Consider the following 57,671-nt stretch of genomic DNA (forward strand, 5'->3'; position numbering starts at 1 on the left):
ATTCTTTTAATTTGCCGGCGTGGCGGAATTGGCAGACGCGCTGGACTCAAAATCCAGTGTCCGTTGAGGACGTGCCGGTTCGACCCCGGCCGCCGGTATTACGAAACACCTTGAAATTAAATTTCAAGGTGTTTTATTTTATTTAAATACTATTTTATAAACCCATAGATCAGTATAGGAACAGTAAAGTTTATTAGGTTTGAAAAATTTTTTTGTATAGAAAAAAGAACCTGTATTAAAAAATAATAATATTTTCTACTAAAATATATTGAAATAAAATTTCATAATTGTATAATTAATTATGAACATTCTTTGCTTCATCATGCAGTGAATGGTTTCTATTTTATTGAAAAGGAGTGGTTTTAGTGGAAAAGCTGATGAAATGGGTTGAGGAAAAACTTGTCCCACCAATGGCAAAAATTGGTACACAGCGACATTTGTTGGCAATTCGTAATGGGGTTGTTTCAACACTGTCATTGATTTTGATTGGTACATTTTTTATGGTTTTCATCAATTTACCGTTTCCTGGGTGGAATGAATTTATTGCCCCTTATTCGGCAACAATCGTTTTACCTTTCAGGATTACGATGGGATTAATGGCTATTTACGCAACTTTTGTTATGGGTTCGGATCTAGCTAAATCATATGGGTTGGATAGTGTGACGGGTGGTATATTATCACTAGGGACGTTCTTTATGTTACAAGTTCCTGTGAACGTTTTAACACCTGAAGAGGCACCTCTTGGCTGGGTCTTACCGATGAGTTCTTTAGGAGCATCTGGGATGTTTGCCGGGATCCTATCCATGATTTTTGCAGTGGAAGTGTATCGTTTCTTTAAAAAGCGTAATATTACTATCAAAATGCCAGAACAAGTACCACCTGCTGTGGCCCGTAGTTTTGAGGCATTGATTCCTGGTGCAGTGATTTTAACAACGACTTGGTTGATTCGAAGCGTCGCGGGTTTCGATGTAAACGCTGCCTTATTATCGTTATTCGAGCCCTTAACCAATATTTTAGGGAATAATCTGCTTGGTGTTTTATTACCGATGTTTTTGATCCATTTGTTGTGGTCATTTGGGATCCATGGCATGAGTATCGTAGGAGCTGTTGTTCGTCCAATGTGGCTGATTATGTTGGATGAGAATGCGAAGGCGTTAGCAGATGGTACAGCTGCTACCAAATTGCCTTATATCGCTCCTGAACAGTTTTATCAATGGACAGTTACGATTGGCGGTGCAGGAGCCACGATTGTGGTATCAGTTTTGTTTTTATTCTTTTGTAAATCAAAATTCTTAAAAGAAGTTGGTCGTTTTTCCATTATTCCTGGTATCTTCAATATCAATGAGCCGATGATTTTTGGAGCTCCTATGATGTTGAATCCTTACATGTTCATTCCATTCAACTTAGTTCCTTTAGTTTTGACTATTGTCAGCTATTTTGCAGTCAAATTAGAAATGGTCAATGGATTTACTGTGTTGCCAACATGGACATTACCAGCACCAATCGGCGGCTATCTTTCAGCAGGAAATGACTGGCGTGTGGTTGTTTTGATTGTGATCAATACACTGATAGCATTTATCATCTATTATCCATTTGTAAAAGCTTATGATAAAAAGATGTTGTCAGATGAACAAAATAATAATGGAGATAACGAAATACAAACTGCTTAGGTCTGATTTCAGAGGTGGAAAACAATGTATTGGCTGATTTTATTTTTTGTTTTTATCTTTTTATTAACGATAAGCCAACTTATGTTGAATATGCTGGCTATGCATCAGGTTCACATCAATCGTTGGGTTTGGGCACTGGCATCATTTTTGATTGTGATTCTTCCAAAGATCATTTTACCGCAGATAAATGTTTTATTATCATGGGGTACATATATACTTTGTGGAATTTTTGCTATCAATTTTATGATCGAGCAGCATAGGTGGTTTGTCACATCGAAGCTTTGATCGAAGCTTTAAATGTTCCAAAAGCAGGCTTGTAAATGCAAGCTTGCTTTTTTACCGTTGTACCAAGAACAATAGTCCACATACTAACTGAGTCGTTTCTTTTCTTTCCGTTCTGCCATTGATGTTTTTTTATATAAAGATTATGATTGCTTTAACCGATTTGGCAGAAAGAAGGAGATAAAAATGAGCGATTTATCAACAATGGATTTAGAATTAGTGGATGCTGCAACCGAAGTCATTAAATCAAATATTGATTTGGTGTCTTTCAATCATACAGTAGGAGCTGCAGTACGTTGCACAAACGGTAATGTGTATACTGGTGTGAATGTTTATTCGAATCATGGGGCATGTGCAGAAATCATTGCGTTAGGGACAGCAATCAGTCGTGGTGAACGTGATTTTGAGTGTATCGTAGCTGTGGGTGGAGATCATTCTGACATGATCTATTCTCCATGTGGGAATTGCCGACAGTTTATATTGGAGTATGCACCTGCTTGTGAAATCATTGTCTCAACAGAAGAGGGGGCTAAAAAAATCAAAATTACGGATCTCATTCCATATGCTTACCACAGATCAGAATGATTTTTATACAAACAGATTCTCTTTTTATTTTCAATCAACAGAAGGATTAATGATGTTGGATGAATGATTATTGGTGTACAAGGAGATGCAGTGTCATGGGGAAGCTAGTCATATTAAGAGGAAATTCAGCAAGTGGGAAAACAACGACAGCTAAAGCTATTCAAAATCATTTTCCTATGGGGAAGGTGATGCGAATCTCTCAAGATGAAGTGAGAAGAGAAATGTTGAATGTCAAAGATAAAGTAGGAAATCCTACACCAGATTTGATCCGTCAGTTGGCAGAATTTGGAAAAGACAGATTTGATTTAGTCCTTGTCGAGGGGATCATGAGTGCAAAAATCTACAAAGCGATGCTTATGGACCTGTATGAGAGCTTTCAAGGAAATGTATTTGCTTATTATTACGATCTTTCTTTTGAAGAAACGCTGAGACGTCACAGCCAGAGAAAGATGTCAAAAGAATTTGGTGCAGAACAAATGGCGGATTGGTGGTTGGAGCATGATATACTTGGATTGCCTAATGAGAAGATACTGACTGCCGAATTAAGTCAACAAGAAATGATAGAGAAAATACTTCAGGAGATTGATCTGCAGGTAGACAGTTGATTTTTTATCAAGAAATAATTGGTGGTAAAAATTAAAATTTTTATTCTGTTCTAAACAATTATGGTTGTTTAGAACTTTTTTTTGTGTATGATATAAAGGAGAAATAATTTTTTAAAGGGAAGGAAATTGTTTTGATAAAAGTAGATGGAGCATTACTGAAAGAATACCGAAAGAAAAAGGGGTTAACACAAGTACAATTAGCAGAAGGTATTTGCGAACAGGCAACTGTCAGCAATATCGAAAACAAGAATATGTCACCAGGTATCAACATCCTAAGTGCGCTTTGCAAAAAGTTGAATGTCGAGATCTCCGATATATTAGTGGAAACAGAAGAAGACAAGATCAGAAAAAAATTAAGTGAGATTCAATCGTTGAATGCTGTATCGAAGTACAAAGAATCTTATGAAATTTTACAAACGATTGATCAGAAAAAAGTAAGCAATTCTGATCTTTTAAACCAAATCTTGTTTTATCAAGGACTGCTTGATCATCTTTATGCAAAAAAAGAAGATGCAGCATTGTTTTATTTCAATCAAGTGTTGGAACAAACGACCGAAACAGATATCCATCACTTACAAGCAGCTGCAAATGTGGCAATGATCTACTTGGCAAAAGGAGAACTAGACTTTGCAAAAGTGTATGTGGAACGTACGCTTAAAATCTTGAATGATACTGATTTTGATAATCTGATGGTCTGTATCGTATATTATAATATCGCCACCTATTACAGCAAAATCGAGAACTATGAAAAAGCAATCCAGTTGTGCGAGAAGGGGATTGGATACAATAAGAAACATAAATCAACCCATGCATTGGAATACTTGCTTTATGAAATTGCTTTTTGCCATAAGCAACTAGGAGAAGACGATTATTTAGAAAGATATATGGATGCCAAAAAAGTAGCATGTTTCAACGGGAATGATCACGCGGTGAAAGTGATCGAAAACGACCTTAAATAAAGAGATCTTGACAGAAGTGTTCAACTTTAAGAACATCGTATATTCGAAAAAAGGAGATGTGACAAAAATTTTTGTCACATCTCCTTTATTATGGTTTAATTTCGATTTCAGCAGTTGCTTCAAAACTTTTCAACATACGATCTAGTCCATCTACTAATTTCGATTTCGGACAGCCGATATTCAATCGTAAAAATTGATGACCATTTCCGCCGTAAATCGATCCATCCATAATCGCCACTTTGCCTATAGAAATCAGCTTCTCTCTTAAAAGAGGGATATCTGATACAGCTTTGGATATATCCAGCCACATCAAATAGGTTGCTTCAAGATCGACGACTTTTACATCTGGCAGTTTTTCCTGGATAAATGCTTTTACATACCGCTGATTGCTTTCAAGATAATGATTCAGTTCATCTACCCAATGACTGCAATACCGATAGGCACTCATTGTCGCTAACATACCGAAAATATTGGTAGAAGATAACCCATCCGCATTTTTTAACTTCCTTTGAAAATGCTCACGTAACCCAAGATTCGGTATCAACGTATAGGCAAATGTCAATCCAGGGAAGTTAAATGTTTTTGTACCGCTGGTGACAATCGCCACTTGTTCATAATTGAAGCGTGTGATAGGTATATGCGTTTGTCCTCGTCCTAAAATGTCCATGTGTATCTCATCAGATAATAAAAATATAGAATACTGACGGCACAATGCCACGATTTTTTCTAATTCCCATTGTTTCCATACTCTACCGGTTGGATTGTGGGGAGAGCAGAGAAGTAGTACTTTGTTTTCTGGCCTGGCTAATTTCTCTTCTAAATCCGTAAAATCGATCCGGTACTGATTTTCTTCATAGATTAAAGGATTATCGACTAGAAGTCGGTCATTGTCTTGGATGACTTTAAAAAAAGCATCATAAGCTGGCGTTTGTAAAACCACTCCTTCCCCTTTTTTAGTAAGCATTTGAATAAGGGTAGATACTGCATAGATAACTGTTGGAGTGTACATGATCCATTCTTCTTCCAGTAGTGTGTCAAAACGGGATTGATACCACTGTTTAATTGCTTCTTTTAATTCATGATGATTCCAGCGGGTATAGCCAAATACTGGGTGGTTCATTCTTTCTTTCAAAGTATCAAGTACTTCTTCGGGGACCATAAAATCTGTATCAGAAATCGTAAAAGGGAGTAAATCAGCTTCGCCAAATCGGTCTTCAACGTAGTCCCACTGTGTACAGTACGTTCCTTTTCTATTTATAGCGGTATCAAATGCCACAAATTTCACCTTCTATCTTTTTATCCTAAAATCGTATCAAGCTGATTGCGAACAGTTGTGACTTTCGTTCCGATAATCACTTGGACGTTTTGATGATCGAGATGGACCACACCTAATGCTCCTAGTTGTTTTAACTTTTCATCATCTACGATATCTGCATCTGCTAAAACTAAACGTAAACGTGTAATACAATTATCTAAAGATTGGATGTTTTCTTGACCACCAAGTGCTGCTAAAATTCCTTTTGCATCGTATCCGCCTGTTTTATGAAAGTTCACTTCTTGATCGGTATATTCTGTTTCATCCACTGTCTTGTCACGCCCAGGTGTTTTTAAATCCAATTTTATGATTACTGTTTTGAAGACAATATAGTAAATACCGAACCACAAAGCACCGATTATTAATACCCACCACCATTTTGTGTCATTACCTTGGAGTAGACCAAAAATCACAAAATCTAAGATTCCACCATCTGTATTCCCGATTACGACACCTAATAATGCCATGACCATAAAACCTAGACCAGTCATGACGACATGGAAGAGCCATAATAGCGGACTAATGAATAAAAATAAAAATTCGATTGGTTCTGTGATTCCGGTCACAGCTGTCGCAATCACACCTGAAATCAACAATCCTTTGATTTTATGTCGATTTTGTGGTGCAGCGGTACGATACATAGCTAATGCTGCTGCAGGCAGTCCAAAAATAAATGTAGGCATTTTTCCCTGTGATAAAAAGGCAGTTGCACTTGGCGAAATAGGCAAATTGTTTTGCAATTCTGCATAAAAGATATTCAGTGCACCAAATACTTCTTTCCCATCAATGATCGCCGAACCACCAGCTTCAGTAAAGCGTATCATCGAAACTAGAATATGGTGAAGCCCGAATGGAAGAAGCAGTCGTTCCCCTGAACCGAATAAGAAGGGACCAAATATTCCTGAACGTTGGATTAGCTGGCCGATAGCCATAATGACCATAGCGAATAAAGGCCAAATCAAGGGGATGATCAAACCAACAAACCCTAAAACTAGAGAAGTGATAATCGGTACAAAACGAGCCCCTGAGAAGAAGGCGAAACTATCTGGTAACTGAACAGTATAAAACCTGTTATGCAACTTATAAACGATGATTCCAGCAATGATCCCTCCAAGAACACCCATTTCGATCGTCTGGATACCAAAAACCATTCCTTGTCCAGCTTCTCGCAAGTGGTCGGCATCAACTAAACGATTTGTCAGGACTAAGTAAAAGTTGATGGCTAAATTCATGACAGTGTAACCGACGAATCCAGAGAAAGCGGCCACACCTTTTTCCTTACGAACTAATCCTAATGGAATGGCCATGGCAAACATGACTGGCAAGTAGGTAAAGGCAAAACCGCCAATAGCAGACATGAATTGGAACACTGCTTTAACTGCTGGATATCCTAAAAACGGTAAAGTCTGAATCATTGATTCACTGGAAAATGAACTACCTAACCCTAAAAGAATACCCATGAAAGCCAACAAAGCAACCGGCAACATAAAAGTCTTTCCCAACCCTTGAAAGAACTCCCAAAAGGTTGATTTCTTTTTCTTTGTATTCATTTTTCTTCCTCCATCTCTTAGTAGTTTTAAGATTTTTAAAAAATGATTGCGTTTTCATTGATAGGTTTATTATAGCTAACTAAAGGAAATAAAAAAGAGGAGACAGATATTCTGTATCCTCATACATGATTGAGTAAGATGTTTCACTAGAAATAGCAACAAATTATAGCTAATTGTTTTTCATTTGGTCTGCATACATCAAGAGTACTGTATCAAATAAACAAATCACAGAAATTCTTGAACTTAAATCGACACTGTGGTGATAGCGAGTCGTTCCCTTTGCATATAAGGAAATCGTCGATAATTTTTCCAAGTTACTTCCCTTGGTTGAAATAATGCTGATGATAGGGACTTGTTGTCTTTGAGCAATCTGGGCATAGGAGAGGATACCTTTTGTTTCTCCTGTGAAACTGACGAAAATGGCTAAGTCTTCCTGTTTCAAATTACTTACAGCTGCTTCTTGTTCATCCCAATCTGAACGAGCAAATGCTTTTTTTCCTAAAAAAGTCAGTTTTCGAGCAAAATCTGTACAAATAGGGAAGCTTCCTCCTAATCCAAAAACTTCGATAGTATTCGATTGATAGATCAATGTCATCATTTGTTTGGCCTTTTCTTCGCTCATTTGATGGAACGTCTCTGTGACATTTGAAGTGATTTGGTTCGTGATTGTTTGAAAGCTTCGGCTATTTCCTTCCTGTTCCTCTACATGGATGGATTGATCGATGGCGTATTTCAACTCTTTAAAACCTTGATAGCCTAAATGTTTAGCCGTTCGGGAGATAGTAGCAGTTGAGACAAATAAATCATCAGATACTTCATAAATCGTTTTTGTTCCAATATCGGACAAATGGAGGAATATATAATCCAATATTTCATTTTCGATTTTACTTAACGAGGAACGCTTCTTTTCTAGTAAAGCAATCAAACTATTGCTTAACATGGACGGTACTCCTTTCACTATCTAACAACAATAGTATTCGTAAACAAATATCTCTGTTGAGTTTAGATAATAATCTAACTTATTATATAGCGCTTTCATAAAAATGTATATATAATAAAAGTTAGTTAAAATACTGGGATGATCTAAAGACAAAAGAGAGGAAGATAACCAATGAATCTTAACAAGCCCAAGATTGCTGAACAAAGTCCAAAGAAAATCTTTCTTTTCGATATGACATTCAGTTTGATTTCTTCTGATGGACTTTTGCAAACGCAACGTTTAGAAAGAAAATTGACACATTTCTTTCAAAAAGAGCAAAAAAATGTGTCAGTCAAAGTATATGATTCTAGCCAAATAGACAAAGAAGCAAAGAGAGCAGACATCTTATTGCTCACTCCTTTACTTGGATATGCAAAAGATAAAATAGAAAGTCAGTTCCCTGAAATACCTGTTTTCGTAATATCTAAGGAAGAATACGGAACTTTGGATGTGGAGAAAATAGTTAGTAAAATGGATGATTAAATCAAATTTTGATTGTTCATCCATTTTATCGTTTTAAGAAGTCTCTGCTATGTTCAAATGGTAATTTTGAATGTAGTAGAGTTTTTTACGCAAACCAACATAATTCTTAAAATGAATCTACTTGGATGATTTTTGTCCCCATATTCTTGATTTTGTCTAATACTTTTTCAGAGCAAAATTTATCAGTGATCAAATAATCAAAGACTGAAATATCAGCAATCTTGAATTTTGATGTCAGTCCGATTTTTCGATGATCAGCAACTAGAATCTTACATTTGATTGTCTGGTTGATCATCATTTCGTTGATTGTTGATTCATTCAATATTTTCGTTGTGACCCCATGTGCGACATCGACTCCGCTGCAACCAATGATACAAATGTCAGCATTGATTGAAGAAATCGTATTTAATGCGATATCGCCCACCAGTGCTTCTTTTGGAAAGCGCATCTCTCCGCCAGTTAAAATATAACTGCAATTATCTTTGTGAGGAGAATAGTTGATTTTTACGTTGTTTGTAACGACTGTCAAATGGTTAGATTGAAGAAAATCCAGTGTTTTCAATGCAGTCGAGCTAGAATTAATAAACAATGTATCATAATCGCTAATGTATTTACTAGCTTCTCTGGCAATCGCTTGTTTAATCCTTTCAGGACCAGATTGATCAAAATCAGTCTGGTTTTTGTAATTATAAGAACAATAACCGTAATTGCGGATGATCTCGTTTTTTTCTTCTAATAAATTTAAATCTCTGCGTATCGTACTAATAGATACATCCAGAGATTCAGCTAATTGAAAAGTTGACAATTGTTCGGTTTGCTGAAGTAGTTCCAAAATATCTTTTTGCCGTTTTTCAATATTGACAAGTGAGTTTTTCATGACTGTTGCCTCCTGAAGGACATCTTGATCCATGGATTTATTTGATTAGTTGTTCATTTAAATATTCATATCTGTCTTTATTATACTGAAACAATCATTAATATTTAAAAGAAAATCATATAAAAGACAAACAGTCATATAAAAGGGTTTTCACGCATGCGGTTACGCATTAAGATTTACTTGTAAGTCGTAAGAATGATATGGGGGGAACAAGTAAATGAGCAAAACGGTAAATGAAGTGACAAAAGAAAAGTGGATATTAGAAACATTTCCAGAATGGGGTACGTATTTGAACGAGGAAATCGAATCAGAGGTAGTGGAACCTGGAACTTTTGCTATGTGGTGGCTAGGCTGTACGGGAATTTGGCTGAAAAGTCATGAAGGAACGAATATCTTATGTGATTTATGGTGTGGAACGGGAAAACGCAGTCATGGAAATGGCATGATGAAAAAAGGGCATCAGATGATGCGTATGAGCGGTGTTCAAAATATGCAGCCTAACTTACGGACTCAGCCTTTCGTAATCGATCCTTTTGAAATAAAAAATGTAGACGCTTTAATCGTCACACACATCCATTCCGATCATCTAGATATTCACACAGCTGCAGCCGTGCATCAAAATTGTCCTGAAGCAATATTCATTGGACCAAAAGAAGTGGTTCACACGTGGCAAAAATGGGGGATCCCTGAAGAAAAAACGATTATCGTGAAACCAGGTGATGCGGTCAAAATCAAAAATATCAATGTAGTAGCTTTAGAAGCGTTTGATCGGACAGCGTTGGTTACTTGTGAAGATCCGGAAGAAGTATTGAAAGGAAAAATGCCTCAGGAGATGGATCAAATAGCAGTAAATTATTTATTTGAAACATCAGGAGGTAATCTTTATCACGCAGGAGATTCACATTATTCCAATTTATTTGCCAAACATGGCAATGACCACAAAATCGATGTCTGCTTAGGAGCCTACGGTGAAAACCCACGAGGGATAACAGACAAAGTTACTTCTGTTGATATGCTGCGCATGGCGGAGTCATTGAATGCAAAAGTAGTGATTCCTGTCCACTACGATATTTGGTCTAATTTTATGGCTGATCCTAAAGAGATTACTGAAATTTGGAAATTCAAAAAGGATCGCTTGCATTATGGGTTTAAACCTTATATCTGGCAAGTAGGCGGGAAATTCATCTATCCGACAAACAAAGATGATCTTGAGTTTAATTTTTCTCGCGGATTTGAAGATGTCTTCTCGATTGAAAATGATACACCGTTTCCGTCGTTTTTATAAGAAAGAAGGGAAGTTTCTTGCTGAAATACTTTTTTGACTATCAATTGATTCATTACCCAGATAAAGAAATCACGAATTGGCGTGAAGCTATCGCCGAAAGCTGTCGTGTATTGATTGATAAGAAAATCATTGATCAAACGTATGTTGAAGAAATCATTCATTGTGTAGAAAAATATGGACCTTATATTGTGATTGCACCTCAAGTAGCCATGCCACATTCTTCAGAAAAAAGTGAGGGAGTTTTTGGAACGGCTATTTCATTTACCAAGTTGAAGCAGCCAGTCCGTTTTGAAAGCGAAGATGAGAATGAGGAGAAAACGGCCAGTTTGTTTTTTACACTCGCAGCAAAAGATCCAAAAGAACACCTAGAAAATATCCAAAAATTATCCGAATTATTAATGACAGATGGATTGGTTGAGCGTCTCATCTCTACGAACTCCATCGATGATTACCAAGTTGTGATGGCGGAATATAATTAATTGATAGAGGAGAAAAAAGATGGGGGAATTTTTGTTAAGCATTTGGACGTATTTTGCAACAAATATCTTGACGCAGCCAGCGTACCTGATTGGTTTTATCGTGTTATTAGGCTATATTTTGCTGAAACGCCCGCTTCATGAATGCATCGCTGGATTCTTAAAGGCAACGGTTGGCTACTTTATTTTGACTGTTGGCTCTGGTGGTTTGGTCAACAATTTTCGACCAATCTTGGTTGGACTAAAAGAACGGTTTAATTTGGATGCTATGGTTACAGATCCTTATTTTGGACAAAATGCTGTGGATGCTGGATTAATGGAGACATTTGGCCGTACCTTTGGAGATGTGATGATTCTGTTACTGATTGCATTTGTTTTAAATATTTTATTAGTCCGTTTTCAGAAATATACGAAACTGCGATCCGTTTTCACGACCGGAAATGTTCAGGTCCAGCAAGCAGCTACCGCTTTTTGGATTTTATTGTTTTGTTTTCCTGATCTAGGCAGGATACAAGTATTGATATTTATGGGATTGGTTTTAGGGTGTTATTGGGCAGTAGCTTCTAACTTAACAGTAGGGATTACGCAGGAATTGACAGAAGGTGCCGGATTTGCGGTGGCACATCAGCAAATGTTCGGAATCTTTATTTTTGCTAAACTAGCTGAATGGATGAAAAAGCGGGATGAAAAGAAAAATCGATCGATCAAGCAAGACAAGAAAATCGAAGATATCCAATTACCAGGATTCCTGTCGATATTTAATGAGAATATGGTTGCTACTTCGTTGCTCATGCTATTTTTCTTTGGGATCATTCTGCTTGTACTAGGCAAAGATTATTTGATTCAAGCACAATTCATGAAAGAGGGGCAGAGTTTCTTATTCTACATTATGACGACTTCCTTGAATTTTGCGGTATATCTGGCAATCTTACAATTAGGGGTTCGGACTTTCGTCGATGAACTAACTCAATCTTTTCAAGGAATCTCAAACACGATTTTACCAGGAGCTGTTCCAGGAATCGATGTAGCCGCTACTTTTGGCTTTGGTTCGCCAAATGCGGTAACGATTGGATTTTTGTTCGGTGCTTTGGGTCAATTTTTGATGATTGGTTTACTGATTTTATTGAAATCGCCAACGATCGTCATAGCCGGTTTCATTCCGTTGTTCTTTGATAATGCTGTCATAGCAGTTTATGCCAATAACCGAGGTGGATTCAAAGCTGCCTGTCTATTCCCGTTTCTTTCTGGAATCATACAAGTAGGCGGTTCAGCATTATTCGCTACATGGATCGGGATGTCAACATACGGTGGTTATATCGGGATGTTCGATTGGGCGACAGCTTGGCCATTATTTACAGTAGTCATGAAAGTCCTAGGTTATGCTGGAATCGCCGTAGTCGTCATTGGTCTATTGGCTATTCCGCAGTTACAATATCGGAAAAATCCTGAAGGGTATTTCTTGATTGTAGAAGATTATGAAAAATATGCAGAAAAGCAGAAAGCATAAAAGAAATCTGATTAGACAACACTCATAATGGAGGGATTAGGATGAGAATTTTAGTATCGTGTGCAAATGGATCAGGAACCAGCTTGATGATGATGAGAAGTGTAGAAAAAGCAATGAAAGAACTAAATATACCAATTACCAAGATTCATCATTGTGCTATTTCAGAGGGGAAAAGCTCAGCGAGTCAATATGATGTCGTTTTTACACCAGTCAATTTTTTGAATATGTTTACTCAGGCAGAGAAAAAAGGCGTTACAGTTATTGGTATAAAAAATGTGATGTCCGCCAAAGAAATCAGTGAAAAATTTGCTGAAACAACATGGTATCAAAAAAACAAGTGAAAGAAGGAACCAAGATGAGCAGGCCGAATCTGCAAATTGCGTTAGATCATAATAATTTAGAACATGCATTAGGCGATGTTATGAAAGTCGGTGATGTAGTAGACATTATTGAAGTGGGAACGATCCTTTGCTTACAGGAAGGACAAAAAGCGATTCGCTGTATTCACAGTATATTTCCAGAAAAAAAACTGGTCGCTGATACAAAATGTGCAGATGCTGGAGGAACAGTAGCAAGAAATGTTGCTACTGCAGGAGCAGATTGGATGACAGTCATTTGCTGTGCAACAATGCCAACGATGAAGGCAGCACAAAAAGAGATAGGCGAATTACAAGTAGAACTCTATGGCAATTGGACTTTTGAGCAAGCCAAGGATTGGTATAACATCGGAATCCGACAGGTAATCTACCACCAAAGCCGTGATGCGCTCTTATCTGGTGAAGCTTGGGGTGAAAAAGATTTGTCGAAGGTCAGCAAACTGATTGAACTAGGCTTCAATGTTTCTGTAACTGGTGGATTAAATCCAAACACATTACAATTGTTTGAAGGAATCAACGTGTATACCTTTATCGCGGGTCGGGGGATTACAGCAGCAGAAGATCCAATGAAGGCTGCACAATGTTTCAAAGATGAGATCATTCGTATCTGGGGGTAAGGAAATGGCTCAAATTGGGATTTATGAAAAAGCATTACCCAAAGATATTTCATGGAAAGAACGTTTTTCCCTTGTAAAAGAAATGGACTTCGATTTTATCGAGATGTCGATTGATGAGACGGATGAGCGGTTAGCACGATTAGATTGGTCTGAAAAAAAGATAGCTGAGCTGAGAGAAGAGATGTTTAGCTCTGGAGTACGTATCCATTCGATTTGTTTAAGTGCGCATCGGCGATTTCCGTTTGGTTCTGCTGATCCAGAAAAGAAAAAAGCAGCGAAACAACTAATGAAAAAAGCAATCCATTTGGCGCATAATTTAAGCGTCAAAGTAATCCAAATAGCTGGATATGACGTTTATTATGAAGAGAAATCAATGAATTCCAGAGAAGACTTTATCGAAGGAATAAAAGAAAGTGTAAAGGAAGCCTCTAAATATGGCATCATTCTTTCCGTGGAAATCATGGATGACCCATTTATGAACTCCATTTCAAAATTTTTAGAAATCAAAGAACAGATTCGTTCCCCTTTTCTACAAGTATATCCAGACCTAGGCAATTTGTCCGCATGGCCGGAAAATAATCCGGCTCGAGAACTTGAGAAAGGGATCGATTATATCACTGCTATCCACTTAAAAGACACGTATCCTGTAACAAAAGAATATTCAGGACAGTTTCGAGATGTTCCTTTTGGTAACGGATGCGTTGACTTTCTTGGATTATTGAGACATTTGAAACGTCTAGATTATGATGGAACATTCCTGATCGAAATGTGGAGTGAAAAAAGTCAAGATTTTCGAAGAGAAATCCAACAGGCAAAAGACTACTTAAGTTCTAAATTGAAGGAGGCTGGCTATGATGTCTTGTGAAGAAAAAATTGCAGCAATGAAGCAACGTGTCTTTGAAGCAAATCTGGCATTGCCGCAATACGGATTAGTCAAATTGACTTGGGGCAATGTGAGTGAAGTGGACCGTGAGCTAGGAGTCATCGTTATTAAGCCAAGCGGTGTCCGATATGAACGAATGCAAGCAGATCAAATGGTTGTAACAGATTTGTCAGGAAATATAATAGAAGAAGACAGCTTAAAACCATCTTCAGATCTGCCTACCCATGTTGTTTTATACAAAGCTTTTGAAGATGTAACTGCTGTTACTCATACTCATTCTACTCACTCTGTCATGTGGGCGCAAGCAGGCAGAGATTTGCCAGCTTATGGCACGACCCATGCTGATGCTTTTTATGGAAAGATTCCTTGTACACGCCAATTGACGAAAGAAGAAGTAAAAGAAGCTTACGAAGTTCATACAGGGAATGTGATTGTCGAGACATTTAAGGAAAGAAAATTAGAGCCAAACGAAGTCCCTGGAGTACTTGTCTATGGACATGGACCATTCACTTGGGGGCGCTCACCTATAGAAGCAGTAGAAAATAGCCTGATTTTAGATGAAATTTGTTTGATGGCTAAAGAAAACAAGTTGATCAACCCAAATATATGTGAAATCCCACAATATTTGCTAGATAAACATTATTTTCGAAAACACGGAAAGCATGCATACTATGGGCAATAGAGATGCTAGGGTAAGGGTAGAAAATTAAAAGATAATACTTGATAGAGAGAAACAGAGGTTGTGAAGAAAATTTATCACAACCTTTTTTATTTATCAAAAAGGGTGCATTCTAAAAGGAAAGAGGAATTTTAAGGAATCGAGAGAATCTTTACAGGAGAGTTATATGTGATAGATTAAATAATCAAAGAATTGTATTATTAGAGGGAGAATTGTATAAGAAAGGAAGAAAAAAATGAATGTTGATTCCCTTATGATTGATGAGATTTCTGAATTATATAAGAGCGTTGGTTGGACGCATTACACAAAAGACACTGCAAGGTTAGAGAAGGCATTTGAACAATCTGAATCTCTGATAAAGCGTAATGGAGAAGGGAAGATTATCGGAGTCGTTCGTTGGATCACTGATTGTGCGACGATCGCATTTATTCAAGATATCCTCATTCATCCGAGGTATCAGCGCCAAGGAATAGGCAAAGCACTTTTGAATGAAGTTTTGGAGAAGATCACCAGTTATGGACTAGTCCAAATCGAATTATTGACAGATGATACTGAGAAAACAAAAAAATTTTATGAATCAGTAGGGTTTGTTCAAGTAAAAGAAATGGATGCTGTTTCTTATATAAAGGATACTAGAAGATAAGAGGGACTTTTTGGTAATGGCAAATACTATATATAACGTAAAAAAAAATTGGAGGATAGATTCAAGTATCACTCAATCTATCCTCCATTCCTCGTTTATTTTATTTTTTTATTCACTTCTTTATCAAATACTATTTTTTGTACATTTGGACTAATATAAAAAATGAATACATGATTTTTTTTAAAAGTAAATGCTATACGATAATTTTTTTTATCAATATTGACTTTCATTTCATATATTCCCTTTGCCGAGCGTGTTCGTACTGGTTTTATACGAAAAAAATTATGGTCTACATGCTCTATGACTTTTTTAGAAATAGTTTTTTTGTATGCGAGATGTACCTCTTGCGGAAATTGTTCCAATAGTTCACTGTCAAACTCAACAGTATAATCCATATTTTGCTTCCTTTCTATACGGCTTAAAGTGTTGAAATAAGTCATTCATTAGTTTTTGCACTGTTACTTTTCGATGATGGTTACAACCGCTTTGCCGCAAGTCAGTTCTTTTTCCAGCTCGCTCTTTATTTTTATGGCACATGGTTTGGAAAAAGGAGCTGCTTCTTTCCATGAACCAAGTAAAGGATATTCGTTACTGATACCTTTCACATATTGTTTGTTTTTGACACCTTTTGTTTTTACTTCTACATAATACATTTGATCATCTTCTTTCTTGCTGTTTTTAGTTCATATTCAAATATATGTAAGCGAAAATGATTATGTATCTATATCTTTATGATAAATAAAAAGAATCAATTTAAAAGTTTTTTTCACTCGATATAACTAATTTGAATAATACATATAATAAAAAGCTATTGTTCTTAAAATATAAATAGTATATAAAAAGAGAGGCTGGGACAGAAGCGTTTAACTCCAAGAAATAAGAAGGAATTCATGAAAATTGCTTTTCAAATTTTTGTGAATTTCAGCTTATTTCCGAAGGATTTGCTTCTGCTTCCGCCGTTTATACGTGTTTAGAGCGTGAAACAAAAGTGTTCTTTTACTTTTGTCCCACGCTCTTTCAATGATGTTTATAACTAACGTAATAAAAACCTGAAACAAAAATAGCTCCGCCAATGATATTTCCAATATAAACAGGGATAAAATTCGAGAGAAATTCTAACCAAGTCGCTCGACCTTCAAATATGGCAGCAGGTATCACAAAACAGTTGGCCACACTATGTTGGAAACCGATTGCCACAAAAATCATGACTGGAAACCAAATCGTTAATACTTTGCCGGCCGCATCTTTTGCCCCATATGATAACCATAATGCTAAACCAACAAACCAATTACAACCTATTCCAGACCCTAATGCTTGCCACCAAGAAACAGCGATTTTATGATCAGCAATATGGATCACTTGGTCGAGATAGACACCTGAATGAGTTAAACCAACAAAATGTCCAAAGAAGTAGGCTACGAAAATTGCCCCAATAATATTTGCAAAAGTAATCACTGACCAATTCTTAACTAGCTGTGAGAATGTGACTTTTTTATCCATAAAGGCAATCGCCACAGCCATCATATTTCCGGTGATCAATTCACCACCGCCAAGAAGGATGACCAGCAGACCGATAGGGAAAACCGAGGCACCAACTAAACTAGTCAAGCTAGCCATAGATTCTGGGATAGAAGCAGAGACCCGTACGTATGCCAAATAACCTAGAGAAATCATGGCTCCTCCGATAAACCCTAAAATCAGTTTTGCTAAGATAGGTTTCTGTATTTTTTTTGCTCCAAGATGAATACTGATTTCCATAATTTCTTCTGGTGTGTGCATGATACTTCGACGCCTACTTTCTTAATGAATTTTCATGTGATAAAATATAGTGAAAAAATTCACATTTTTCTTGTTGATTATATCATCTTATTATTTATATGTGCATATTATTGTAAAAATTTTTATTTAATCACATTGGATTCTAAAAAAGAAACAAAAATAAAAGTTATGTATATGGTGGTCAAAAAGTAAATAATATCAGTTATCAAATTTCCTGTAAATTTTCTTGAAACTATAGCATATATTACTTTAAAACAATCTACATTTTTTATAAAAAAGGAAATGAATAACTGAAAAAATTATTATAGGAGAGAAAAAATATCACCATAATTGGTTTAGGGTTATCTGCATATTTATTTACAGAATTTGTTTATAGACATGTGAATTTATTTGCAGAATCTTTATTCGCATTATATGAATCAAATTCCTCAATCGTCAGAGAACTTGCTAATTTAATGATAGCCTTGCTGTTTACTCCCGCGTTGAGGGTCATAACTATTTTGGTCTGTTTAGTGCTCTTATTTTTCGTTAATAAAAAGAAATAACGTAGTATTTCAAAAGACAAAGAAGCGGGATGATGATTGCTATAGTATGTTATACGTGGTGCTAGGTAAGTGAGAATAAACAAAAAAACTGTAGAACAAAGAAATTTTTTTCTTTGTCTACAGTCTGAGGTGGTGACATATCTTTGTCACCACCTTTTTTTGTCGCACAAATAATTAATCGGATATTTTATGTTCATGTTTTTTGTGTTCAACGAGTATTGATAGGGAAAAGATACATTTTAGATACTTTTAACTGTTAATTTACAAAACAAGGTGAAATGAATAGAAAAATGAAAAAATAGATACGGAAGAATATGTTTGATTAAAAAATGCCATGAAGAGAAGGAAGTTGATGATACATGAAAAAAATATATTCAAAGGAAATCGATTGTTTTAGAGGCATAGCTGTTTTAGCAGTGATATTTTATCATTTGCCAAATAGTAAGCTACCAGGCGGATTGCAAGGAGTAACGATCTTTTTTGTGGTTTCTGGTTTTTTAATGGCTAAAAATACGATAAGAGATGAAAAAAACAGACAATTCATTTTCTACATTTTTACTATAAGCGTATCAAACGTATTTATCCATTTTTACTGTTTTCTTTGGTCGTATCCATTTTCATACTGGGGATCAGCAACATTCGATTGATAGGAAATATTCGTAGTGAGCTACCTAGTTTGATTTTTGGCTATAACAATTGGTGGCAGCTGAATCAAGGCGTATCTTATTTCGACTCTTACTTTAATGCTTCTTTATTTAAACATTATTGGTCGCTTTCCGTTGAGCTACAATTTTATTTGATTTGGCCATTTTTGTTTATTGTCATTAAACGTATGAGGAGAAAACAAGTGTTTTACTTAATCTATACATTGATTTTTGTTTCTATTCTTTTTAGTTTGTTTTTACCTTCAGCTAAGGCATATTATCATACGGTGGCTAAACTTTTTCCATTTTTATTAGGAGTTTGGGGGTATTTTAATCGAATAACTATTGGCCGTTTCTTTGAACAAAACACTTTTAGTAAAATCTGGCTTTTATTACTAGCTAGTCTTTGTCTGATTCTGTTCCCGATTTTTCCTTATACACTAAATGAACTACTGATCAGTATTTGTTTTGCTTTATTGTTAGCCAGTGTCGATGATGTAAATATTGCAAAAAAAACCAAAATCGCTAGTACAAAACTTTCTTTTGTAGGAAAAATCAGTTATGAGCTTTATTTGGTGCATTTTCCAGTATTGATTGCTCTGACAAATCTATTCAAACATTATCATTTGAAATATTTGGATATCGCAAGTTTATTCACTGTGTTTTTGTGTACATTACTCATGATTACTTTCTTTAGAAAAGGAGTGCAGAAGATGAGATCACCCAAAATTTGGACAGCTATGGCACTAATGATGATCGGAGTTTCTGTACTGGTATTACGTGCTCCAGCCAATCGGTTGACTGCTGACCAAAATCAGTTGCAAAGTTTATTAAAAGAAAATTCTAGTAAAGCAAGTGCAGGAGAAAATCAGTTGTCACAAGAGAAAAAAATATTATTTATCGGAGATTCTGTTATGCTGGGGGCGTATCAGGAACTGAAAGAGACTTTTCCAAAAGAAGCATTGGTAGACGCAAAAGAGTCAAGACAAATCACTGCGTTACCAGAAATCTTAAAGGAGCATAAAGATTTAGTTTCTTACCGACAAATAGTGATCGGGTTAGGAACCAATGGTGTGTTAACAGATGATGCTATAGAACAAACCATGTCTTTGCTCAAAGATAAAAAAGTGTACTGGGTAAATATAAAAGCTCCGACTGGCTGGCAAGATACGATAAATGCCACATTAGCTAAATTGCCAAATCAGTATTCTAATATAACGATGATCGATTGGTATAGTGAAAGTAAAAACCATCCTGAGTTTTTTTATGATGATGAAACCCATTTGAATGAAAGTGGACGTACAGCTTATGCAAAGTATATTGCTTCAGTTATTCAATAAGGTAGTGATTACATGTGTTAACCTTACTTTTTCCTATGAATCAATTTAAATAAAAAATACTTCATATGATAAACGGTGTTTAAGAGGAGGAAATTTTTAATATTCGTGGTAAAAAAGAGATGATCGAGGTCGTTAACTGAGAGCTTCTTGGAAAGAAATCGCTTTGGATTTATCCTCTTTGTTATACAGAACATGAGCGAGACGACAATACTAGGATGTATGTTCTGATCGAAGTTTTATGGTTACAAGCAATCAGCTTAGATAAAATTAAGGATCGTAGGAACCAAGTAAAGAAGGCTGTTAGTAAAGAAACAAACGATCAAGTATGTTTTATTCTTAAGAAGATGCAGTGAATAAATAATAGTAATATAATGTTAGAAGGGACTGTGACAAAAGACGTGTCACAGCCTTTTTTAAATGATTGCTTAAGCATTAAATATCAAAAAATATAGAGTTCAAAATTACTGCACAGATTAGATGAAAAATTTGAACAACAAAAAGTGTATTTTTATACTATAATAGCTTTTGAATTTAGTTACTCTATTCAACAGTTATGCTGTGGACAAGTAAAAGAATAAATAGAGGTGAGAAAATGAATAATTTCAAGAAAAAATTTGTGAGTAGATTTTTAAATATGAAAAATTTTTTTGAAAAAAAGGGAGATTATGATGCATATAATTATGTATTAAATCTAGAAAAGCAAACATATTATACACTACGTAAAAATGATGATAATGATTTTTGGACTATATTACCTAAAATGCTTTCGATTGACTCTAAGCTTTCCCTTTTGGAGGAATTTATTAATTTAGATATTGAAGAATTTTGCGGGGGAAAAGAGTTAATTAATATGATAGAGAGTGATTATCATACCTATTATAAAGAAAGTTGTGGATATAAAGTGGATGAGCAATGTCCACAATCAATTATTTTTTACGTTGAGTAATATGGACTATTAAGCAGGAAAGCAACTAGAAGCTACTGGTTTAGTATTTAAAAATATAAACTATATTGCTAACAATTATTTTCTAGAAGAAATAAAAGAACTAAGAATCAAGATGATGTCTTGACTCTTAGTTCTTTTAACATGGAAAAGATGGATAATGCACTGTTAATTTATGATGCATCATCAAAAAAGTTGGAAGGAGAAGATAGAAATCATTAAATGATTTCTACAGATGGTAAATGAAAAAACAAAATATTAGCAAAAATTTGCCTAAATAGATAGTAACACTTTCTAAATTAAATACAAGCGCATTCATAGAATGTTTATACAAATATCTATGTGTTAAAAATTGGATATGTTCACAATAAATAGGAATTAAAATAACGAATTTACGTTTGTTTTTAATTAACAATCAAATTATCTTAATGCAGGAATAAAAAATTAAATTACATATTGTTAATCATTTACATCTCCGTTAATAACTCAAAATGAAAAGATGTTTTTATTTTTATTCTATATTTCAGAAAAAAATTAAACTAGATTATAATAATTCTTCATGTAAAAATAAAAACAATTACTGCTATAATGTTTAAGATAAAACAATTATGAAATCGATATCCGTTTATATACTTGTCATAAGCTAGAAGCAAATAACTAGCCTATGTATGTAAGTGAGATTATATTTATTAAAAGGCTTCTTTTGTTCGATCAGTTATAGTCGAGCGAGAGAAGTTTATTCTTTGATTAAAATAAACAAAAGTAACTTATTGAGGTGAAATGATGCAAACTTTTTTAACTAAAACATCTTTCAAAAAAGTAGTTTTATTAGATTATTTGTTAGAAAAAGACAATTGGTGTGCAATGGAAGAACTTAGAAATTTACTTAATGTTACGGAGAAGTCAGTCTTACACTATATAGAAGAACTAGAGGATTTATTTAAGCAATATAATGGGAATATCCTTCTGAAAAATGAAGATAATAAACGCTTTTTCATAAAAAAAGAGAAAGATTTTCCTATTTATAATATTTATCTTCATTTTTATAAAGCTTCCTATAATTATCATTTGATTGATTTTATGTATAAATATCCTAGAAGTGTTCTAAAAGATTTTGCTAAAGAGCAATTTACTAGTGTATCTACTGTTTTCAGATATGCGAAGCTCTTAATTCCATATTTTAGGCGTTATCATATAACATTTCATCCATTTCAGTTAGAATTGAATGCATCAGAGGCAAACATTCGTAGCTTTTTTTATTATTTCTATTGGAATTCTACACGTGAAAGTAGTGATAAGTGGCCATTTCATATCGAACAAAAGGAAATAGAGAAGTATATAGTTGCTTTTGAGAGGATTTATGATATTACGTTAACTATTTTTCAAAAACGTGTATTTTCTTTTTGGTTAGCCATTAATATAGAAAGAAGTTCATTTAGAAAAGTACGAGTAGATAATGAATATAAATCAGTTATCTCAGATGATCCGCATTTTAATCTTTTGAAGAAGTGGTCAAAACAAATTAATCTTTCTTTTAACAGCGATGAACTGTGTTTCCTTTATCGAATAATTTATTCTTTTGGAGTAATTGATGGAAATGCAATATATGAAAATAGTCATGCATATGCACATCAGCGACAAAATACTTGTTCTTATCGAGCAGTTGAGAATTTGGAGAAAGTTTTACAAAGCATGTTCCGTTTTTCTTTAGATATAAAGGATCCAGAACTCATATTCAATTTTATTGCGTTTCATGAAAGAAGTTATCTATTTTATGGTAATCCAGATCTTTTTTTTAATCGTACGTATATCGAAGAAATGAAAGAAGAAGAACCTCGAACTTATCACATAATGGAAAAACTCAAAAAAGAATTACAAGCAAATGCGGATTTGGACGTATCAAAGAAATTAGAAAACTGGGCACAATTATTTTTGGATTATTATTATGTGTTAGATTATTATGATTTATTTTTAACAAATGTTAAACCGATTAAGATTTTAATACAAGATGATTTACACCATACGCATCGGTTATGGTTAATGAATAAAATTAATTTGTATTTTGGGCATTCTTATGTTTTTGCTTTTTATGATTACAGGACAAATATATCTGAAGTAGATTTGGTCATTTCTAATTACTACATCAACACTGGAAAAACGCCGTTACTGTTAATGAAAAATATACCTACCGAAAGAAACTGGCGTTTGTTTGAGAAAACGATTTATCAATTAAAAAAAGAAAAAAGCTAGCTTTCTTATGAAGAAAAGCTAGCTTATTTGAATGAATCATCTAGTTTGCTTTCTAATTTTTTCTTTATTTTGGAAAATAGTTGAACTAGATAAAAAGTACTGGACATGTCAAAATTATTTTGGATCAAATTAGATCTATTATTATTTAGGAGGAATTATAAAATGAAGAAAACAATGATCACAACTGCTGCGTTAGGTTTGTTAGCAGTAACTGCTTCGGGAAGTATGGTTTCTGCAGATATGATATCAGGGACAACTAATAAGACAGACGTTACTTTGACGGAAGGATCTGGAACAGATGTCACACCAGTTGTGCCAGATGACACGCACGATGATGATCCAAGTACAGGAGACGTTGGTTCTTTATCGATTCCATTTGCATCTAATATCACATTTGGCCAACAAGAAATCCAACAGGGAGATACGGATTACTATGCATTGAATAAAAAACCGCATGTACAAGTAAACGATACTCGTGGAGGAGCAAAAGGCTGGACATTGGGAGTTACCATTTCTCCATTTATTGGAGAAAATGGGAAAGAATTAACTGGAGCGAAGATGTCTTTGACAAATGGTCGGATAGTAACTAAAGATAATACTTCTGAAGCTCCTAAATTAGCCAATCAAACTTTTGATTTAAATGAAGCTTATCAAGACGTGATGCTTGCTAAAAAAGGACAGGGAGCCGGAGCTTTTGCTGCAGTTTTTGAAGGAAAAGATGGGCATAATGAAAACGTGAAGCTTCATGTACCACGAGCTGGAGTAGAAGCACAAAGCTATACAGCTGATTTGACTTGGGTGTTGTCTGATGCTCCAGCATAATGTCCGAAAAGGGTGGGGGAGAAGCTTTCCCCTCTTTTTTGTTGGTATAGTATTCTTTGCTTTATTCTATTTGTCTACAAACATATTCGCAGATTCAAACAAGGTATCTTTTGATGCACAAGCTATTTTACCAGATAATCAGCAGTCAGAAGCAAGTTATTATGATCTAAAGGTGACACCTGGCGCTACGCAAGATTTATCACTAAAATTGAAAAACACTACTGCCAAACAAATAAAAGTAGTGGTAGAAGCCAATAATGCTTGTACCAATAAAAATGGAGCAATCGATTATTCTAACCATGAGGCTAAGTTATTGGGAAAACCTGTATTCCAGGATTTAATTTCTAAATCACAGACGATCACATTGAAGCCTTCTGAGGAACGTGATGTGACCTTTCAATTGAAAATCCCAGAGAAAGGTTTTGAAGGAACCATTTTAGGAGGATTTTATTGCTATGAAGATACAAAAGGAAAAGAAGAAAAAAATGAAGGTTTTAGTCTAAAGAATAAGTTTGCATATACAATCGGTGTAAAGCTAGTTTGTTCAGATAAAAAAGTGGAACCAGAATTTGCTTTAACGAAGGTTAAACCCGGATTAGAGAATGGCTATTTGACTCTTTTTGCCAATTTAGAAAATTCGGAGCCGGTGCTTAAAAGCAAAATGGATCTACATGCAGTTATCAAGAAAAAAGGGGAAAAGGAAGCGTTACATGAATTCAACCAAAAAGTGTCTTTTGCACCACGCACACAATTTCAGATTCCTTTTAATTTGAATAATGAGCCACTGAAAAAAGGAACCTATGAATTAAGTATTCAGTTAAAAGATGATTCAGATAAAAAATGGACACTCTATAAAGAATTCGTAATCAAAGGAGAGGACGAAACGCTCAACAAAGATGCAGTGGAAGTAAATAAAAAAAATAAGGATCATTCTTTATTCTATATTCTTTTAGTTCTTTGTTTGATCATTATCATCAGTTTAATTGGGTATATTACTAAGTTACGACGAAAAAATCCATAAAAGTATTCGAATCATTTTTTAAGATTGTGAAGTGGGGAAACGATCTTAAAAAATGTGTGAATAATTCATATATAAAATAGATGATTTGGATAACTTTCTATAAAAATAATTGTATAAAAGATGTAGAAAGGAGACAAAAATGAAAAAAATTTTAACAATTATTTGCCTGGGATTGCTGATTGGGGCGGCAATCCCAGTGTCTGCAGCAGCTGATGATCAAACAACTAGTAGGGTAGGAATTACATTTTATCAGTCTAGTGACAAAGTGATACCTATGAATAAAATAGTTGTTTCTGACAATTTAGATAAGATTTCATCAAGAAAAGATAACCGACTGTTGCCTAAAACAAGTGAAGAACAGAATCGATTTATCGGTATAATAGGTATAAGTTTTTTATTGATTATTTCGTTATTTTATTCTTTAAAAAGACGTATCGTTACGGAGAAAAAAATGAAAAATAGTAAAAAGTTTATAGCATTATTATTTATTTTTGGTGGAATTTTATTTTTTGCTTCTCGAAAGGTAGAAGCTGCTCCGAGACCCTTAACTGATTTAGGATATTTTCATTGGGCAAACCAGTCAAAAACACCAGCAGATAATACATTTATCATGCATCACGGGCAACAAACTGAAGTGGTACCGATTTCTGGTAAAGTTTACGAACATTACTTAACAGTGGATAAAAGTACTAATGTAAGTAGTTGTCTAGTTAAAAATGTAGGATATTATCATGGTGAACAGATTAATTTAAAAGTTACCATAGAAAGAAATAAAGACAATTTGGCAGGTGGTTCTCTCTTCTTTTCAGAAAGCTTTTTTCTGGGTATTGATATTGATGGTGAAATGATAGTAACCTATGAATTTCTAAATCAAAACAATGAGCCAATAACAGTAGAGACTGCTTTTAATTATTATGGCTTAAATCCTAATAAGTATATTGGTTTTTTATTTCCAAGTACTGTGATCAAGGGATTGTATGCTAATAATCCTACTCATATTTTGTATGATACTTGGGATGGCGGAGCAAATGATTACTGGGTGTATTTTAAAAATATAACGAGAGGGATTCCGTGGCGTGATCCGAAACAAGATCTAGAATTAACCACTAATCCTATTAATAAAGTGAGTTTTGTTGTTCACAATAATGATGCCACCACTTCATCGGTAGGTTATGTCACGGACTTCTTAGCTGAACCAGAGTTTCCTGTAGCTTATGGAGTAGATTCTTCATTTGAGAAAGCAAATCAGGACATTTATTTAAGCGCACAGCAAACGATTCCTAATATAGAAAAATGGGAAAAAAATAAATCAATGGAGTTATGTTTTAATTTACAAAAAATTTATTCGACCCATCAATATTCTTTTAAGGAAGCAAAAGTAACTAATCTCAATGGTGATGATTTAACAGACTTGTTTAAAACAAGCAATGAACCAAACGGTAATGTCGCTTTAGTGATAAACAATTTAAATGACAAACGTTTATATGATACGGTATTGCTATATGATATTAAACTAAACTGGAAAGGAACGGATTATCCTGTAGACATCGGTCTGATTAAAGATGAAAAGTTACCATTACCATTCGACATAAAGACATTGCTCAATGATCAACCACTAGGAGAACAATCAGGGAAAAGTTCTGTAAATTACAAAGGTAAAATAATCATTCCTTTTCTTGATGAGAAAGATAATATCCTACAGTCGCCTTTAGTCAAAGAGGGAATCGTCACCACTCCGTATGATGTTTCAAAAGATTATCCTGAAATAAAAGGATATTATCCTATAAAAAACAGTTCCAAAGATACAGGAATTTATTTACCAGATGAACAGACGATTGTTCATAGGTATAAGAAAGGCAAGTCCATACAATTTGAATTACTAGATAAAGAAGATCCCTTATACGTATCTCGCTTCACTAAAGATAGAGAAATTACGTTTGATTTTTCACATAAAGCTAACGAAAAGATTTATTTGATGGCTAAATGTGGGAAAGAAGAAATAACTTTGGAAAAATATTCTGAAGCGGCTGAAACAGTAAAGAATCGTACTTTCCATTTTAAAGCACCAGAAAAATGGTTGGGTCAACAAGTCGCATTTTATTTAAAAGATGAAGAAGGCTGTGTTTCTCAAGAGGAAGTAAGAACGATTCAAACGGAACCAAGTCCCCAACTCACACTTCCTGAAGATATTAACTTTGGAGTGAAAGAAATACCATCCATGAATACTGTTTCTTCGCTAGAAGAAGGAAATATTTTTAAAGTAGAAGACAATAGTAAATTAGATAAGAGCTTGTGGACCATTAAACTGTCTGAAGAAACCCCATTAATGAATAGCCAAGGTGATAAACTTAATGACCGATTATCTTTTACGACGTATGAGGGGAAAGAAGTTCATCTAAATTCTACGGAACAAGTTATTTGGCAAGATAGTGGGAATGCAAAAGTCGATCTATCTGATAAACTGCATTTGAAACTACAGCCTTCGGATAACGTAGGCATCTACAGTGGTATATTAAAATGGAATTTTGAAGATGCGCCAAATTAAAATAAGGGCGAGCTGGATGAGGAAAACGGGTATATAGCGTTTAAGAAGTCCATGCATTGAATATGTATGGAAATCTTCATGCTATCATCAATGTATAAATGCTTTGCAGTATTATTCTATTACCATCTCTGTTAAACAATTCTTTCTAATTTTCTAACTTTTTTAATTCTAATCCTGACCATATTAAATTTTTTGGGATTTTTTTTTTAATATTTAATATATAATAAGAGGAAAGGAGGAGAATATGGCAGATTATTTAGAAAATAAGGTCATAGGAAAGTACTTTCGTTCACCTACTGATCAATTTTTAGGTATTATTCGTGTTTATGGTACTTATACAGAATACCGTGTAATAGAAGGAGTCCCTGAAAAGGATGCTATGCTAGAAATCATAGATGTTCAGTCCGGTGTGCTTCTTACAAGAGTGAATAATAGTTTATTTGTAAACGGAAGAGGGTATATAGAATGTTGGTTGTGAAAATAATCGTTGGAGTATTTGTTGTAGCTTTTCTTATCTGGTTATTGACTAGTACTGCAGTTGTTGTACGTCAAGGGGAAGTAAAAGTAGTAGAAAGTTTTGGTAAGTATGTAAAAACGTTGGAGCCAGGATTACATTTCCTTATTCCAATATTATATACTGTGCGCGAAAGAGTATCGCTAAAACAGATTCCTTTAGAAATAGAACCTCAAAGTGCTATTACAAAAGATAATGTAATGGTTGAGATCGACGAAGCTATCAAATATCACGTTACAGATGTTCGAGCATTTGTTTATGATAATGAAAATTCCGTAGTATCAATGATCCAAGATGCGCAATCGAATTTGCGTGGAATTATCGGGAAAATGGAGCTAAATGAAGTATTGAATGGTACTGAAGAAATTAATGCCTCTTTGTTTGCTTCAATTAAAGATATTACTTCTGGCTATGGTTTGGCAATCGATCGAATTAATATTGGGGAAATAAAAGTATCTAAAGAAATTGTTGAATCAATGAACAAATTGATAACAGCTTCAAGAGACAAAGAATCAATGATTACTCGTGCAGAAGGTGAGAAATCATCTGCGGTACTTAATGCTGAAGCTAATGCATCTAAAATGACCATTGATGCACAAGCAAGGGCACAACAAACCCAAATTGACGCAGAAGCAAGAGCAAAGCGCATTCGTATTGACGCAGAGGCAGAAGCTGATCGTATTGAAAAAATTACTGAAGCAGAGAAAAAAAGAATAATAATCTTAAATGAAGCGATAAAAAATAGTCAACTCGATGAGGTATCCTTATCTTATTTAGGAATAGAAGCATTTAAAGAGGTAGTTTCTAGTCAAACAAATACCATTATATTACCTTCTAACATGACGGAATTAGGCAATATCCCTGTAGCAAAACAGTTATGGGAGAAACAAATAAAAGAAAATTAATTATGGATTACATTTACGTTTTAAAATAGTATAAATCTTTATCTTACTTACATTGTTACTGAAAAGGTCAGTGATCCGTAACCTTGGATTTCATAGTTAGAGAAAAATCACTATTCTTTTTTATATTGTCAAAAAGTAATCTATACAATTCTCCCTCTCAAAAGTTAGTTTAACTATTGAGAGGGAGAATTTTTGCAATATAATACTTCTTGGATTTTTCGATCAACATTTCCTAACGTTATCAAATTGATACGTAACCTTAATTTCTTAGATTGCTTTTTGAGAAAATATTTCACTCCAATTGTAATGGCTTATTAAAGATATCTCTTTTGCGCCATATCAATATAACTAGTATGATTAAAACAAATAAAGAAACGAATATGCTCATATAATCAATTGAGCTATGATAGATAGTTTGGAAAAGTATACCTTCGCTATCTTGAGTAGAATTAGCCAAACCAAAAAAGTCAGACATAAAAAAGTTATAGGCGCCGTGAGAAGCCGCTGCAACCCAAGTATTAGAAAATAGAATTCTTAATAAAGCCCATACCATACCAATTAAAAAATAATCTATCAACTCTAGCGTAAATCCTCCTGCATTGCTCAGATGCATTAACATAAAAAATAAACTACTTACTACCACTCCCCATAAAAGATTAGTTTTTTTCGCGATCCCACCTAATACAAATCCTCGGCTAATTACTTCTTCTTGTGATCCTTGAGCTAGATAAAACACCATGCTTATTAGTAATGTAGACCAAGAAGATTTCGCAAAAACTTCTTGGAAATCAGCTCCGCCAATTAATATATAGCCGAATACAATAAAAGCAATTAAGAGACCTCCAATTAAATACCCTAAGATAAACTTTTTTAAGAAATCTTTTTTAGAAAAACCTAATATTCTGATATCTTTATATATTAACTTAGTTAATACTACAAAAAAGAAACTAATCATTAAAAAAAAGAAAACATCAAGTATCAAGCTAACTAATTGGTTTCCTTGCAGATTTGGAAATAGTTGTTCAAAAAAAACGGATTTTAAATAAATGGAAATAAACAAACCTAAAAAAGCGACAAAATAACTCAGAACAGGGGGGATTATAATAGCAATTGCTTTCTTCATGATTCTCATAAGTCAACCTCCTTTTTTATTTTATTCTAATTGAATAAACTTATTTAGTAAAACAATCTCTCTAATATACGTTTTATGATCTTATAAACATACGTATAAAGTTTAAATGATGGAATGTAATGATAATTTAATTTATTATCCATCTGAGAAACTTGGTTTAAACCTGTAATGAGTTTTTTTAATGAAAAATCACTTTTTCTCCTTCCTTAGTAATATCCGAAAGCGAAATGATTAAAGTACATCCTTAAAAATTAAGTGAAAGCTGATTACTTTCAGAGCAGGTAACTAAGGTAGATAATTAAAGACCGTTTATAAAGTAAATAAAGAAGAAAAATGATAGTACGAAATCATTATGAAAAGCTGTCTCAACAACCGTTAAGAGAATATTTTTTATTTAAATATTTAAAAAAATTCTAAAAACAGTAAAATTTTCAAACTATTTTTATTTCTATTATCGTGACATAATTAAGTCACTATCACAGACCGTTGACAACTATTTTCCTTTTGAAAACTATTCTCAGGAGTATTTGTGATAGTACTCTTCTCATTATCATTATTCTGCTAGCACTAAACCATTCTCCTATGATTATGATAATGACCTTCTGTTCAAAAGCCACTTAGAAAAGTGGCTTTTTTGTAATAAGAAGATTCATCTTTCAGGATAATAAAAATGATTTTTTACATTTTGGTTTATTAGTAGTTTTACCTCAAAATTTTTTATGAAAATAGAGCTTTCTCTCATATATTGAATGAAAGTTAACATGAGCGAAAACGCATCTGTATAGTTAATTAGGTTCGAAGTACTGGTTTAGACAAATTTATTATCAAGCTTTCTATCACCTATTAGCATCTGTTTAGAAGTAAATCAAACTGTTTAAACAGTTTGAAAAGTATTAGAAAGCTCAAGGAATGGGACTTTCTTATACTTTTATTTTTTGGCATAGTATTTGCTTAATATAAAGTGAGGTGAAAAATATGAAAAAAAAATTTTTAGTTGCAACACATGGGCGACTAGCAAGCGGCTTTCAAAATTCAATGGCGATTTTAGCTGATAAAGGAGCAGAACTTGAAGTCATTAATGCATATTTAACAAATGAAGACTATACGCCCATCATTTCTAACTTTATAGATTCTATCGAAGAAGGAGAACAAGGAATTATCTTTACCGATCTGTTTGGCGGAAGTGTAAATCAAACAGTGGTAGCAGAAATGATAAAACAAAAAAAAGATCAATTGTTTGTCATTTCTAATAGTAATTTAGCAATTATATTATCTTTAGTCCTAACACCGGAAAATGAGGTCTTTACAAAACAAAGTATAAACGAAGCAATTGAGATAAGCCAGGTTCGTTTAGTATCAACAGATTTGCCTACAGAAGAGATATTTTTTTAAATCAAAAGTGTAAGAAGAAACTATTATAGTAATTTGATACAAAATAAGGAGGAAAAAAGAATGATAACTCAAATACGTGTGGACGATCGACTAATCCATGGTCAAGTAGCTGTAGTTTGGACGAAAGAATTAAATGCGCCATTATTAGTGGTTGCTAATGATGAAGCAGCAAAAAATGAGGTCATGCAAATGACATTGAAGATGGCTGTACCAAATGGAATGAAACTATTGATTCGTTCGGTGGATGATGCTATCAATATATTCAATGATCCAAGAGGAGCCGACAAACGAATTTTTGTCATTGTAAATAGCGTATCCGATGCAAATAAAATAGCTCAAAATGTAGAAAACATAGAAACAGTCAATGTTGCTAACGCAGGTAGATTTGATAAATCTGATCCATCAACGAAAAAAATGATATTTCCTAGTGTGCAGTTGAATCCTAATGAATTAGCTGCAGCAAAGGAATTAGCTAAATTAGATCGAGTAAATAGTTACAACCAGGTGTTGCCGTCAAATCCGCAATTAAGTTTAGAAGATGCATTAGAGTAGGGAGGAATAAAATATGTTAATGCACGCAACTATGGCAGCTTTAGCAGTATTTATCTGTTTTGCGGGTAACTATTTGACTGGACAAAGTATGATGGAACGTCCATTAGTAGTAGGTCTCGTTACAGGTATTTTAATGGGGGACATGAAAACGGGTATTTTGATGGGAGCCTCTTTGGAAGCCGTATTTTTAGGAAATGTAAATATTGGCGGAGTGATAGCAGCAGAGCCAGTAACGGCCACAACTTTAGCTACAACTTTCGCCATCATTTCTAATGTAGAACAAAAAGCAGCAATGACTCTCGCTGTGCCAATTGGTATGTTAGCTGCATTTGTCGTTATGTTTTTGAAAAATGTTTTCATGAATATCTTTGCTCCAGCTTTAGATAAAGCTGCACGTGAAAATAACCAAAAAATGATCCTTACGCTACATTTTGGTACATGGGTGATCTATTATTTAATCATTGCATCTATTTCTTTCATTGGAATTTTAGCTGGGAGTGGTCCGGTAAATTCCTTTGTTGAACATATCCCTCAAAGTCTAATGAATGGTCTTAGTGCAGCTGGAGGGTTGTTGCCTGCTGTTGGATTTGCCATGTTGATGAAGCTCTTATGGGACAATAAGTTAGCTGTTTTTTATATCCTTGGATTTGTTCTAACCGCTTACTTACAACTGCCGGCAGTGGCTGTTGCTGTGATTGGGGTTGTTATCTGTGTTGTCAGCGCTCAGCGGGATATTGAAATTAGAGAGGTTGGTAAAAATGGTAATAGGCATGACAAAGGGCTAATGACAAAAGCAGAAGAAGAGGAGGACTTTTTCGCATGAGATTCCAAGAAAACTTGACAAAAGAAGAAAAGAAAATGATGCGTTCTGTCTTTTGGCGTTCATGGACGATGAATGCCAGTCGTACTGGAGCAACGCAATACCACGCAGTAGGCGTCATTTATACGCTGCTGCCAGTTATCAATCGTTTTTATCAAACAAAAGAAGAACGTGCAGAGGCAATTGTTCGCCATACAACCTGGTTCAATGCAACGATGCATATTAATAATTTCATTATGGGATTAGTTGCTTCAATGGAAAAGCAAAATAGTGAAGATGAACATTTTGACGCCAGTTCAATCACTGCTGTTAAAGCATCATTAATGGGACCAATATCAGGTATTGGAGATTCATTTTTCTGGGGAATTTTACGGGTAATCGCAGCGGGTATCGGTATCTCTTTAGCAGCAACTGGTTCTCCGCTAGGTGCAATCATATTTTTATTGATTTATAATATTCCGGCTTTTCTCATTCACTATTACGCACTGTATAGCGGTTATTCTGTGGGTGCCAGTTTTATTCAACGAATGTATGAATCAGGTGGAATGAAAATTTTGACAAAAGCTTCAAGTATGTTGGGCTTAATGATGATGGGATCAATGACAGCATCGAATGTCAAATTCAAGACCATCTTAGAAGTGAGCGTGGAAGGCAGCAAAGAAGTGATGAAAATTCAAGATTACCTTGATCAATTATTTATAGGCATCGTACCATTAGCGGTGACGTTATTTGCATTTTGGTTATTACGGAAAAAAGTCAACGTAAATGTAGTAATGTTTGGTATTATGTTTTTAGGTATTATATTAGGACTGTTAGGGATATGCTAGAAAACACTGCTGTTTTTTTCGATATTGATGATACATTATTAGACAATTATAGTGCCTTCAAATGTACCATCCGAAAGTACTATCCTGACTCTTTCCTCGAAGAACCTTTTTTAAAGCGTCTTTATCATGAATTCCGCTGTCATAGCGAAAAGATTTATAAGTTTTATCAAGAAGGAAAATTAGATAAAAAAAAGAAAGACGAACGATGGTTACTAGTGATGGAAACATTAAATTCAAAGAAGAATACCAATTTATCTGAATTAGATGCTTACTATCATTTATGCCAAAGCAAACAGACTTTGTCAGTTGAAATGTCTTTACTTTTAAGTGTTTTGAAAAAAAGTGGAATTCTATGCGGAATTATAACAAATGGATTCACTCAGCAACAGCAAAGTAAACTAGATCAATTAGAACTTGATCGTTTTATCGAACCGAGATGGCAATTTATTTCAGAAAAGTTAGGTGATGCAAAACCAAGTGTAAGCTGTTTTCGAAAAGTTTCTAAACAATTGCCAGAAAAGATAACAAAAATTTATTATTTAGGGGATAGTTATCAAAATGATGTTATTCCATCTAGATTAGCCGGCTGGTGTCCGATCTGGTTGAATCATTTTGTTGATGATGAAGCAGCAGAGATTCTACAAGCTAAAACCGACAATGAAGCAGCCACCTTGATATTATCTCAATTACTACGTTCGAAATAAGTAGAGCCGTGTCCCATAGGAAAAACTACTGTAGCTAAGAGTATGATTTGATACACTCTGACTGCAGTAGTTTTGATTTTTTAGTATTCCATCTGCTGTAAGTCTTTTTGGAGGATATGGCATTTCCATTTCTTATCATATACTATATTTTTTATGAGGAGGTTTGAGTATGCGACAAGAAACGAGAGAGCAGTTACTGAATTTATTATCTGGAGCAACTACCTTGACAACACAGGAGATTGCTGATTCTATCTCATTAAGCCGCTCAGCAACAAGCTTATATTTGAATGAATTATTAGATAAAAATGAAATACAAAAAAGCGGAACAAAACCAGTGTACTGGTCAATTGCTGAATCAGAAAATAAAGGCGTGAAAGATGCGTTTGCTCAGTATATTGGAAATAATGGTAGTGCTAAACGAGCAATTGAGACGTGTAAGGCAGCAGTATTGTATCCACCATTAGGATTACCACTTCTTTTGCACGGAGCAAGTGGAGTTGGAAAAAGTTTTTTAGCACACTTAATTTTTAAATATCTTAAAGAAAAAAAGTGTAAAGGAACAAAAAATTTCTTTGTCTTCAATTGTGCAGATTACGCTAATAACCCTGAGTTATTATCTTCTATTCTATTCGGACACACAAAAGGTGCTTTTACAGGAGCAGAAAAAGAAAAGGTTGGTCTTTTAGCGCAAGCTGATGATAGTGTTTTATTTTTAGACGAAGTACATCGATTATCTCACGAGAATCAGGAAAAACTATTTCAATTTATGGATACAGGGAATTTTCGGCCTATCGGCGAAGAAGCAGAAATGATTTCTTCGAATGTTCGATTATTATTTGCAACGACTGAAAAGCCTGAAGAAGCACTATTACCGACATTTTATCGACGTATTTCCGTTATTGTTGAATTACCAGCTTTTCATGAACGACCAATATTTGAGCGTATAGAGCTAGTCAAATATTTGTTTGAACGAGAAGCAAAGCGAATAAAAAAGAATATAGTTATTTCAAACGAGAATTTTTTTGCCTTAACAACACAAGAACTTTCAGGTAATATTGGAAGCTTATCAAATCAGGTAAGGATGAGTTGTGCTGATGCATTAAGGCTGACACCTCATAGTCAAACATTATTTATAGGTCAAGATAAGAAAACAACAGTTAAAATAACTTACCCCTCTACATCTAGTCCATCTATTGAGGAATACCAGATTTTTGCAGAGAGACTGATGCCTATATTAGATATAAATGAATTTGCTGAATTAAAAGAAAAATTACAAAAATTTGATAGTCAATACTTAGAAAATGTAGTGACTTTGTCAAATGATAGTTTGTCTTTAAGTATGAAAACAAGCATCCAAAAACAAAATCGTAGAATCATCGACAATGAAGCGATGACGCTAGAACCCCTTGAAATTGTTTGTAGGTTACTACAAATTTTAAAAGGAAAACTACCAGAAAAAAATTTAAAAGAAAAAATACATCTACTATCAAAACAGTATCCTAGAACTATACTTTTAACTACTAATCTCACAAGAGAGCTTCCTCTAGAAATTCGCCCCTTTGTTACTTTCTTCTTAGGTGTAATGCTGATTGGCAAGGTCTCAGAAGACATCCGTTACCAAGCATTACTAGTAGCTCATGGAAATGCGACTGCTAGTAGTATTCAAGCTGTGGCAAATAAAATGTGTGGAGATTACGTTTTTGATGCTATCAATATGCCTTTATCATCTTCTGCTAGAGATATTATCACAAAAGTTAATGATTGGCTTTCAGAAAGAGATACATCTGAAGGAGTGATCATGCTTGTGGATATGGGCTCATTAACTCATTTATATAAGAGCTTGAAGCCTCAAATTTTAGGAGAATTATTAGTTATTAATAATTTAACTACCTCTTATGCACTAGAGATTGGACAGCAACTAATCAATGGAAATCTTTTTTATGAGATTGCAAAAACGGCAGAAAGTGATTTTGTAACGAATATCCAGTATTTTGAAGGTTTTGCTGTAGAAAAAAATGTCATTATTTCTAGTATATCTGGTCGTGATATTGCGAAGAAAATAAAAATGATCTGTGAAAAATACTTTAATCCTGACATTAAGCTAATCGTATTAAACTACGGAGAATTAGTGAGCACATTAGAACGAGCTTCTTCGGAAGAAGGATATTTGAAAGAGACGGCGTTGATCTTGACAACTTCCTATCTGGATAACACAACCCCGGTTCCTAGTATTAATCTAATTGATGTTTTGGATGAAGATGCAGAGAATAAATTGAATAGACAATTGAGAAACCTAATTCATCCTAGTAGTGTTCCATTATTAACGAACGAATTCATCCATTTCTTTTCAAAAGAAGGTTTATCTGAAAAACTCGAATTTTTAAACCCTGATGTGATTATCCGACAAGTAGAAGATGTAGTAGAAAAGTGCGAGAAAAGATTCAGTCTTCAGTTGAATGCTAAAATGAAGTTCAATTTAATGATGCATCTAGCTTTGATGGTCGAACGAACGATACTTGGTGCAGAAGACTATCCAGTCCCAGAAGATATCAACCAGCTGAAAATCAACAACAAATTGTTTTATCAAAATACACAAACGATTTTCTATACTTTGGAACAGTTTTATAAAATCAAAATATCGACATGGGAATTATATATACTTTATGAAATTTTAGTGGGATAGAAAGTATGAATCCATCTGTTTGAATATTTTTTATTTGAGTATGATCAATACCAATAAACGTGTATCATTGATTAGTTTTATTCATTACTTTTAAATATTTATAGTCATAGATAAGCTTCATGTAGGAATTCGTCAGCCGCGTATTATTCTACATGGAGTTTAATTTTTGTATGGTGATCCAGTCAAACTTTATTTAGGATAGAACGTGTAAGCCATGATATTTTTAGAGAATATACGGTTTAAGATATTGAAAGCTGTTCTCAATTTTTTAGTTTAAGAAATTTGAAAAAGCGTTTGATTATTTATATTACGACTTAGTGCAATAAAAAACGTATTTTAACAGTACATGTAGTCGTCTTTATAATAGATAAACTCTGTAAGTTTAGTTAAAAAGCTATAAGTTGCACTTAGTTAAGTGCAAACATTTCATATTGTTGTTAGTTTAGAAAACGCTTATATTAGCAATGTAAGGAGAGATGATAATGCAGCAGCTAACAAAAAGAGAAAGGCAGCTTTTGATTTACTTGGTGGAAATGTCTGAACCGGTAACAATCAAAAAGTTGGCTGAAAAAGAAAATGTTAGTGTTCGGACGATAAAATACGATCTAGATGATATAAGAGAGTGGCTGAATGAACGGAAGCAAGTCCTATATAGCAAACGTAGTCAGGGAATTTGGATGAATATTAGTAGCTCTGATCGAATCAAATTAAAAAGCGAATTGATGGATGTTAATCGTTTTGAAATATTTGCAGATCAAAGTCTCCGAATCAAACGTTTACTAATTATGCTTTTAGTAACAAAAGAAGCTATTACTGGAATGAAAATGGCCAACGCATTAGATGTCAGCAAAGATACGATCATGAATGATTTAGATGTGCTGGAAAATAATTTTCTTAAGGAAGGATTGACCTTGAATCGTCAGGCGCGAAAGGGTTTTTGGATCACAGGAGAAGAACGTCTAGTTCGATTAACGATTGAAGAGATTCTTCAAAAAGAGTTCACGGATTATGACATTTATAAATTAATGTCATTGTTATTGAACGGCGGTGAGACTGAATACTTTGAAATGTATTCTGCTACTGCTACACCTATCCAAGAGGTATTTAATCAAGTAATCATTCGAATGCGGCACTTACTGGAATTTGAAAATCTAGAGAAACTGAATTACGCGGAATTACTAAATATTCTGATTCGAGTGACAATTGCTACCGTTCGCTTACGTAAAGAGGCTACGATTGGTCGTTATCAATTGGTTGCTGAACAAGAATTAGACAAAAACGATCTTTCTTATCGCGTCATGCAGCAGGTCTTTGATTATTATCAGTTGCCACTGTTCGAGGATGAATATCATTATATCTATAGTGATACATTCGACACGATTCACCAGCAAGACGTTATGAAACTAGTTGAGAATGTGATTTATAAAGTAAGTAAAGCAATCAACCATTCTTTTTATCAAGATCCACAATTGTTGACGAATCTGTATGCTCATTTATCTATGCGATTATCGAGAAAGAAAAAATTTGTCAATGAATATAATCCTTTTAAAGAAGATATCAAGCAGAAATACCCGGAATTATTTGATGCAATCAAGCAAGCAGTTCGACAAGAAATAAGTGAACAAAATATTCTGATCAATGATTCTTTCGTGGCATATATTGCCTTACACTTTTTGGTTTCCTACGAAAGAGAAGAAGATCTACGAAGCGTTAGAGCCGTCTACATTTGTTCAACAGGGTTGGGTGTGACTAGTCTGATCAAGCAAAAGATCAATGAAGAATTAAATAATATCACTATCGTGGCATTTGCTTCAGTATTGAATGCGCAAGAAATGATTGCTACCAAAGATCCTGATTTGGTGATTAGTATTTTTCCAATCAATGGCATCGATCGTCCTTTCATCAAAGTCCATCCATTACCCACTGAACAGGACTTGAAAAAAATTCAACAAATAATAAAAAAAATACTAGCTTCTTCCAATCAGCAGGAAAGGCATAACTTGAATCTTAGAGAAACGTCCATCAATAAAGATACTTTAGAAGACTTTAGCAAGGAATTGATTTTGAAAGCTTATACGATTTATGAATGTTTACTTGTCATTTTGGAAGCAGAATTGATCCAAGAATATCGAGAAGCTTTTTTGCTTCATGTATTCTTAATGGTTCATCGTATCACATTTGATCAACAATATATGGCAGAAGGTCGTCAAGTAGATCAGATTATTTTAGACAAAGGAACACTGGTAGGAAAAATCGAAGCAGTTTTTGCAGAAAATAATTTAGGAATCAATCAGTCAGAAATCAGTGCATTATTCTCATATATAAAAGAAGGAGCGTCAAGTTAGTGAAAATGTCAGACGAGGCTTTAAAAATTATCGAGGAAAGTCAAAATCGGGAAAAGTTAAAACAAGTGATTGATCTAATTGAAGAGCGATTAGTAGAACATGCTATTGTACCAACCGAGTTGCAGTGGACCATTCTAATTAATCACTTGAATGAGATGCTGAAACGTTCTCAAAGAAAGGAAACGATTCCCGTAGTCGATCGGGATTTGTTCAAAGAAGTATCCAAAGAAGCCATAACTATTTCTGATGAAATAGTTAGAAGTATCGGTAATTTAACCGATGATGAAATATATGTTTTGTCGATTCATTTTGAAACAGCAAAAAATAATTAATATTTAGGAGGGAACAATCATGATTACAGTAGTTATTGCAGACCGTATGGGTAAAGGACAAAATGTGGCCAAAGGGGTAGAAGCAGCTGGCGGCAAAGCAGTTGTCGTACCAGGAATGGGGGCAGATATGCGTTTGGGCGATGTGATGCAACAAGAGCATGCAGATATGGGTATCTCTTTTTGTGGTAGTGGTGGTGCAGGTGCATTAACAGCAGCAACAAAATATGGCTATCCAGAACGACATGGTATGCGTTCGATTGAAGAAGGGATCACAGCTATCAAGGATGGCAAAACTGTTCTAGGTTTCGGCTTTATGGATCAAGAGGAATTAGGGAAACGTCTGACAGAAGAATTTATCAAAAAGCATGGAAAATAGAAAGAGGGACATGAAATGAGCGTTCAAAAGACAATTCAGCAAAAAGTTATCGTCTCCGGTAAAGGGGAAACAAAGCAACATGCTTTTGCATCAGCGTTAGCAGAAATTCAAAACAAAATAATGGAACAATCAAACGTATTATTGCGAATCGAACCAGTCAATGTGGATATTTTAAAGGCGGTCGAAAACAAATACACAGAACGCTTTCTATTTTTCTTCTTCCCACGGCAACGTATCAGCTATGAAGTCGAACTTTCTGTTACTGTGGCTGTAACAGAAATAAAATTGGCAGACATATCGTTCAGCCAGCAAATGACTGAAGATCCAAATGGGATTGCCATTCCATTTGTAACTAAAAAAATCTAATTTTGAATTATAAGGGGGAAAGAATAACGTGGATTTCGTAATCATTCTAGTCAAATCGGTTATTATCGGGGGATTACTTGGTTTTGCAGCATCTGTCGGGGCAGCTCGAATGTTTCATGCACCTAATACACAAGGTTTAGGAGCTTTTAGAACATTAGGCGAAATGAATGCCTGCATGGGTGATCCAGCTTCTCATTTTTCATTTGGTTTAGGCTTTTTCTTTAATGCATGGGCTTCTTCAGTTGGTGCTGGTGCATTCACACAAGATGTGACGCATCGAATCATTCCCAATTGGGCAGCGGCAGCACTTCTAGCAAAAAACAAAGATGTCACCCAGACCATGCATGATCCGAAAAAAATGGGGATCATTGGAGCGGTTATCGGGGCAGGGGTGGTAGCCTTCTTAAACACAACAGCTGCAGCAATTCCAGAGGCGTTACAAGTGACGGCGGTTTCCGTTTTGGTACCAGCGGCGACGATTCTGATCAATACAGTAATGCCAGTTATTTTTTGGTTGGCAGCTTTAGACGCAGGGAAACGAACTGGTTTTTGGGGCACTCTTTTTGGCGGTATCGCGCAATTGATCATGGGAAATGCGGTACCTGGTGTTGTTCTAGGAATCTTGATTGGTAAAGGCGTCGATGAGAGCGGTTGGAATCGCGTCACGAAGAGCATGATGATCGCTATTGTTTTATTATTTATTTTCAGTGGATTTTTCCGTGGATTTGATATGGAAATGATCAAGAGCTTCCAGCTTCAAGTGCCTAATTGGCTTGATAACTTGCACAACATCTTTAGTGTGAAATAGGAGGAGAATCATGGAGACAACAGAAGAACAAGCAAAAGTATTAGAAGTAAAGCGGCAAAAGAGCTTTTGGTTTGCAGACTGGTCTTTTCCGCTAATCGTAGGAATTATGTCCGCTGCTGTATTTGCAGGAACACACATGTATGTGATGTATGGTGTGGGTGCATTCAATGAAGTTTCGATCGTGGCGATGTTAAAAGCCGGGCTGGATGGCGGATCCTATGGCGCAGCGGCAGCGTTTGGTGCTAGTTTCTTATTTGCCAGAATTTTAGAAGGCTCTTTAGTTGGGATCTTGGACTTAGGCGGTTCGATCCTAACTGGGATCGGAATAGGGGTACCAGCAATTCTCTTAAGTATGAAAATAGCGGCACCAATCGATAATTTTGCACTCTCTTTATTGACTGGTTTGGTTCTAGGTTTGATTGTTGGTGGCATCATTGTCTTGATTCGTAAATTTACGATCAATCAATCAAATTCCACTTTTGGTGCTGACGTCATGATGGGGGCAGGAAATTCATCTGGACGTTTTTTGGGTCCATTAATTATATTAAGCGCGTGTGCAGCATCTATTCCAATCGGCATTGGCGCTACATTAGGAGCACTAGGATTCTATGCTTGGAAAAAACCAATTGCTGGAGGTGCTATTTTAGGAGCAATGATTTTAGGAGCAATCTTCCCGGCAGTAAATTAATAGAAAGAGGGTCATTAAATGTTTGATACTTTGATTAAAAATGGAAGGTTGGTTGATGGATCTAAGATAGAGGTCGCTATAGAAAAAGGCATGATTAAAGCAGTTGCAACAGAAATAAATCAGCCGGCGCAAGAAGTAGTTGACTTGGAGGGAAAGTATTATTTATCCGCTGGGTGGATCGATGATCATGTCCACTGCTATGAAAAGATGAATCTTTATTATGACTATCCTGATCAGATAGGGGTCGAAAAAGGTGTGACGACGGTCATTGATGCTGGAACTACGGGAGCAGAAAACATCCGTGAATTTTATCAATTGACGAAATCGGTCAAGACAAATGTGTATGCGCTAATGAATATCTCTAAATGGGGCATTGTCAAACAAGATGAACTTGCTGATCTAACAAAGATTCAAGAAGATCTAGTAAGTACTGCGTTAGCAGAACTGCCGGAATTTATTGTCGGGATCAAAGCGAGAATGAGTAAGACAGTTGTTGGTGAAAATGGCATTAAGCCATTAGAATTAGCTAAAAAAATCCAGTCAGAAAACAATGATCTGCCATTGATGGTTCATATCGGTTCTGCACCTCCTGAGTTAGAAGAAGTATTGTCAAGAATGGAAAGAGGCGATGTATTGACCCATTGTTTTAATGGAAAACCAAACGGTATTTTAGATCCAAAGACAGATCAAATTAAAAACTTTGTCTGGGATGCTTACAATAATGGTGTTGTCTTTGATATTGGACATGGGACGGATAGCTTTAATTTCCATGTGGCAGAAACCGCACTAAAAGCAGGAATGAAAGCTACCTCTATTAGTACGGATATCTACATCCGCAATCGTACAAATGGCCCAGTTTTTGATCTAGCAACTACTTTAGAAAAATTGAGGGTAGTCGGCTATTCTTGGGAAGAAATCATTGAAAAAGTTACAGCAGTTCCTGCACGGAATTTTCATTTGAAGAATAAGGGCCAGTTAGCTGTCAATTATGATGCAGATTTGACGATATTTGAGATTGTTGAAAATGAAAAGGAATTGAAAGATTCCAACGGATTTACACGTATAGCTAAAGAACAAATTTTACCGATTAAAACAATTATTGGAGGCGTCATATATGACAATTAGCTATGGAAAGTTTGATTTAAAAGAAGTCATCAATGCATCGGGAAAAATGACGATCCTAGGGGTTTCTAAGGTATCTGAAAGTGTCCTAGCAGCACAACGATTTGGAGGCGAGCATTTTTTTGAGATGAGTGATCTTGCCATCAAAACCGGCGCTTATCTTTCTCAATTACTGAAAGTGGAAGATGCGCAAATCGTTTCTTCTGCTTCAGCAGGGATAGCTCAATCTGTTGCTGCTTTAATCGGACAGGGCAACATGTACCATGTCTATCATCCCTATACAGAAAAAATCGCTAGACGGGAAATCATCATACCTAAGGGACATAATGTAGATTATGGGACACCGGTTGAAGTAATGGTTGCTCAAGGTGGAGGAAAAGTCATAGAAGCTGGCTATGCAAATATGTGTACACCGGAACATGTTTCCATGATGATTACGGAAAAAACTGCTGCGCTTCTATATATTAAAAGTCATCATGCAGTTCAGAAAAGTATGCTGACGGTGGCAGAAATGGTAGAAGTTGCCAAAGCTCATCGTTTGCCATTGATCGTTGATGCAGCTGCGGAAGAAGATTTATTCAAATATAGCGAAATGGGCGTTGACTTAGTGATTTACTCTGGGGCAAAAGCAATCGAAGGTCCGAGTGCCGGACTGGTCATAGGAAAAAAGAAGTATATTCAATGGATTCGGCTACAGTCTAAAGGTATTGGCCGAGCAATGAAAATCGGTAAAGATAATATTTTAGGCCTTACCCAGGCACTAGAAGATTATTTAAAAAATGGGAGCGAATCCGGTGACTCCATGAAGCAACGATTAACGCCTTTTGTTAACGCAATCAATCAACTTCCTGACCTATCAGCGAAAATAGTTCAAGATGGTGCCGGCAGAGATATTTATCGAGCAAGTGTAACGATTAATGGTGATAAAAGTGCGAAAGAAGTCATTCAGGAATTAAAAGCACGAAATCCAGCAGTCTACACTCGAGAATATCAAGCAAATAACGGAATCATTGAGTTCGACATTCGTTCCGTCAGCCAAAACGAAATGGAAAAAATCATAAAAAGATTGAGAGAAATCATGTAGGAGGCTTTTAAATTGTCAGTTATCCCAAATTATTATAAAAATCGGGTATGTTTAAATGTATTAGCTCATTCAGTTGAAAATGCAAAAGCATGCTATGAAGCAGCGGAAGGGCATGTCGTACTAGGTGTGCTATCGAAAAATTATGCTAGCGATGAAGCAGCAATCGAAGATATGAAAAGGTACCAAGACGCCACCAATAATGCGTTGTCAGTTGGATTAGGCGCTGGAGATCCAAACCAAAGTCAGATGGTTTCGCGTTTATCTGGGGTTTTACAACCACAACATGTCAATCAAGTATTTACTGGCGTGGGGACTTCTCGTGCTTTATTGGGCCAAAATGATACGGTCATCAATGGATTGGTTTCACCAACAGGTAAGATTGGCTATGTCAATATTGCTACAGGTCCGTTAAGTTCACAAGCGCCAGCAGCTGAAGTGCCTATTGAAACTGCCATTCAAATGCTGCAAGACATGGGAGGTACTTCAATCAAGTATTTCCCGATGAAAGGCTTAGCACATAGGGAAGAATTTAAAGCAGTTGCGGAAGCTTGCGCAAAATATGATTTCTATTTAGAGCCAACAGGAGGAATTGATCTTTCAAACTTTGAAGAAATTCTGAAAATTGCAATCGATGCAGGTGTAAAAAAAGTGATTCCTCATGTTTACAGTTCAATTATAGATAAAGAAACAGGAGATACGCGTATAGGAAACGTAAGGATACTATTAAGCATGGTAAAAAAAATTATTCACTAACTCATTAGAAAATAAGAAGCTTATTCCAGAATGAAATGGAATAAGCTTTTTATAATTAATTACGGAAATTGTTAATGTAGATAATAATTTAGATGTACGTAAGCAGAAGTACAGAAATGTAAGATTTTCCAATAGTATTTTATTCAACATAATAAATTGTATATCAATTTTTTAGCGAAATTTCTATTTATTCCAAAAATTTCAGTTATTACGGAATCATTTTGTGCTTAATAAAAAGAAACCGTTTTTATATACTGTAAGTGTAGAAAGAAAGGCGGTAGGAAAATGAAAAAAATTATTGCAATCACATCCTGTCCAGTTGGCATTGCCCATACATACATGGCAGCAGAAAACTTAGAGAAGGCGGGGAAAGCAGTTGGCGCCGAGGTAAAAGTCGAAACACATGGTTCTATCGGTATCGAAAATGAATTGACTGCAAAAGATATCGAAGAAGCAGCTGGTGTAATCATCGCAGCGGATACTAAAATAGATAAAACACGATTTGGCGGCAAACCATTGATAACCGTAGGCGTGCAAGAAGGAATTCATCATGCAGATGAATTGGTAGGAGAGATTTTAGCAGGAAAAGCGCCAATCTATAAAAGTACAGAGACCACTATTTCTGCCGAAAATAAAAGTGAATCAGAAAATTTAGGTAAGAAAATCTATAAGAGTTTGATGAATGGTGTTTCATATATGGTGCCATTCGTAGTTACAGGAGGATTATTGATCGCGATTTCATTAACATTGGGTGGAACAGCGACGCCTGAAGGAATCAAGATACCAGAAGGAACGATTTGGGCAACGATGAATAGTATCGGAAGTATTGCTATGGGATTGATGGTTCCAATCTTATCTGCATTTATTGCGCAAAGCATTGCAGATCGTCCGGGACTTGTTCCTGGATTTGTTGGGGGGATGTTAGCAGCAAATGGCGCATTATATGGTAGTGATGCGAATGCAGGGTTCTTAGGCGGAATCATCACTGGATTTTTAGCAGGTTTCATTGCTTTAGGAATCAAGAAAGTACGAGTACCGAAAGCTTTACAATCGATTATGCCAATCATTGTTATCCCAATTTTAGGATCATTGGCAGTTGGTTTTGTGTTTATCTACGTTATTGGAGAACCAGTAGCTCTTTTATTTAGTTCGTTGACTCACTTTTTAGCAGGGATGCAAGGAGGAAGTGAAATTGTTTTAGCTATGATCTTAGGAGCAATGATTGCTTTTGATATGGGTGGACCGTTCAATAAAGTAGCCTTTCTGTTCGGATCTGGCTTGATTGCAGAAGGAAATTATTCCATTATGGGTCCAATTGCTGTAGCTATCTGTATCCCTCCGTTAGCATTAGGATTGGCATCATTGACATTGAAAACCAAATTTACAAAAACAGAACGAGAAGCTGGTAAGGCATCCTTAGCAATGGGGCTGTTCGGGATCACAGAAGGTGCGATTCCGTTTGCTTCAACAGATCCATTACGAGTGATTCCAAGCATTGTAGTCGGAGCGATGACAGGAAGTGTCATCGCAATGCTTTCAGGAGTGACAGATCATGTCGCTCATGGCGGTCCAATCGTAGCAGTTTTAGGAGCAGTCGATCATGTAGCCATGTTTTTTGTAGCAGTGATTGCAGGTATTGCTGTCACCGTGTTAATGTTAAGAATCTTGAAACCAACATTACAACATACTGCAGTTGCTGCAGCAAATGGGGTAGCGGTAGCGGATTTAACAGAATCTGAAACAAGGGATGTTTATACAAAACCTGAAACGTTTGATTCTATTACGGATATTATGTCAGATGAAGCAATCGTTCTAGGAGAAACAGCAACAACAAAAGACGGAGTAATCGAAGATTTAGTCCAACGTTTAGAAAAAACAGCGGCGATCACAGATAAAAACGGATTTAAAGAAGTCATCTATGATAGAGAAAAGGAAAGTACAACGGGAATCGGCATGGGAATCGCTATTCCACACGGAAAATCAGCTTATGTTCGTAAACCAACGGTGGCTTTTGCCAGAAGTCAAGATGGAGTAGAGTGGCATTCTTTAGATGGAAAACTTGCACATATGATCTTTATGATTGCTGTACCTGAAAACAGCCAAGGAGATATGCACTTGAAAATACTGCAACGTCTTTCACGTAAATTGATGGATGATGATTTCCGTCAAGCATTGATGGATGCGCCAGATAAAGCAGCGGTTCACCAATTATTAAGTGAAATGTAATAACATAAGATGAAAAATCGACCGTGATGAGACATAATAGATGTGTTATCATGATCGATTTTTTATTTGGAAGGGAGTTTCTGCTTATTATGAATCAGCGTCAGCAATCTTTGATTTACCAATTAATTGAAACGAATAATTATATCACAATAAAAAAGCTAGCAGAGCATTTCCATGTGTCGGAAAGAACGGTTCATAGCGATTTGAATGTCATCGAAACTTGGTTCAGGGACAAACAGCTGCCTTTGATGATTGAAAGAAAAAAGGGTACAGGAATCTTGTTGAATGGTCTGCCTCACGAAAAGGAACAATTGAAACGAGCACTTAATGAAGAGGCACAAACAGAAATGGATAAAAACCAGCTTCGTCAATTATTGATTTTCCATCTGCTAGTAGCAAAAGACGGATTTAGTCTTGAAGAGCTTTCAGAAAAACTATATGTTGGAAAACGTACGATTCGTAAAGAATTGACAGAGCTGAAAAGCTTTTTTGAGTACCATAATTTACAGCTAGTATCCAAAACAAAACTTGGCACTTTTCTTAAAGGCGATGAACAAGAAAAAAGACAGCTGCTTGTTAAGACGCTACGCAATATGCAGAAAGAAGATCCGCAAAGTCCTTCGTTGAAAGAATTTTTTGCCAAAGATACGTTAAAAGTCATCCAACATACATTAAAAGAAGTTTTCTATGAAAATCATCTAGAACAACCAGGAGGACTGGCTAGTGTAGAGATTCATATCTATTTTATGCTTGAGCGAATGAAACAGTACCAGAAAGTGAAATTAAGTAAAGACGAAAATGAAGTCGTTGAGCATACCCAAGCACAGCAGTTAAGTAGTCAGATCTTAGCAAAGTTAGCTACTATTTACCCAATTGAATTTTCTCCTGATGAAATCAATTATCTGGCTTTACGTATCGCCAATCTTTTTACAAACTCACAAGCAGCCACACGATTTCAAAAGGAATCTAGTACACTTGCTGATCATTTGATTGTACAAGTGGAGCAGTTTTTAGGTTATTCATTGAAAGAAGATCAGTTACTGAAACAAAACTTAAGGTCTCATTTATCTTCGACCTATTTTCGACTCCATTACGGCTTGCAGATTTCTAATCCACTGACGAAAAATGTATTTAGTACGTACACACAACTTTTTTTAGTTTTACAGTTGATTCTAGAAGATTATTTTGAGAAAGAAAATTTTTATGTTCCGCAAGATGAGACAGCTTATTTAACGATCCATTTCCAAGCGGCGATCGAGCGACACAAACATCAGAAAAGTAAAAGATACCAAGCCGTTTTAGTTAGTGAATATTCAAAAGCTATGGCTACTTTTCTTGAAGCACGGCTGAACAGAGAACTTCCGGAATTAACGATTATAGATTTAATTGAATATAAGCCAGAACTAGAGAGGGAAGACTTTCCACCTGTTGATTTTATTTTAGCTACATTACCGTTTAAACATGCAAATATTCCAGTAATCGAGATTTCACCAATGATCACAGAAACTGACCTGGCTTATCTGACAAAATATATGCTGGAACATGTACCTATCAAGAAGAAAAAAACGTTTGATCTAGCAAGCTTTACTCATCCATTTTTGATCTTTCCTCATCTTGAATGGGCTGATCCAGTAGATATTTTAAATTTTATGGGGAATGTCTTAGTAGAACATCATTATGTGGAGCCGGAATTCGTCGATTCTGTCTTGGAACGAGACCGTCACGCCAGTACTAGAGTGGCACCATTTGTAACGATTCCTCACGGTAATCCGCTGTATGTAAAACATTCGATGATTTCTATTGCAACAATGAAAGAACCGATCCTATGGCATGGGGAACAGATACGTATCGTACTGCTGTTAGCAATAAAGAGAAAGGATTTGAAACATGCAGAGTTCAAAAAAATTTTTTCTGTTATTCACTATTTAGAAAAGCAACCAGAACAAATGGCACAGTTGATGCAATCCAATCATCCACTAGAGATTTTAACCTTGTTGTCTAGTTATGAATAAGCAGATATTAAAAAACTGCCTTTATATCTATAATAATTCTATCTATTTATTTAGAAGTAGAAAACTAAATACAAAAAAAAGAGGATGTGGTCAAAGTTGTGTCACATCCTTAAATACATGTTAGAAACAATCATTTTGAGTCAAAAAACAACGATGGAAAAGACTATTAAAAGAGATTAAGACATGGCAGATGATGAAGGAAGTAGGGGTATAGTAAGCCAATAGATTTCTTGAATATGATGCGAGAACAATTATTCGTCTTTTAAGAAAAAAAGTAGTAGAATCAGTTCATATTAAAAATAAAAAACCTTCCATTTTTGTAGGGTTGGAGGAGGTCACTACCTTGAAAAAAATCGGCTTTTTAAGCTTTGGACATTGGATGGAGCAAGGATCACTCGTGAAAACAGCTCAAGATGCTTATTTGCAATCAATCGATTTAGCAGTGGAAGCAGAAAAAATTGGAGTAGACGGAGCGTTTTTCCGCGTACATCATTTTGCCCCTCAGATTGGGTCGCCGTTTCCTTTGTTAGCTGCAATCGGCGCAAAGACGAATAAGATCGAAATCGGTACAGGACTTATCGATATGCGCTATGAAAACCCTTATTATATGGCAGAAAATGCCGGATTGACAGATATCATCACGCAAGGAAGAGTGCAACTAGGAGTGGGGCGTGGTTCACCTGAACAAGTCCTAGATGGCTGGAAATACTTTGGTTATGATTACAGTGAAGAAGAAATCAAAGAGGTAACACGGGAACGCACCCTTGAATTCTTGGAATTACTTGAAGGAAAAACATTTGCAGAACCAAATCCTCAACCAATGTTCCCACAAGGATCAGGAAAATTACGGATTGAACCTTATTCAGAAGGATTACGACAAAGAATCTGGTGGGGAGCTGGTTCACAGCAAACGGCAATCTGGGCAGCACAACATGGAATGAATCTGCAATCATCTACATTAGTCAATTACGAATCCCATGAGCCGTTCCATATCCAACAAGCAAACCAATTACGTGCGTATAAAGAAGCGTGGAAGCAAGCAAGTCATGATTTTGAACCAAGAACATTGGTCACTCGCTCGATCCAGCCAATCACCACTGATTTGGATCGACGCTTATTTGGACAAGACGGTAGTCCGCAACAAGATGCTGTCGGCTATCTTGCTTATCATCGGAACCCGACGATTTTTGGAAAAACTTTTGCAGGTGAACCTGATCAATTAATCAAGGAGCTAGCTGAAGATGAAGCAATCAAAGAAGCAGACACAGTACTTGTCACGATTCCTAATACTTTGGGGGTAGAATACAACATGCACTTGCTTGAAACAATCGTAAAAGATATCGCTCCAGAATTAGGTTGGCGGTAAAAAGGATATTTCTGTAAGTGCAGGATACTTGAGTGAAAAAATAAACACTTCTAATAATCAGTTTAAAGCAAACTCCAAAAGCTAGACTTGAAAATCTGACTTTTGGAGTTTTTTTGTGAATAAACATATAGATAGGGGTACTTATTTTGGATATTCCATTGAGCAGTGAAAATAAGATAAATGAAAAAATTGTTTGTTTATTCATCATTTAGAAAATATTCGATATACTCCGTTTAGTAGATAGAATCGGTTGATATCTGCGGGGTATCATTAGTGTTTTTTACTTTTGTCTCACGCTCTTTTTTGTCTCATTTCATATAAACAATTATTTACTTTGTACTATTTATTTCATTTCTGTGATTTTAATACTTTTTGCTAGATTTTTTACATCAGCTGGAATAACTTTCCCGACTTCTGATTGCTGTGCATTTGACATGCCGCAAGCCATTGCGTACCTTACACATTCTTTTAAAGGATAATTCTGTTCTAATGAATGAGCAAAACCTCCAACAGTGGCATCCCCAGAGCCTGTTGTATTAATGACAGGAATCTTAGGGATCTCAACATTCCAAAATTCTTCTTTTACTTTGACTACTGCACCATACGAGCCGCAAGAAATCATGATAACATCGATATCTTTAAATAAAGGATTTGTTTTTAAATGGTATTTTATATCGCTTTTTTTAGTAATTTTTTGATGGATGATATCTGAAAACTCATGGATATTAGGTTTGATAAACATCGGTTTATACTTACTTGCTAAGACTTCACGGAGATGTTGTCCAGATATATCCATTAATATATAGATGGAAGGATCTATTTGTTCTTTGATATATTGTAATAATTTAGCATACAAAAAGGGGTCTTGATTGTTGACAGAACCATTTATTGTAATGACTGAAAGGTAATTATTTGTGCTGATTTGTTTGATATCATTCATTAATTTTTTGATAGTAGTATCTGCTATTTCAGGACCAGCTTCCACTAGCTCTGTCTGCGTTTCACCATCATGCATGATGGTGACGGCACCTCTTGATTCTTCTGCAATAGGTAAAAAATGCAAATCAAACAAATTTTCATTTTGCAGCATATCTTGAATCATACCGCCAAAATAACCGCCCAAAAACCCCGTTAAAATAACTGATGAACCTAGTAAAGCAGAAGCTCGTCCGCAATTGATTCCCTTGCCGCCTACATAGCGTACCGGAGAAGCAAAGCGTGTCATCGTACCTAATTCAAAGTGTTTTGTAAAATAAATGGAATCAATGGATGGGTTCATCGTGATTGTCAGTATCATTTTTTGGCTCCTTTAATATGGTTAAGTATTTTGAATAATGATGGAAATCTTGTTCTGATAAATGATTATCGGTTATTAGATAATCAAAATCGGTTAATTTTCTAAAAGTATAGACATCTGATTTATTTAATTTTGAATAATCTGCAACAATACATTTGATTTTGGCTGCATTGAGCGCTGCATTTTGAATATTTCCCTCAATAAATTGAGCAGTTGTGACATTGTTTTCAAATATTCCATTTGTTGCAGCGAAAGAGATATCGACATTCAAACTTTCAAAAGATCTTTCTGCAACTTCCCCAATGAACTCTTCTGTAATAGGAGAAAATTCGCCACCAGTAAGTAAAATCCGATAACTAGAATGATTCTTCAAATAGTTGAAAGCAATCAAACTATTTGTAATTACAAATAGATTTTTCTTTTGAATGAAAGGGAGTGCATACAGGATTGTTGTACCGGCGCCTACATAAATAGTAGAATTATCCGGAATTATACTGTTCATGACTTGACCAATATATTTTTTTTCGGCTACATTCGTATCAATCTTTTCTTGAGTCGATAGTTCTCGATTATAAGGTTCCTTTCGTTCAACGCCGCCATACAGCTTTTTTACTTTATTTTTTTTTGCTAATTCAGTGACATCTCGGCGTATGGTCATTTCTGATACGCCTAATTTGTTAGCGATTTCTGAATTAGTTAAATAAAAATCTTTCTCTAATAACGTAATGATTCGTTCTTGTCTTTCTTTTTTCAACATATAAATTACTCCTTTAACATAAAAGTCAAGTTTTGTTCGACTTTGTTCTTCTTAATTATATAGATAAACGATTTTATTTTCAAGTAGATCAAATTTAACAAAATAAATTTCTTTTGAAAGCGTTGACAAAACGAACTAACAGAAATATAATATTCTTGTAAACAAAGATGAACTTAGTAGAACACAAAATTAACAAACTTAATCAAAAAGAGGGTGGAGAAATGGAATATAAAGAGATGTTTGTTCCTAGTCTGATTCAATTAGCGGTAGACGTAAAAAATAAAGAAGAAGCTTTTTTAATAGCTGCCCAACGATTAGAAAAAATGGGGTACGTCAATGCGAATTATTTGAATGGGCTAATTGCAAGAGAAAGAAAATTTCCTACAGGATTGATTACTAAGTATTTAAATATTGCACTGCCACATTCGGAATGTGAATATGTCGAAAAGCCATTCGTTTTTGTTATGCAGCTGAAGAACCCAATTTATTTTTATCAAATGGGGGATAATCAGGAAATGACTGTAGAAAATCTATTTTTTTTAGGAATCAAAGAACCAAAAGAACAAGTAGGATTACTTCAAGCGTTTATGAATTTATTCATGGATGAAACATTCGTAGAAAATTATAAGAAACAAGAAACACCGCAAAAAATATACGAACTTATTACAAATTATATTTAGGAGGAAGAAAAATGAAGAACCGGTTAATTGTCGCATGTGGAAGTGGCGTAGCAACGAGTCAGACAATCGCGAGTAAGATCCAAAGTATGTTAGAAGATGATGGCATTACATTTCCTGTAGAAGCAGTTGATTACAAATCAATCCAAAATGAGCTTCCTACTGCTGGAATCTATGTGTATGTCGCACAGCCTGATGATGAAGTACTTGAACAAGCAAAAGATTTAGGTATTGAAGTATTTCCAGGAATTCCATTTTTAACTGGAATGGGCGTAGAACCTATTTATGACAGTATCAAAGAGTTAATACAGTAAAGGAGGATTGTTGGATAAAAAATTGTCTCGTAGTTTTTCTACTATATTTCAAAAGAAAGAAGGTTTATTTATGGAAGTCTTCCAAACCGTGATCAATTATGTTTTGAATTTAGGATCAGCTATTTTTGTTCCTTTGATTATTTTGATACTTGGATTATTGGCAGGGATGAAATTTAAAAAAGCATTCATGTCTGCATTGACTTTAGGGATCGCTTTTAGCGGGATGTCTATGGTCATTGGCTATATGTCTAACGCAGTAAGTCCAGCATCAGAAGCATTGGCTAAAAATACGGGAATCAGTTTGCCGGCGCTCGATCTAGGGTGGACGGGTGCAGCAAGCATCACATGGTCGTGGAGTTACGCTTTTATATTCTTTGCAGTAACGATTGGGGTCAATTTTGTACTCTTACTTTTTAATTGGACGAAGACGTTAAATGTTGATATGTGGAATGTTTGGGGGAAAGCTTTAACTGCTTATTTAGTTTATTATGTTTCTGGTAGTTTGGCTGCAGGCTTTCTTACAGCAATGGTTCAAGTTATATTGGAATTAAAGCTTGGTGATATGTTTCAGAAGCATATACAGGATCTCACAGGGATTCCATTAGTAACAGTGACTCATTTTATGACATCTGCCGCTGTCTTGTTGCTCCCTTTCAATATGATCATGGATAAAATACCTGCATTGAATAAACGAGCGGATACGAATGCATTGAAGAAGAAAATTGGGATCTTCTCTGAAAACTCTGTAATGGGATTCATTATTGGCTTGGGACTTGGCTTTGCTGCTGCGTACGGTGTCTCAGGTTCTCTTAATCTGGTAGTACAGACTGCGACTGCATTAAGTCTGTTCCCGATGATCTCTAAAATGTTCATGCAATCTTTGTCTCCTTTAGCAGACGCGATGTCAGAATTTATGAAAAAGCGATTTAAGGATCGTGAAGTATATATTGGATTGGACTGGCCGATATTAGCTGGTCGTTCAGAGATTTGGGTTACTGCTATTTTACTTGTTCCTGTGTTTATCGGTTATGCTATTATTTTGCCAGGAAACCAAGTATTACCATTAGCAGGGATCATCAACTATTCGATTGGGGTCGGCGGATTGCTTCTAACAGGAGGAAACTTGGCTCGTATGCTGATCCTGGGAATCCTCACGATGCCTATTTATTTGTACGGTGCCACTTATCTTGCGCCAATACTCAGTGATTTAGCAGAAAAAAGCGGAGCAGTTGAGGGAATCAAGAAAGGACAGTTGATCACATGGTCATCAATAGAAGGGCCGGAGTTCAGGGTTTTATTTGCGGAGGCATTTAATAGAAATATTCTCGCTATTGTAGGATGCGTAATTTTTCTAGGATTGTTTGTTCTACTTTATAAATATATGATAAAAGCGAAAGTCCCGAGCGAACGTTATGCTGAACTGCAAAAATAGCATCGAAATGGTGGGAAAGCAATGAAAAGAGAAGAGATAGAAAAAATAAAATGGACAGTCGTTCTTTGTGGTACACTTCTGCTATTTCTATATGGACTCTTTACTCAGAATATCATCATCAATCTATTGGTCATTTTTTTCGCACTAGTGATCTATAAATATGGAAATCACGTTTTATTCAGAGAGTACGATGAAAAAAGAAAACAGAAAATAGAAGAATCAATGAAAATAAAAGAAGCTACCAAAGAAATATTGAGAGAAAAAAGTTTTATAAAAAGATAATGGAGGGGTCATTATGTCAGATGGACGTATGTTATTTGAGAGAGAACGACAGGACATGGCACGTATCGTAAGAGTGATTTTCGAAAGGAAAAATACAAATGTGGCAGGAGGGAATTTTTCCTTTAAAACCACTGATGATCAAGGAAAAGACTACATTATCATGACACCGACCATGATGTCAGAAGCCTATCTTGGAGAGATTTCTCCTGCACAAGTTCTAGTAGTAGAACCAAGAACGCGTAGAATCGTTGATGGAGTCGGTCATTTAACTCGTGAAATCAATATGCATGAAGCGATGTACGAGACTAATCCAGCAATCAAAGCTGTCTTGCATGCACATGCGCCTAATGCAATGTTCTGGGCGACTACTGGGTTGCCTATGCCTAATTTGACAGAAGCCACAGCTAAAGTAAAAGAGATTCCTGTCATGGACTTTGAGCCTAATTGCTCTGAAGAACTTGCTGAATTGACAAGCGATTATGTAAAAACACATGATTTAGAGTTGCCCCATATGTTATTACTCAATTCACATGGCGTATTGATCAACACAGGTGGAGAATCAGGAATCGAAGCTATCCATAAAGCACTGCAAATCCTTGATACAGTCGAATGGAATGCAGAAATCGCTTATAAACAGACGATTTTCCAAGCACTAGGGATTACTGATGGGTTTTATTCGAAAGGTGAGAAAATCGGCAGATTGGAAGATTTGAAACATAAAACGGCTATTTATAATAAATCTGTTATTACAGCTAGCGGAGACTAACCTATCTGGCAAAAAAACTACGACTTTCACACACTATGATCCAGATTGATGTCTGCTTCAGGTTGTGTCATATAAGTCGTAGTTCTTTTCTTTTATTTAGTTAGAAGATGCTCTGTCCATTCCCTCGCTTGCTCGATTTCGTCCATCGTCAACTGATGACCTGTTACAGTTAGCTGAATCGTCACATTTGCTTGGCGTGTTTCGAATTGATCGGCCAATTCTTTAAAGGAAGCAGGGGAAACGATTGGATCGTTATCACCATAAGAAAGCCAGACGGTTTTATCCTCTAATGTGGAACGGCTTTGATGGACACCTAGAGACATTGGATGGAAAAACAACCCTTTATTTAGCATGGTCTCACGTTCCAATAATAAATGAGCAGCGATGTTTGCGCCATTTGAATAGCCGACAAGCAGCCAATCGCTTAACGGTATCTGTTCTGTTTCGCTGATATCTTTGATTTTTTCATGGAGCTTATCTGTTTCTTTTTCCAAACTGTCCAGGTCGAATTGATTCAATCCATTACGCTTGAAAAAACGATTCATCCCATCTTCTTGGACCGTGCCACGAAAAGAAAGCAACGTACTGTTTGGTGCAAGAAAGTGAGCGATATCCAGTAAAGAATGTTCATCGCCACCTGTGCCATGAAGTAAGATCAAATGCTTGCCACTTGTTCCTTTTTCAAAAATGTAGGACATTTTGTTCCCTCTTTTCTGTTTCTATAGATGCAAATGAAGTGGCATGAAGAGATTATTCACGTTTTTTATTTGCGTCACTTGTATCGAAAGGACGGACATAGGCTTCAATGGCTTCACGACGTTCTTCTAAGAATGGAGGAAGAGATAGTTTTTCTCCAGCGGATTCTGCTGGTTCATCTTCAAGGAATCCAGGACCGTCAGTTGCTAGTTCAAACAGTACGTGATGAGCGGCTAGGAAGTACTCAGATTGGAAATAGAAACGATCGACGAAACCAGAATTTGGCAATTCAATCTTATTGATTACTTGAATCCAGTATTCCAATGCTTCTTTGTCTGCTACACGCAATGCTAAGTGATGGATATTTCCAAATCCTTCGATTGCTTTTGGCAAGTCTGTCCGATGTTCAATAATGATGCTTGCACCATTTCCGCCTTCACCGATTTCAAATAAGTAGAAATCTCCTGAATGGTCTGTTTCTTTGAATCCTAAGATTTTTTCAAGAATCAAGCGGATATGCTCTAATTGACTGACACGGACAAAGACAGGTCCAAGTCCTGTGATTGCAAATTCTGTCGGTACATTGCTGTTTTTCCAAGGAACGCCAGCTGCTACACCTTGATTGTTTTCGTCAGAGATCAATTGATAATATTGATTATCAAAATCTTCAAACTCGATATATTTTTTGCCGAAACGTTCATTGATTGCTGAATGAGCGACATCATATTTTTCAAATCGTTCCAACCAAAAGTCTAATGCAGCGTCACTTGGCACACGGAAAG

Annotated in this window: 58 protein-coding genes and 1 tRNA gene (1 of these 59 running past the window's edge); 47 read left to right on the top strand and 12 right to left on the bottom strand. The window is 35.4% G+C overall.

Features of this window, described 5'->3' with window-relative positions:
* Window positions 1-13: 13 nt before the first annotated feature.
* The 6 genes from AB3I27_RS11015 (at window position 14) to AB3I27_RS11040 (ending at window position 4,101) form a co-directional block, all read left to right on the top strand.
* Window positions 14-98: transfer RNA gene (locus AB3I27_RS11015), tRNA-Leu, on the top strand.
* Between the two features lie 267 nt (window positions 99-365).
* On the top strand, window positions 366-1,670 hold the full coding sequence (locus tag AB3I27_RS11020) for a PTS sugar transporter subunit IIC (protein ID WP_002320565.1): 1,305 nt from the start codon (window positions 366-368) through the stop codon (window positions 1,668-1,670).
* A gap of 24 nt (window positions 1,671-1,694) precedes the next feature.
* Window positions 1,695-1,955: a hypothetical protein gene (locus tag AB3I27_RS11025; RefSeq protein ID WP_002344104.1), complete on the top strand. Its 261-nt coding sequence runs from the start codon at window positions 1,695-1,697 to the stop codon at window positions 1,953-1,955.
* A 183-nt stretch (window positions 1,956-2,138) separates the two neighbouring features.
* A complete protein-coding gene (locus tag AB3I27_RS11030; protein ID WP_002344105.1) occupies window positions 2,139-2,537 on the top strand; it encodes a cytidine deaminase in 399 nt (132 codons plus the stop codon).
* Window positions 2,538-2,632: 95 nt separating this feature from the next.
* Window positions 2,633-3,142 carry a kinase gene (locus AB3I27_RS11035; RefSeq protein ID WP_065772719.1) on the top strand — a complete coding sequence of 170 codons (510 nt, stop codon included), beginning with the start codon at window positions 2,633-2,635 and terminating at the stop codon, window positions 3,140-3,142.
* Between the two features lie 131 nt (window positions 3,143-3,273).
* Window positions 3,274-4,101, top strand: a complete 828-nt coding sequence (locus AB3I27_RS11040) for a helix-turn-helix domain-containing protein (RefSeq protein ID WP_073490765.1) — start codon at window positions 3,274-3,276, stop codon at window positions 4,099-4,101.
* Between the two features lie 88 nt (window positions 4,102-4,189).
* Here the strand turns inward: AB3I27_RS11040 and AB3I27_RS11045 are convergent, their stop codons facing one another.
* From AB3I27_RS11045 to AB3I27_RS11055, 3 genes are all read right to left on the bottom strand, one after another.
* A complete protein-coding gene (locus AB3I27_RS11045) occupies window positions 4,190-5,386 on the bottom strand; it encodes a MalY/PatB family protein (protein WP_002309688.1) in 1,197 nt (398 codons plus the stop codon).
* 11 nt (window positions 5,387-5,397) lie between these two features.
* Window positions 5,398-6,966, bottom strand: coding sequence for a maltose/glucose-specific PTS transporter subunit IIBC (malX, locus tag AB3I27_RS11050; RefSeq protein WP_002345024.1), 1,569 nt, complete (start codon window positions 6,964-6,966; stop codon window positions 5,398-5,400).
* 169 nt (window positions 6,967-7,135) lie between these two features.
* Window positions 7,136-7,906 carry a MurR/RpiR family transcriptional regulator gene (locus AB3I27_RS11055; RefSeq protein ID WP_002309685.1) on the bottom strand — a complete coding sequence of 257 codons (771 nt, stop codon included), beginning with the start codon at window positions 7,904-7,906 and terminating at the stop codon, window positions 7,136-7,138.
* Between the two features lie 171 nt (window positions 7,907-8,077).
* Between AB3I27_RS11055 and AB3I27_RS11060 the strand changes: the two genes are divergently transcribed.
* Window positions 8,078-8,428, top strand: a complete 351-nt coding sequence (locus tag AB3I27_RS11060) for a hypothetical protein (protein ID WP_002309684.1) — start codon at window positions 8,078-8,080, stop codon at window positions 8,426-8,428.
* A 106-nt stretch (window positions 8,429-8,534) separates the two neighbouring features.
* On the opposite strand, the gene AB3I27_RS11065 is transcribed toward AB3I27_RS11060, so the two are convergent.
* Entirely contained in the window at window positions 8,535-9,305 is a 771-nt protein-coding gene (locus AB3I27_RS11065) for a DeoR/GlpR family DNA-binding transcription regulator (RefSeq protein WP_002320561.1), read from the bottom strand.
* A gap of 217 nt (window positions 9,306-9,522) precedes the next feature.
* Between AB3I27_RS11065 and ulaG the strand changes: the two genes are divergently transcribed.
* The 8 genes from ulaG to AB3I27_RS11105 all read left to right on the top strand — a co-directional run bounded on the left by ulaG (window position 9,523) and on the right by AB3I27_RS11105 (window position 15,772).
* Window positions 9,523-10,590, top strand: a complete 1,068-nt coding sequence (gene ulaG, locus AB3I27_RS11070; RefSeq protein WP_104771484.1) for an L-ascorbate 6-phosphate lactonase — start codon at window positions 9,523-9,525, stop codon at window positions 10,588-10,590.
* A 17-nt stretch (window positions 10,591-10,607) separates the two neighbouring features.
* Window positions 10,608-11,069, top strand: a complete 462-nt coding sequence (locus AB3I27_RS11075; protein WP_002309681.1) for a PTS sugar transporter subunit IIA — start codon at window positions 10,608-10,610, stop codon at window positions 11,067-11,069.
* Between the two features lie 19 nt (window positions 11,070-11,088).
* The gene (locus AB3I27_RS11080; protein WP_002344110.1) at window positions 11,089-12,573 is read left to right on the top strand and encodes a PTS ascorbate transporter subunit IIC; all 1,485 of its coding nucleotides are present in this window, start codon (window positions 11,089-11,091) and stop codon (window positions 12,571-12,573) included.
* 41 nt (window positions 12,574-12,614) lie between these two features.
* The gene (locus tag AB3I27_RS11085) at window positions 12,615-12,914 is read left to right on the top strand and encodes a PTS sugar transporter subunit IIB (protein ID WP_002292382.1); all 300 of its coding nucleotides are present in this window, start codon (window positions 12,615-12,617) and stop codon (window positions 12,912-12,914) included.
* A 14-nt stretch (window positions 12,915-12,928) separates the two neighbouring features.
* Complete coding sequence (locus tag AB3I27_RS11090; RefSeq protein WP_002344111.1) at window positions 12,929-13,567, top strand: 3-keto-L-gulonate-6-phosphate decarboxylase UlaD; 639 nt, start codon at window positions 12,929-12,931, stop codon at window positions 13,565-13,567.
* Between the two features lie 4 nt (window positions 13,568-13,571).
* A complete protein-coding gene (locus AB3I27_RS11095) occupies window positions 13,572-14,432 on the top strand; it encodes an L-ribulose-5-phosphate 3-epimerase (RefSeq protein ID WP_002309678.1) in 861 nt (286 codons plus the stop codon).
* Window positions 14,422-15,132: an L-ribulose-5-phosphate 4-epimerase gene (locus AB3I27_RS11100; protein ID WP_002320558.1), complete on the top strand. Its 711-nt coding sequence runs from the start codon at window positions 14,422-14,424 to the stop codon at window positions 15,130-15,132. Before AB3I27_RS11095 ends, AB3I27_RS11100 begins: the two co-directional genes overlap by 11 nt.
* A gap of 232 nt (window positions 15,133-15,364) precedes the next feature.
* Window positions 15,365-15,772 (top strand): GNAT family N-acetyltransferase, encoded by a 408-nt coding sequence (locus AB3I27_RS11105; RefSeq protein ID WP_368022997.1) that lies wholly within the window; start codon window positions 15,365-15,367, stop codon window positions 15,770-15,772.
* A 95-nt stretch (window positions 15,773-15,867) separates the two neighbouring features.
* Here the strand turns inward: AB3I27_RS11105 and AB3I27_RS11110 are convergent, their stop codons facing one another.
* The 3 genes from AB3I27_RS11110 to AB3I27_RS11120 form a co-directional block, all read right to left on the bottom strand.
* A complete protein-coding gene (locus tag AB3I27_RS11110) occupies window positions 15,868-16,167 on the bottom strand; it encodes a hypothetical protein (RefSeq protein WP_002309675.1) in 300 nt (99 codons plus the stop codon).
* A gap of 63 nt (window positions 16,168-16,230) precedes the next feature.
* Complete coding sequence (locus tag AB3I27_RS11115; RefSeq protein ID WP_002309674.1) at window positions 16,231-16,425, bottom strand: hypothetical protein; 195 nt, start codon at window positions 16,423-16,425, stop codon at window positions 16,231-16,233.
* A gap of 364 nt (window positions 16,426-16,789) precedes the next feature.
* Window positions 16,790-17,551 (bottom strand): formate/nitrite transporter family protein, encoded by a 762-nt coding sequence (locus AB3I27_RS11120; RefSeq protein WP_104771485.1) that lies wholly within the window; start codon window positions 17,549-17,551, stop codon window positions 16,790-16,792.
* 904 nt (window positions 17,552-18,455) lie between these two features.
* Between AB3I27_RS11120 and AB3I27_RS11125 the strand changes: the two genes are divergently transcribed.
* The 9 genes from AB3I27_RS11125 (at window position 18,456) to AB3I27_RS11165 (ending at window position 29,080) form a co-directional block, all read left to right on the top strand.
* A complete protein-coding gene (locus AB3I27_RS11125) occupies window positions 18,456-18,743 on the top strand; it encodes an acyltransferase (RefSeq protein ID WP_002320556.1) in 288 nt (95 codons plus the stop codon).
* The gene (locus AB3I27_RS11130; protein WP_235688761.1) at window positions 18,698-20,080 is read left to right on the top strand and encodes an acyltransferase family protein; all 1,383 of its coding nucleotides are present in this window, start codon (window positions 18,698-18,700) and stop codon (window positions 20,078-20,080) included. Before AB3I27_RS11125 ends, AB3I27_RS11130 begins: the two co-directional genes overlap by 46 nt.
* Window positions 20,081-20,672: 592 nt before the next feature.
* A complete protein-coding gene (locus AB3I27_RS11135; protein ID WP_002309671.1) occupies window positions 20,673-21,026 on the top strand; it encodes a hypothetical protein in 354 nt (117 codons plus the stop codon).
* Between the two features lie 780 nt (window positions 21,027-21,806).
* Window positions 21,807-23,273 (top strand): helix-turn-helix domain-containing protein, encoded by a 1,467-nt coding sequence (locus AB3I27_RS11140; protein ID WP_222896838.1) that lies wholly within the window; start codon window positions 21,807-21,809, stop codon window positions 23,271-23,273.
* A 162-nt stretch (window positions 23,274-23,435) separates the two neighbouring features.
* On the top strand, window positions 23,436-24,095 hold the full coding sequence (locus AB3I27_RS11145; RefSeq protein WP_104771487.1) for a WxL domain-containing protein: 660 nt from the start codon (window positions 23,436-23,438) through the stop codon (window positions 24,093-24,095).
* A complete protein-coding gene (locus tag AB3I27_RS11150; protein WP_104771488.1) occupies window positions 24,082-25,116 on the top strand; it encodes a DUF916 and DUF3324 domain-containing protein in 1,035 nt (344 codons plus the stop codon). The genes AB3I27_RS11145 and AB3I27_RS11150 overlap by 14 nt, the downstream gene beginning before the upstream one ends.
* 139 nt (window positions 25,117-25,255) lie before the next feature.
* Entirely contained in the window at window positions 25,256-27,661 is a 2,406-nt protein-coding gene (locus AB3I27_RS11155) for an LPXTG cell wall anchor domain-containing protein (RefSeq protein WP_235688762.1), read from the top strand.
* Between the two features lie 244 nt (window positions 27,662-27,905).
* Window positions 27,906-28,139, top strand: coding sequence for a hypothetical protein (locus AB3I27_RS11160; protein WP_002320351.1), 234 nt, complete (start codon window positions 27,906-27,908; stop codon window positions 28,137-28,139).
* On the top strand, window positions 28,127-29,080 hold the full coding sequence (locus AB3I27_RS11165; RefSeq protein WP_065772726.1) for an SPFH domain-containing protein: 954 nt from the start codon (window positions 28,127-28,129) through the stop codon (window positions 29,078-29,080). The genes AB3I27_RS11160 and AB3I27_RS11165 overlap by 13 nt, the downstream gene beginning before the upstream one ends.
* A gap of 292 nt (window positions 29,081-29,372) precedes the next feature.
* Here AB3I27_RS11165 and AB3I27_RS11170 read toward each other — a convergent pair whose 3' ends face one another.
* Window positions 29,373-30,212 (bottom strand): CPBP family intramembrane glutamic endopeptidase, encoded by an 840-nt coding sequence (locus AB3I27_RS11170; protein WP_180811641.1) that lies wholly within the window; start codon window positions 30,210-30,212, stop codon window positions 29,373-29,375.
* A gap of 975 nt (window positions 30,213-31,187) precedes the next feature.
* On the opposite strand from AB3I27_RS11170, the gene AB3I27_RS11175 reads away from it, so the two are divergent.
* The 18 genes from AB3I27_RS11175 to AB3I27_RS11260 all read left to right on the top strand — a co-directional run bounded on the left by AB3I27_RS11175 (window position 31,188) and on the right by AB3I27_RS11260 (window position 50,668).
* Window positions 31,188-31,604 (top strand): PTS mannose transporter subunit IIA, encoded by a 417-nt coding sequence (locus AB3I27_RS11175; RefSeq protein ID WP_049142212.1) that lies wholly within the window; start codon window positions 31,188-31,190, stop codon window positions 31,602-31,604.
* A 60-nt stretch (window positions 31,605-31,664) separates the two neighbouring features.
* On the top strand, window positions 31,665-32,156 hold the full coding sequence (locus AB3I27_RS11180; RefSeq protein ID WP_002320347.1) for a PTS sugar transporter subunit IIB: 492 nt from the start codon (window positions 31,665-31,667) through the stop codon (window positions 32,154-32,156).
* 13 nt (window positions 32,157-32,169) lie between these two features.
* Complete coding sequence (locus AB3I27_RS11185; RefSeq protein WP_002320346.1) at window positions 32,170-32,979, top strand: PTS mannose/fructose/sorbose/N-acetylgalactosamine transporter subunit IIC; 810 nt, start codon at window positions 32,170-32,172, stop codon at window positions 32,977-32,979.
* Complete coding sequence (locus AB3I27_RS11190; protein ID WP_065772728.1) at window positions 32,976-33,803, top strand: PTS system mannose/fructose/sorbose family transporter subunit IID; 828 nt, start codon at window positions 32,976-32,978, stop codon at window positions 33,801-33,803. Before AB3I27_RS11185 ends, AB3I27_RS11190 begins: the two co-directional genes overlap by 4 nt.
* Window positions 33,797-34,507 carry an HAD family hydrolase gene (locus AB3I27_RS11195; protein ID WP_002320344.1) on the top strand — a complete coding sequence of 237 codons (711 nt, stop codon included), beginning with the start codon at window positions 33,797-33,799 and terminating at the stop codon, window positions 34,505-34,507. Before AB3I27_RS11190 ends, AB3I27_RS11195 begins: the two co-directional genes overlap by 7 nt.
* A gap of 169 nt (window positions 34,508-34,676) precedes the next feature.
* Entirely contained in the window at window positions 34,677-37,190 is a 2,514-nt protein-coding gene (locus tag AB3I27_RS11200; protein ID WP_002345037.1) for a sigma 54-interacting transcriptional regulator, read from the top strand.
* Window positions 37,191-37,672: 482 nt separating this feature from the next.
* Window positions 37,673-39,535: a PRD domain-containing protein gene (locus tag AB3I27_RS11205; protein ID WP_104771489.1), complete on the top strand. Its 1,863-nt coding sequence runs from the start codon at window positions 37,673-37,675 to the stop codon at window positions 39,533-39,535.
* Window positions 39,535-39,867 carry a PRD domain-containing protein gene (locus tag AB3I27_RS11210; protein ID WP_002291790.1) on the top strand — a complete coding sequence of 111 codons (333 nt, stop codon included), beginning with the start codon at window positions 39,535-39,537 and terminating at the stop codon, window positions 39,865-39,867. Before AB3I27_RS11205 ends, AB3I27_RS11210 begins: the two co-directional genes overlap by 1 nt.
* A 19-nt stretch (window positions 39,868-39,886) precedes the next feature.
* Window positions 39,887-40,243 (top strand): glycine-rich SFCGS family protein, encoded by a 357-nt coding sequence (locus AB3I27_RS11215; RefSeq protein WP_002291791.1) that lies wholly within the window; start codon window positions 39,887-39,889, stop codon window positions 40,241-40,243.
* A gap of 15 nt (window positions 40,244-40,258) precedes the next feature.
* Window positions 40,259-40,609: a DUF4312 family protein gene (locus AB3I27_RS11220; RefSeq protein ID WP_002288312.1), complete on the top strand. Its 351-nt coding sequence runs from the start codon at window positions 40,259-40,261 to the stop codon at window positions 40,607-40,609.
* A gap of 28 nt (window positions 40,610-40,637) precedes the next feature.
* Entirely contained in the window at window positions 40,638-41,417 is a 780-nt protein-coding gene (locus AB3I27_RS11225; RefSeq protein ID WP_002309666.1) for a DUF4311 domain-containing protein, read from the top strand.
* Between the two features lie 10 nt (window positions 41,418-41,427).
* Window positions 41,428-42,105 (top strand): DUF4310 family protein, encoded by a 678-nt coding sequence (locus AB3I27_RS11230; RefSeq protein WP_002309665.1) that lies wholly within the window; start codon window positions 41,428-41,430, stop codon window positions 42,103-42,105.
* Between the two features lie 18 nt (window positions 42,106-42,123).
* A complete protein-coding gene (locus AB3I27_RS11235) occupies window positions 42,124-43,230 on the top strand; it encodes an amidohydrolase/deacetylase family metallohydrolase (protein WP_070770684.1) in 1,107 nt (368 codons plus the stop codon).
* Window positions 43,220-44,311, top strand: a complete 1,092-nt coding sequence (locus AB3I27_RS11240) for a DgaE family pyridoxal phosphate-dependent ammonia lyase (protein ID WP_002320339.1) — start codon at window positions 43,220-43,222, stop codon at window positions 44,309-44,311. Before AB3I27_RS11235 ends, AB3I27_RS11240 begins: the two co-directional genes overlap by 11 nt.
* Window positions 44,312-44,323: 12 nt before the next feature.
* Window positions 44,324-45,064: a KDGP aldolase family protein gene (locus AB3I27_RS11245; protein WP_222896836.1), complete on the top strand. Its 741-nt coding sequence runs from the start codon at window positions 44,324-44,326 to the stop codon at window positions 45,062-45,064.
* A 285-nt stretch (window positions 45,065-45,349) separates the two neighbouring features.
* On the top strand, window positions 45,350-47,290 hold the full coding sequence (locus AB3I27_RS11250; RefSeq protein ID WP_002309661.1) for a PTS fructose transporter subunit IIABC: 1,941 nt from the start codon (window positions 45,350-45,352) through the stop codon (window positions 47,288-47,290).
* Between the two features lie 89 nt (window positions 47,291-47,379).
* On the top strand, window positions 47,380-49,302 hold the full coding sequence (locus AB3I27_RS11255; protein WP_002309660.1) for a BglG family transcription antiterminator: 1,923 nt from the start codon (window positions 47,380-47,382) through the stop codon (window positions 49,300-49,302).
* Window positions 49,303-49,645: 343 nt separating this feature from the next.
* Window positions 49,646-50,668, top strand: a complete 1,023-nt coding sequence (locus AB3I27_RS11260) for an LLM class flavin-dependent oxidoreductase (protein ID WP_104771492.1) — start codon at window positions 49,646-49,648, stop codon at window positions 50,666-50,668.
* Between the two features lie 343 nt (window positions 50,669-51,011).
* Here AB3I27_RS11260 and AB3I27_RS11265 read toward each other — a convergent pair whose 3' ends face one another.
* Both AB3I27_RS11265 and AB3I27_RS11270 read right to left on the bottom strand, forming a co-directional pair.
* A complete protein-coding gene (locus tag AB3I27_RS11265) occupies window positions 51,012-51,965 on the bottom strand; it encodes a 1-phosphofructokinase family hexose kinase (protein ID WP_002309657.1) in 954 nt (317 codons plus the stop codon).
* Complete coding sequence (locus AB3I27_RS11270; protein ID WP_104760022.1) at window positions 51,931-52,722, bottom strand: DeoR/GlpR family DNA-binding transcription regulator; 792 nt, start codon at window positions 52,720-52,722, stop codon at window positions 51,931-51,933. The genes AB3I27_RS11265 and AB3I27_RS11270 overlap by 35 nt, the downstream gene beginning before the upstream one ends.
* Before the next feature lie 221 nt (window positions 52,723-52,943).
* Between AB3I27_RS11270 and AB3I27_RS11275 the strand changes: the two genes are divergently transcribed.
* The 5 genes from AB3I27_RS11275 (at window position 52,944) to AB3I27_RS11295 (ending at window position 56,193) form a co-directional block, all read left to right on the top strand.
* Window positions 52,944-53,402, top strand: coding sequence for a PTS sugar transporter subunit IIA (locus AB3I27_RS11275; RefSeq protein WP_104760021.1), 459 nt, complete (start codon window positions 52,944-52,946; stop codon window positions 53,400-53,402).
* 11 nt (window positions 53,403-53,413) lie between these two features.
* Window positions 53,414-53,713, top strand: coding sequence for a PTS sugar transporter subunit IIB (locus AB3I27_RS11280; RefSeq protein WP_002291814.1), 300 nt, complete (start codon window positions 53,414-53,416; stop codon window positions 53,711-53,713).
* 70 nt (window positions 53,714-53,783) lie between these two features.
* On the top strand, window positions 53,784-55,145 hold the full coding sequence (locus tag AB3I27_RS11285) for a PTS galactitol transporter subunit IIC (protein ID WP_368023001.1): 1,362 nt from the start codon (window positions 53,784-53,786) through the stop codon (window positions 55,143-55,145).
* Window positions 55,146-55,166: 21 nt separating this feature from the next.
* Window positions 55,167-55,427, top strand: coding sequence for a hypothetical protein (locus AB3I27_RS11290; RefSeq protein WP_002309652.1), 261 nt, complete (start codon window positions 55,167-55,169; stop codon window positions 55,425-55,427).
* A gap of 13 nt (window positions 55,428-55,440) precedes the next feature.
* Complete coding sequence (locus tag AB3I27_RS11295; protein ID WP_002291817.1) at window positions 55,441-56,193, top strand: class II aldolase/adducin family protein; 753 nt, start codon at window positions 55,441-55,443, stop codon at window positions 56,191-56,193.
* A gap of 92 nt (window positions 56,194-56,285) precedes the next feature.
* On the opposite strand, the gene AB3I27_RS11300 is transcribed toward AB3I27_RS11295, so the two are convergent.
* Window positions 56,286-56,891 carry an alpha/beta hydrolase gene (locus AB3I27_RS11300; RefSeq protein WP_087062995.1) on the bottom strand — a complete coding sequence of 202 codons (606 nt, stop codon included), beginning with the start codon at window positions 56,889-56,891 and terminating at the stop codon, window positions 56,286-56,288.
* A 52-nt stretch (window positions 56,892-56,943) separates the two neighbouring features.
* A protein-coding gene (locus AB3I27_RS11305) for a ring-cleaving dioxygenase (protein WP_049142556.1) crosses the window boundary here: on the bottom strand, window positions 56,944-57,671 show its 3' portion. The gene runs 247 nt beyond the window's last position; 728 of the gene's 975 nt are visible here — the last part of the coding sequence; the start codon falls outside the window, past its right edge; its stop codon occupies window positions 56,944-56,946.

Origin of the sequence: Enterococcus sp. C46, from assembly GCF_040887565.1 — a bacterium.
GTDB lineage: Bacteria > Bacillota > Bacilli > Lactobacillales > Enterococcaceae > Enterococcus_B > Enterococcus_B lactis.

Bases quoted from the DNA above. Each gene is read 5' to 3' on its own strand.
- AB3I27_RS11030 (WP_002344105.1), top strand. From the start codon at position 2,139: ATGAGCGATTTATCAACAATGGATTTAGAATTAGTGGATGCTGCAACC.
- AB3I27_RS11145 (WP_104771487.1), top strand. From the start codon at position 23,436: ATGAAGAAAACAATGATCACAACTGCTGCGTTAGGTTTGTTAGCAGTA.
- AB3I27_RS11285 (WP_368023001.1), top strand. From the start codon at position 53,784: ATGGAAGTCTTCCAAACCGTGATCAATTATGTTTTGAATTTAGGATCA.
- AB3I27_RS11120 (WP_104771485.1), bottom strand. From the start codon at position 17,551: ATGCACACACCAGAAGAAATTATGGAAATCAGTATTCATCTTGGAGCA.
- AB3I27_RS11180 (WP_002320347.1), top strand. From the start codon at position 31,665: ATGATAACTCAAATACGTGTGGACGATCGACTAATCCATGGTCAAGTA.
- AB3I27_RS11155 (WP_235688762.1), top strand. From the start codon at position 25,256: ATGAAAAAAATTTTAACAATTATTTGCCTGGGATTGCTGATTGGGGCG.
- AB3I27_RS11035 (WP_065772719.1), top strand. From the start codon at position 2,633: ATGGGGAAGCTAGTCATATTAAGAGGAAATTCAGCAAGTGGGAAAACA.
- AB3I27_RS11095 (WP_002309678.1), top strand. From the start codon at position 13,572: ATGGCTCAAATTGGGATTTATGAAAAAGCATTACCCAAAGATATTTCA.
- AB3I27_RS11205 (WP_104771489.1), top strand. From the start codon at position 37,673: ATGCAGCAGCTAACAAAAAGAGAAAGGCAGCTTTTGATTTACTTGGTG.
- AB3I27_RS11235 (WP_070770684.1), top strand. From the start codon at position 42,124: ATGTTTGATACTTTGATTAAAAATGGAAGGTTGGTTGATGGATCTAAG.
- AB3I27_RS11150 (WP_104771488.1), top strand. From the start codon at position 24,082: ATGCTCCAGCATAATGTCCGAAAAGGGTGGGGGAGAAGCTTTCCCCTC.
- AB3I27_RS11125 (WP_002320556.1), top strand. From the start codon at position 18,456: ATGAAAAAAATATATTCAAAGGAAATCGATTGTTTTAGAGGCATAGCT.
- AB3I27_RS11055 (WP_002309685.1), bottom strand. From the start codon at position 7,906: ATGTTAAGCAATAGTTTGATTGCTTTACTAGAAAAGAAGCGTTCCTCG.
- AB3I27_RS11115 (WP_002309674.1), bottom strand. From the start codon at position 16,425: ATGTATTATGTAGAAGTAAAAACAAAAGGTGTCAAAAACAAACAATAT.
- AB3I27_RS11255 (WP_002309660.1), top strand. From the start codon at position 47,380: ATGAATCAGCGTCAGCAATCTTTGATTTACCAATTAATTGAAACGAAT.
- AB3I27_RS11175 (WP_049142212.1), top strand. From the start codon at position 31,188: ATGAAAAAAAAATTTTTAGTTGCAACACATGGGCGACTAGCAAGCGGC.
- AB3I27_RS11300 (WP_087062995.1), bottom strand. From the start codon at position 56,891: ATGTCCTACATTTTTGAAAAAGGAACAAGTGGCAAGCATTTGATCTTA.
- AB3I27_RS11295 (WP_002291817.1), top strand. From the start codon at position 55,441: ATGTCAGATGGACGTATGTTATTTGAGAGAGAACGACAGGACATGGCA.
- AB3I27_RS11105 (WP_368022997.1), top strand. From the start codon at position 15,365: ATGAATGTTGATTCCCTTATGATTGATGAGATTTCTGAATTATATAAG.
- AB3I27_RS11090 (WP_002344111.1), top strand. From the start codon at position 12,929: ATGAGCAGGCCGAATCTGCAAATTGCGTTAGATCATAATAATTTAGAA.
- AB3I27_RS11220 (WP_002288312.1), top strand. From the start codon at position 40,259: ATGAGCGTTCAAAAGACAATTCAGCAAAAAGTTATCGTCTCCGGTAAA.
- AB3I27_RS11170 (WP_180811641.1), bottom strand. From the start codon at position 30,212: ATGAGAATCATGAAGAAAGCAATTGCTATTATAATCCCCCCTGTTCTG.
- AB3I27_RS11280 (WP_002291814.1), top strand. From the start codon at position 53,414: ATGAAGAACCGGTTAATTGTCGCATGTGGAAGTGGCGTAGCAACGAGT.
- AB3I27_RS11085 (WP_002292382.1), top strand. From the start codon at position 12,615: ATGAGAATTTTAGTATCGTGTGCAAATGGATCAGGAACCAGCTTGATG.
- AB3I27_RS11110 (WP_002309675.1), bottom strand. From the start codon at position 16,167: ATGGATTATACTGTTGAGTTTGACAGTGAACTATTGGAACAATTTCCG.
- AB3I27_RS11135 (WP_002309671.1), top strand. From the start codon at position 20,673: ATGAATAATTTCAAGAAAAAATTTGTGAGTAGATTTTTAAATATGAAA.
- AB3I27_RS11160 (WP_002320351.1), top strand. From the start codon at position 27,906: ATGGCAGATTATTTAGAAAATAAGGTCATAGGAAAGTACTTTCGTTCA.
- AB3I27_RS11190 (WP_065772728.1), top strand. From the start codon at position 32,976: ATGAGATTCCAAGAAAACTTGACAAAAGAAGAAAAGAAAATGATGCGT.
- AB3I27_RS11215 (WP_002291791.1), top strand. From the start codon at position 39,887: ATGATTACAGTAGTTATTGCAGACCGTATGGGTAAAGGACAAAATGTG.
- AB3I27_RS11165 (WP_065772726.1), top strand. From the start codon at position 28,127: ATGTTGGTTGTGAAAATAATCGTTGGAGTATTTGTTGTAGCTTTTCTT.
- AB3I27_RS11275 (WP_104760021.1), top strand. From the start codon at position 52,944: ATGGAATATAAAGAGATGTTTGTTCCTAGTCTGATTCAATTAGCGGTA.
- AB3I27_RS11080 (WP_002344110.1), top strand. From the start codon at position 11,089: ATGGGGGAATTTTTGTTAAGCATTTGGACGTATTTTGCAACAAATATC.
- ulaG (WP_104771484.1), top strand. From the start codon at position 9,523: ATGAGCAAAACGGTAAATGAAGTGACAAAAGAAAAGTGGATATTAGAA.
- AB3I27_RS11265 (WP_002309657.1), bottom strand. From the start codon at position 51,965: ATGATACTGACAATCACGATGAACCCATCCATTGATTCCATTTATTTT.
- AB3I27_RS11240 (WP_002320339.1), top strand. From the start codon at position 43,220: ATGACAATTAGCTATGGAAAGTTTGATTTAAAAGAAGTCATCAATGCA.
- AB3I27_RS11200 (WP_002345037.1), top strand. From the start codon at position 34,677: ATGCGACAAGAAACGAGAGAGCAGTTACTGAATTTATTATCTGGAGCA.
- AB3I27_RS11250 (WP_002309661.1), top strand. From the start codon at position 45,350: ATGAAAAAAATTATTGCAATCACATCCTGTCCAGTTGGCATTGCCCAT.
- malX (WP_002345024.1), bottom strand. From the start codon at position 6,966: ATGAATACAAAGAAAAAGAAATCAACCTTTTGGGAGTTCTTTCAAGGG.
- AB3I27_RS11290 (WP_002309652.1), top strand. From the start codon at position 55,167: ATGAAAAGAGAAGAGATAGAAAAAATAAAATGGACAGTCGTTCTTTGT.
- AB3I27_RS11100 (WP_002320558.1), top strand. From the start codon at position 14,422: ATGTCTTGTGAAGAAAAAATTGCAGCAATGAAGCAACGTGTCTTTGAA.
- AB3I27_RS11060 (WP_002309684.1), top strand. From the start codon at position 8,078: ATGAATCTTAACAAGCCCAAGATTGCTGAACAAAGTCCAAAGAAAATC.
- AB3I27_RS11195 (WP_002320344.1), top strand. From the start codon at position 33,797: ATGCTAGAAAACACTGCTGTTTTTTTCGATATTGATGATACATTATTA.
- AB3I27_RS11025 (WP_002344104.1), top strand. From the start codon at position 1,695: ATGTATTGGCTGATTTTATTTTTTGTTTTTATCTTTTTATTAACGATA.
- AB3I27_RS11140 (WP_222896838.1), top strand. From the start codon at position 21,807: ATGCAAACTTTTTTAACTAAAACATCTTTCAAAAAAGTAGTTTTATTA.
- AB3I27_RS11185 (WP_002320346.1), top strand. From the start codon at position 32,170: ATGTTAATGCACGCAACTATGGCAGCTTTAGCAGTATTTATCTGTTTT.
- AB3I27_RS11270 (WP_104760022.1), bottom strand. From the start codon at position 52,722: ATGTTGAAAAAAGAAAGACAAGAACGAATCATTACGTTATTAGAGAAA.
- AB3I27_RS11230 (WP_002309665.1), top strand. From the start codon at position 41,428: ATGGAGACAACAGAAGAACAAGCAAAAGTATTAGAAGTAAAGCGGCAA.
- AB3I27_RS11065 (WP_002320561.1), bottom strand. From the start codon at position 9,305: ATGAAAAACTCACTTGTCAATATTGAAAAACGGCAAAAAGATATTTTG.